Source organism: Microvirga sp. P4_A5, from assembly GCF_056402495.1.
Window position 1 is genome coordinate 1 of record NZ_JBFUHH010000016.1, and the last position, 55,971, is coordinate 55,971.

At 64.8% G+C, this 55,971-nt stretch carries 54 protein-coding genes (1 of these 54 only partly in view); 24 read left to right on the forward strand and 30 right to left on the reverse strand.

Annotated features, from left to right (window positions below):
* Positions 1-5 precede the first annotated feature (5 nt).
* From AC1DVM_RS07140 to AC1DVM_RS07160, 5 genes are all read left to right on the forward strand, one after another.
* The gene (locus AC1DVM_RS07140; protein ID WP_477253311.1) at positions 6-152 is read left to right on the forward strand and encodes a polyhydroxyalkanoic acid system family protein; all 147 of its coding nucleotides are present in this window, start codon (positions 6-8) and stop codon (positions 150-152) included.
* Positions 153-345: 193 nt separating this feature from the next.
* On the forward strand, positions 346-1,563 hold the full coding sequence (locus AC1DVM_RS07145; protein WP_477253216.1) for a glycosyltransferase: 1,218 nt from the start codon (positions 346-348) through the stop codon (positions 1,561-1,563).
* Between the two features lie 5 nt (positions 1,564-1,568).
* Positions 1,569-2,717, forward strand: coding sequence for a UDP-galactopyranose mutase (gene glf, locus AC1DVM_RS07150; RefSeq protein ID WP_477253218.1), 1,149 nt, complete (start codon positions 1,569-1,571; stop codon positions 2,715-2,717).
* Between the two features lie 4 nt (positions 2,718-2,721).
* The gene (locus AC1DVM_RS07155; RefSeq protein WP_477253220.1) at positions 2,722-4,005 is read left to right on the forward strand and encodes a family 1 glycosylhydrolase; all 1,284 of its coding nucleotides are present in this window, start codon (positions 2,722-2,724) and stop codon (positions 4,003-4,005) included.
* A gap of 21 nt (positions 4,006-4,026) precedes the next feature.
* Positions 4,027-5,253: a glycoside hydrolase family 1 protein gene (locus AC1DVM_RS07160; RefSeq protein WP_477253222.1), complete on the forward strand. Its 1,227-nt coding sequence runs from the start codon at positions 4,027-4,029 to the stop codon at positions 5,251-5,253.
* 13 nt (positions 5,254-5,266) lie between these two features.
* Here AC1DVM_RS07160 and AC1DVM_RS07165 read toward each other — a convergent pair whose 3' ends face one another.
* Positions 5,267-8,017, reverse strand: a complete 2,751-nt coding sequence (locus AC1DVM_RS07165; protein ID WP_477253224.1) for a glycoside hydrolase family 2 protein — start codon at positions 8,015-8,017, stop codon at positions 5,267-5,269.
* 184 nt (positions 8,018-8,201) lie between these two features.
* Between AC1DVM_RS07165 and AC1DVM_RS07170 the strand changes: the two genes are divergently transcribed.
* The 4 genes from AC1DVM_RS07170 to AC1DVM_RS07185 all read left to right on the forward strand — a co-directional run bounded on the left by AC1DVM_RS07170 (position 8,202) and on the right by AC1DVM_RS07185 (position 13,587).
* Positions 8,202-8,486, forward strand: coding sequence for a hypothetical protein (locus AC1DVM_RS07170; protein ID WP_477253226.1), 285 nt, complete (start codon positions 8,202-8,204; stop codon positions 8,484-8,486).
* Between the two features lie 253 nt (positions 8,487-8,739).
* Complete coding sequence (locus AC1DVM_RS07175; RefSeq protein WP_477253228.1) at positions 8,740-11,175, forward strand: DUF3772 domain-containing protein; 2,436 nt, start codon at positions 8,740-8,742, stop codon at positions 11,173-11,175.
* Positions 11,172-11,669: a CAP domain-containing protein gene (locus AC1DVM_RS07180; RefSeq protein WP_477253230.1), complete on the forward strand. Its 498-nt coding sequence runs from the start codon at positions 11,172-11,174 to the stop codon at positions 11,667-11,669. Before AC1DVM_RS07175 ends, AC1DVM_RS07180 begins: the two co-directional genes overlap by 4 nt.
* Before the next feature lie 109 nt (positions 11,670-11,778).
* Positions 11,779-13,587: a glucan ABC transporter ATP-binding protein/ permease gene (locus AC1DVM_RS07185; RefSeq protein ID WP_477253231.1), complete on the forward strand. Its 1,809-nt coding sequence runs from the start codon at positions 11,779-11,781 to the stop codon at positions 13,585-13,587.
* Between the two features lie 12 nt (positions 13,588-13,599).
* Here AC1DVM_RS07185 and AC1DVM_RS07190 read toward each other — a convergent pair whose 3' ends face one another.
* Genes AC1DVM_RS07190 through AC1DVM_RS07200 form a run of 3 tightly spaced genes read right to left on the reverse strand, consistent with a single transcriptional unit; the run spans position 13,600 to position 16,678 of the window.
* Positions 13,600-14,910 carry an HlyC/CorC family transporter gene (locus tag AC1DVM_RS07190; RefSeq protein WP_477253233.1) on the reverse strand — a complete coding sequence of 437 codons (1,311 nt, stop codon included), beginning with the start codon at positions 14,908-14,910 and terminating at the stop codon, positions 13,600-13,602.
* Entirely contained in the window at positions 14,907-16,034 is a 1,128-nt protein-coding gene (aroB, locus tag AC1DVM_RS07195; protein WP_477253312.1) for a 3-dehydroquinate synthase, read from the reverse strand. Before aroB ends, AC1DVM_RS07190 begins: the two co-directional genes overlap by 4 nt.
* A gap of 17 nt (positions 16,035-16,051) precedes the next feature.
* The gene (locus tag AC1DVM_RS07200; RefSeq protein WP_477253234.1) at positions 16,052-16,678 is read right to left on the reverse strand and encodes a shikimate kinase; all 627 of its coding nucleotides are present in this window, start codon (positions 16,676-16,678) and stop codon (positions 16,052-16,054) included.
* Positions 16,679-16,983: 305 nt separating this feature from the next.
* Here AC1DVM_RS07200 and AC1DVM_RS07205 point away from each other — a divergent pair, with 305 nt between their 5' ends.
* The gene (locus AC1DVM_RS07205) at positions 16,984-17,916 is read left to right on the forward strand and encodes a site-specific tyrosine recombinase XerD (protein ID WP_477253236.1); all 933 of its coding nucleotides are present in this window, start codon (positions 16,984-16,986) and stop codon (positions 17,914-17,916) included.
* A gap of 6 nt (positions 17,917-17,922) precedes the next feature.
* Here AC1DVM_RS07205 and metW read toward each other — a convergent pair whose 3' ends face one another.
* Both metW and metX read right to left on the reverse strand, forming a co-directional pair.
* Entirely contained in the window at positions 17,923-18,540 is a 618-nt protein-coding gene (gene metW, locus AC1DVM_RS07210) for a methionine biosynthesis protein MetW (RefSeq protein ID WP_477253238.1), read from the reverse strand.
* Positions 18,537-19,706, reverse strand: coding sequence for a homoserine O-acetyltransferase MetX (metX, locus tag AC1DVM_RS07215; protein WP_477253240.1), 1,170 nt, complete (start codon positions 19,704-19,706; stop codon positions 18,537-18,539). Before metX ends, metW begins: the two co-directional genes overlap by 4 nt.
* A 163-nt stretch (positions 19,707-19,869) precedes the next feature.
* Here metX and AC1DVM_RS07220 point away from each other — a divergent pair, with 163 nt between their 5' ends.
* Genes AC1DVM_RS07220 through AC1DVM_RS07230 form a run of 3 tightly spaced genes read left to right on the forward strand, consistent with a single transcriptional unit; the run spans position 19,870 to position 22,827 of the window.
* On the forward strand, positions 19,870-20,715 hold the full coding sequence (locus AC1DVM_RS07220; protein ID WP_477253242.1) for a chorismate mutase: 846 nt from the start codon (positions 19,870-19,872) through the stop codon (positions 20,713-20,715).
* Between the two features lie 55 nt (positions 20,716-20,770).
* The gene (locus tag AC1DVM_RS07225; protein WP_477253244.1) at positions 20,771-21,865 is read left to right on the forward strand and encodes a pyridoxal phosphate-dependent aminotransferase; all 1,095 of its coding nucleotides are present in this window, start codon (positions 20,771-20,773) and stop codon (positions 21,863-21,865) included.
* Positions 21,865-22,827 (forward strand): prephenate/arogenate dehydrogenase family protein, encoded by a 963-nt coding sequence (locus AC1DVM_RS07230; protein WP_477253246.1) that lies wholly within the window; start codon positions 21,865-21,867, stop codon positions 22,825-22,827. The genes AC1DVM_RS07225 and AC1DVM_RS07230 overlap by 1 nt, the downstream gene beginning before the upstream one ends.
* Here AC1DVM_RS07230 and AC1DVM_RS07235 read toward each other — a convergent pair.
* Entirely contained in the window at positions 22,821-23,864 is a 1,044-nt protein-coding gene (locus AC1DVM_RS07235; protein ID WP_477253248.1) for a DUF2125 domain-containing protein, read from the reverse strand. The two genes, AC1DVM_RS07230 and AC1DVM_RS07235, sit on opposite strands and share 7 nt — an antisense overlap.
* A 77-nt stretch (positions 23,865-23,941) precedes the next feature.
* Between AC1DVM_RS07235 and AC1DVM_RS07240 the strand changes: the two genes are divergently transcribed.
* Positions 23,942-24,487 (forward strand): gamma-glutamylcyclotransferase, encoded by a 546-nt coding sequence (locus AC1DVM_RS07240; protein WP_477253249.1) that lies wholly within the window; start codon positions 23,942-23,944, stop codon positions 24,485-24,487.
* On the opposite strand, the gene AC1DVM_RS07245 is transcribed toward AC1DVM_RS07240, so the two are convergent.
* From AC1DVM_RS07245 to AC1DVM_RS07265, 5 genes are all read right to left on the reverse strand, one after another.
* On the reverse strand, positions 24,484-24,846 hold the full coding sequence (locus tag AC1DVM_RS07245; RefSeq protein WP_477253251.1) for a hypothetical protein: 363 nt from the start codon (positions 24,844-24,846) through the stop codon (positions 24,484-24,486). The two genes, AC1DVM_RS07240 and AC1DVM_RS07245, sit on opposite strands and share 4 nt — an antisense overlap.
* A 130-nt stretch (positions 24,847-24,976) precedes the next feature.
* Entirely contained in the window at positions 24,977-25,735 is a 759-nt protein-coding gene (locus AC1DVM_RS07250) for a lysophospholipid acyltransferase family protein (protein ID WP_477253253.1), read from the reverse strand.
* A gap of 99 nt (positions 25,736-25,834) precedes the next feature.
* Positions 25,835-26,530, reverse strand: a complete 696-nt coding sequence (locus tag AC1DVM_RS07255; RefSeq protein WP_477253255.1) for a YdcF family protein — start codon at positions 26,528-26,530, stop codon at positions 25,835-25,837.
* Between the two features lie 135 nt (positions 26,531-26,665).
* Entirely contained in the window at positions 26,666-27,655 is a 990-nt protein-coding gene (locus tag AC1DVM_RS07260) for a cell division protein FtsX (protein WP_477253257.1), read from the reverse strand.
* Positions 27,652-28,275 (reverse strand): cell division ATP-binding protein FtsE, encoded by a 624-nt coding sequence (locus AC1DVM_RS07265; protein WP_477253314.1) that lies wholly within the window; start codon positions 28,273-28,275, stop codon positions 27,652-27,654. The genes AC1DVM_RS07260 and AC1DVM_RS07265 overlap by 4 nt, the downstream gene beginning before the upstream one ends.
* A gap of 370 nt (positions 28,276-28,645) precedes the next feature.
* On the opposite strand from AC1DVM_RS07265, the gene hpt reads away from it, so the two are divergent.
* On the forward strand, positions 28,646-29,215 hold the full coding sequence (gene hpt / locus AC1DVM_RS07270; RefSeq protein ID WP_477253259.1) for a hypoxanthine phosphoribosyltransferase: 570 nt from the start codon (positions 28,646-28,648) through the stop codon (positions 29,213-29,215).
* A gap of 3 nt (positions 29,216-29,218) precedes the next feature.
* Here hpt and AC1DVM_RS07275 read toward each other — a convergent pair whose 3' ends face one another.
* Positions 29,219-29,704: a TspO/MBR family protein gene (locus tag AC1DVM_RS07275; RefSeq protein WP_477253261.1), complete on the reverse strand. Its 486-nt coding sequence runs from the start codon at positions 29,702-29,704 to the stop codon at positions 29,219-29,221.
* A gap of 91 nt (positions 29,705-29,795) precedes the next feature.
* On the opposite strand from AC1DVM_RS07275, the gene AC1DVM_RS07280 reads away from it, so the two are divergent.
* Together AC1DVM_RS07280 and AC1DVM_RS07285 are read left to right on the forward strand one after the other, a co-directional pair.
* Positions 29,796-30,950 carry a trans-sulfuration enzyme family protein gene (locus AC1DVM_RS07280; protein WP_477253262.1) on the forward strand — a complete coding sequence of 385 codons (1,155 nt, stop codon included), beginning with the start codon at positions 29,796-29,798 and terminating at the stop codon, positions 30,948-30,950.
* A gap of 81 nt (positions 30,951-31,031) precedes the next feature.
* The gene (locus AC1DVM_RS07285; RefSeq protein WP_477253264.1) at positions 31,032-32,978 is read left to right on the forward strand and encodes a bifunctional 2',3'-cyclic-nucleotide 2'-phosphodiesterase/3'-nucleotidase; all 1,947 of its coding nucleotides are present in this window, start codon (positions 31,032-31,034) and stop codon (positions 32,976-32,978) included.
* A gap of 50 nt (positions 32,979-33,028) precedes the next feature.
* Here the strand turns inward: AC1DVM_RS07285 and AC1DVM_RS07290 are convergent, their stop codons facing one another.
* Positions 33,029-33,925: a YihY/virulence factor BrkB family protein gene (locus AC1DVM_RS07290; RefSeq protein ID WP_477253266.1), complete on the reverse strand. Its 897-nt coding sequence runs from the start codon at positions 33,923-33,925 to the stop codon at positions 33,029-33,031.
* 183 nt (positions 33,926-34,108) lie between these two features.
* On the opposite strand from AC1DVM_RS07290, the gene AC1DVM_RS07295 reads away from it, so the two are divergent.
* Complete coding sequence (locus tag AC1DVM_RS07295; RefSeq protein ID WP_477253268.1) at positions 34,109-34,972, forward strand: DMT family transporter; 864 nt, start codon at positions 34,109-34,111, stop codon at positions 34,970-34,972.
* Between the two features lie 43 nt (positions 34,973-35,015).
* On the opposite strand, the gene AC1DVM_RS07300 is transcribed toward AC1DVM_RS07295, so the two are convergent.
* The 4 genes from AC1DVM_RS07300 to clpB all read right to left on the reverse strand — a co-directional run bounded on the left by AC1DVM_RS07300 (position 35,016) and on the right by clpB (position 39,806).
* The gene (locus AC1DVM_RS07300) at positions 35,016-35,180 is read right to left on the reverse strand and encodes a hypothetical protein (RefSeq protein ID WP_477253270.1); all 165 of its coding nucleotides are present in this window, start codon (positions 35,178-35,180) and stop codon (positions 35,016-35,018) included.
* A gap of 117 nt (positions 35,181-35,297) precedes the next feature.
* Complete coding sequence (locus tag AC1DVM_RS07305) at positions 35,298-36,386, reverse strand: TRAP transporter substrate-binding protein (protein ID WP_477253272.1); 1,089 nt, start codon at positions 36,384-36,386, stop codon at positions 35,298-35,300.
* Between the two features lie 169 nt (positions 36,387-36,555).
* Positions 36,556-37,044 (reverse strand): hypothetical protein, encoded by a 489-nt coding sequence (locus AC1DVM_RS07310; RefSeq protein WP_477253274.1) that lies wholly within the window; start codon positions 37,042-37,044, stop codon positions 36,556-36,558.
* 137 nt (positions 37,045-37,181) lie between these two features.
* Positions 37,182-39,806, reverse strand: a complete 2,625-nt coding sequence (gene clpB, locus AC1DVM_RS07315) for an ATP-dependent chaperone ClpB (protein WP_477253276.1) — start codon at positions 39,804-39,806, stop codon at positions 37,182-37,184.
* 201 nt (positions 39,807-40,007) lie between these two features.
* Between clpB and AC1DVM_RS07320 the strand changes: the two genes are divergently transcribed.
* Complete coding sequence (locus tag AC1DVM_RS07320; protein ID WP_477253278.1) at positions 40,008-40,325, forward strand: hypothetical protein; 318 nt, start codon at positions 40,008-40,010, stop codon at positions 40,323-40,325.
* A 53-nt stretch (positions 40,326-40,378) separates the two neighbouring features.
* Entirely contained in the window at positions 40,379-41,164 is a 786-nt protein-coding gene (locus tag AC1DVM_RS07325) for an MOSC domain-containing protein (protein WP_477253280.1), read from the forward strand.
* Positions 41,165-41,223: 59 nt separating this feature from the next.
* Here the strand turns inward: AC1DVM_RS07325 and AC1DVM_RS07330 are convergent, their stop codons facing one another.
* The 5 genes from AC1DVM_RS07330 to AC1DVM_RS07350 form a co-directional block, all read right to left on the reverse strand.
* A complete protein-coding gene (locus AC1DVM_RS07330) occupies positions 41,224-42,234 on the reverse strand; it encodes a DUF4167 domain-containing protein (protein WP_477253282.1) in 1,011 nt (336 codons plus the stop codon).
* A gap of 370 nt (positions 42,235-42,604) precedes the next feature.
* Positions 42,605-43,465, reverse strand: coding sequence for a peptide chain release factor N(5)-glutamine methyltransferase (gene prmC, locus AC1DVM_RS07335; protein WP_477253284.1), 861 nt, complete (start codon positions 43,463-43,465; stop codon positions 42,605-42,607).
* Positions 43,462-44,550 (reverse strand): peptide chain release factor 1, encoded by a 1,089-nt coding sequence (prfA, locus tag AC1DVM_RS07340; RefSeq protein ID WP_477253285.1) that lies wholly within the window; start codon positions 44,548-44,550, stop codon positions 43,462-43,464. Before prfA ends, prmC begins: the two co-directional genes overlap by 4 nt.
* Complete coding sequence (gene ptsP, locus AC1DVM_RS07345; protein WP_477253286.1) at positions 44,550-46,817, reverse strand: phosphoenolpyruvate--protein phosphotransferase; 2,268 nt, start codon at positions 46,815-46,817, stop codon at positions 44,550-44,552. Before ptsP ends, prfA begins: the two co-directional genes overlap by 1 nt.
* A gap of 100 nt (positions 46,818-46,917) precedes the next feature.
* Positions 46,918-48,156 carry an aspartate kinase gene (locus AC1DVM_RS07350; RefSeq protein WP_477253288.1) on the reverse strand — a complete coding sequence of 413 codons (1,239 nt, stop codon included), beginning with the start codon at positions 48,154-48,156 and terminating at the stop codon, positions 46,918-46,920.
* A 173-nt stretch (positions 48,157-48,329) separates the two neighbouring features.
* Here AC1DVM_RS07350 and ubiG point away from each other — a divergent pair, with 173 nt between their 5' ends.
* The gene (gene ubiG, locus AC1DVM_RS07355) at positions 48,330-49,073 is read left to right on the forward strand and encodes a bifunctional 2-polyprenyl-6-hydroxyphenol methylase/3-demethylubiquinol 3-O-methyltransferase UbiG (protein ID WP_477253289.1); all 744 of its coding nucleotides are present in this window, start codon (positions 48,330-48,332) and stop codon (positions 49,071-49,073) included.
* Positions 49,074-49,078: 5 nt separating this feature from the next.
* Here ubiG and AC1DVM_RS07360 read toward each other — a convergent pair whose 3' ends face one another.
* The 4 genes from AC1DVM_RS07360 to AC1DVM_RS07375 all read right to left on the reverse strand — a co-directional run bounded on the left by AC1DVM_RS07360 (position 49,079) and on the right by AC1DVM_RS07375 (position 51,553).
* Positions 49,079-49,531 (reverse strand): DUF1178 family protein, encoded by a 453-nt coding sequence (locus tag AC1DVM_RS07360; RefSeq protein ID WP_477253291.1) that lies wholly within the window; start codon positions 49,529-49,531, stop codon positions 49,079-49,081.
* A 63-nt stretch (positions 49,532-49,594) separates the two neighbouring features.
* The gene (locus AC1DVM_RS07365) at positions 49,595-50,458 is read right to left on the reverse strand and encodes a carbon-nitrogen hydrolase family protein (RefSeq protein WP_477253293.1); all 864 of its coding nucleotides are present in this window, start codon (positions 50,456-50,458) and stop codon (positions 49,595-49,597) included.
* 17 nt (positions 50,459-50,475) lie between these two features.
* A complete protein-coding gene (gene grxC, locus AC1DVM_RS07370) occupies positions 50,476-50,733 on the reverse strand; it encodes a glutaredoxin 3 (protein WP_477253295.1) in 258 nt (85 codons plus the stop codon).
* A gap of 43 nt (positions 50,734-50,776) precedes the next feature.
* The gene (locus AC1DVM_RS07375) at positions 50,777-51,553 is read right to left on the reverse strand and encodes a ComF family protein (RefSeq protein WP_477253297.1); all 777 of its coding nucleotides are present in this window, start codon (positions 51,551-51,553) and stop codon (positions 50,777-50,779) included.
* Positions 51,554-51,649: 96 nt separating this feature from the next.
* Here AC1DVM_RS07375 and AC1DVM_RS07380 point away from each other — a divergent pair, with 96 nt between their 5' ends.
* Together AC1DVM_RS07380 and AC1DVM_RS07385 are read left to right on the forward strand one after the other, a co-directional pair.
* Positions 51,650-52,540 carry a methyltransferase domain-containing protein gene (locus tag AC1DVM_RS07380; RefSeq protein WP_477253299.1) on the forward strand — a complete coding sequence of 297 codons (891 nt, stop codon included), beginning with the start codon at positions 51,650-51,652 and terminating at the stop codon, positions 52,538-52,540.
* A 72-nt stretch (positions 52,541-52,612) separates the two neighbouring features.
* Positions 52,613-52,978 carry a DUF427 domain-containing protein gene (locus AC1DVM_RS07385; RefSeq protein ID WP_477253301.1) on the forward strand — a complete coding sequence of 122 codons (366 nt, stop codon included), beginning with the start codon at positions 52,613-52,615 and terminating at the stop codon, positions 52,976-52,978.
* A 15-nt stretch (positions 52,979-52,993) separates the two neighbouring features.
* On the opposite strand, the gene AC1DVM_RS07390 is transcribed toward AC1DVM_RS07385, so the two are convergent.
* Positions 52,994-53,911, reverse strand: a complete 918-nt coding sequence (locus tag AC1DVM_RS07390; protein ID WP_477253303.1) for a DMT family transporter — start codon at positions 53,909-53,911, stop codon at positions 52,994-52,996.
* An 11-nt stretch (positions 53,912-53,922) separates the two neighbouring features.
* The gene (locus AC1DVM_RS07395) at positions 53,923-54,336 is read right to left on the reverse strand and encodes a (deoxy)nucleoside triphosphate pyrophosphohydrolase (RefSeq protein ID WP_477253305.1); all 414 of its coding nucleotides are present in this window, start codon (positions 54,334-54,336) and stop codon (positions 53,923-53,925) included.
* A 116-nt stretch (positions 54,337-54,452) separates the two neighbouring features.
* On the opposite strand from AC1DVM_RS07395, the gene AC1DVM_RS07400 reads away from it, so the two are divergent.
* Positions 54,453-54,818, forward strand: coding sequence for a hypothetical protein (locus AC1DVM_RS07400; RefSeq protein ID WP_477253306.1), 366 nt, complete (start codon positions 54,453-54,455; stop codon positions 54,816-54,818).
* On the opposite strand, the gene argJ is transcribed toward AC1DVM_RS07400, so the two are convergent.
* A protein-coding gene (gene argJ, locus AC1DVM_RS07405; protein ID WP_477253308.1) for a bifunctional glutamate N-acetyltransferase/amino-acid acetyltransferase ArgJ crosses the window boundary here: on the reverse strand, positions 54,819-55,971 show its 3' portion. Its footprint extends 89 nt past the window's final position; 1,153 of the gene's 1,242 nt are visible here — the last part of the coding sequence; its start codon lies off the right edge, out of view — the gene reads right to left on this strand; its stop codon occupies positions 54,819-54,821. It abuts the gene before it with no gap.

A 55,971-nucleotide genomic window follows, 5' to 3' on the forward strand; every position in this document is an offset into this window, starting at 1 on the left:
GCACCATGGGGCAGTCGATCGACGGTCACCTTGACGTGATGGAAGATCAGGTGCTTGTGGAGGTGAAGCTGCCATGGCTTCTCGCGATGATTGCCGACAAGGCCAAGAATTTCATCCGGAAACAGGGCACGCTGCTTCTCGAGAAAAAATAAAAACCTACGCGATGGCCTGCGGCTGAATGCCCGTTCATCCACATGAATGGAATGGGAACCGCCGAGACGCTGTGGCGTTCGTAGTCTGTGGCCCGATATTTCGTCAGGCTTCCCATTTCGCACATGCTGATTGTTCGCCGGACTATTTTCCTTGGTCCGGGATAGCCGCACGTTGCCTTGAAGGAATGCGCCTATGCCCGAGCGTTTGAATACTTCTCTGCGTGCCCTTCGTCCGAGCCTGTTGCCGATCGCGCAGAAAACACGCCTCGTTTGTTTCTCGCACCTGCGGTGGGATTTCGTTTGGCAACGTCCCCAACATCTGCTCACACGGGCAGCGCAGCATTATGACGTGCTGGTTATCGAAGAACCGATCTTTCGGCCGGGCGCAACGCCTCATATGGAGCTCAGCGCGCGGCCCCACGGCATCACCATCGCCGTGCCGATCGTGCCGGAAGGCCTTTCGCCGGAAGATGTCGTGGCCGAGCAGCACGATCTCATCGAAAATCTGATCGGCCGCGAGTCTCAGGCGCCGAGGGTCTTCTGGTACTACACGCCGATGGCGCTCGCCTTCACGAGCGACCTCGATTGCGATCTCTGCATCTATGACAACATGGACGAGCTCTCGCTCTTCCGCGGAGCATCGCAGGCCTTGCTTACGCTCGAGAACGATCTGTTTGCCCGGGCCGACCTCGTCTTTACCGGCGGCATGAGCCTCTATGAAGCCAAGCGCAGCCGCCATCGCAGCGTTCACGCTTTTCCGTCGTCCATCGAGTTCAAGCATTTTTCCAAAGCGCGGCAAGGTCTTGCCGACCCGGTCGACCAAGCGTCCATTTCGTCGCCACGCGTCGGGTTCTTCGGTGTCATCGACGAGCGCATGGATATCGAGCTGGTGGCGGAAGTCGCGGATCGGCGGCCGGATCTCTCGATCGTGATGATCGGACCCGTCGTCAAGATCGACCCCGCGTCCCTGCCGCAACGGCCGAATATTCACTGGCTCGGCGGCAAGAGCTACGATGAGCTTCCGGCCTATCTTTCCGGTTGGCAAATTGGTTTCATGCCGTTCGCGCTGAACGAGGCCACACGGTTCATCAGCCCGACGAAGACACCCGAATTCCTCGCGGCTGGGGTTCCGGTGGTTTCGACGGCGATCAAGGACGTGATCAATCCCTATGGCGACAAGGGCCTGGTGGAGATCGCACGGAACGCCGCGGAGGTCGTGGCAAAAATCGACCTCATCACGTCCCGCCCGAGAGCGCCTTGGCTTGCCCGCGTCGATCGCCATCTGGCGGCAGGCTCATGGGACCAGACATGGGCTGCGATGGATAGGCTGATGTCGGAAGCGAGCGGCCGTTCCTTGCGTCAGCGTCGCAACGACATCCATCCCGCCTATGCGACCACGGCGGCGGAGTAGGCCTCATGTACGATTGGCTGATCGTTGGAGCAGGCTTCGCCGGCAGCGTGCTGGCGGAGAGGCTTGCGACCGAGCGTAATGAGCGCGTGCTTCTCATCGACAGGCGGCCTCACGTCGGCGGAAACGCGTATGATCGCTATGACGAAAGCGGCCTGCTCATTCATCAATACGGCCCRCACATCTTCCACACCAATTCCAAAGTCATTCTCGATCACCTCTCGAAATTCACCGAATGGCGTCCCTATGAGCACCGGGTTCTGGCATCTGTCGACGGCATGCTGGTGCCGATCCCGATCAATCTCGATACCGTCAACACGCTCTACGATCTGAACCTGACGTCCGAAGAACTTCAGGAATGGTTTGCGAAGCGCGCGGAACCAGTCGATGAAATCAAGACATCCGAAGACGTGGTCGTGTCGGCTGTCGGCCGTGAGCTCTACGAAAAATTCTTCCGCGGCTACACTCGAAAGCAATGGGGACTGGACCCTTCGGAACTCGACAAGTCGGTGACGGCCCGCGTTCCGACCCGCACGAACCGCGACGACCGCTACTTCGGCGACGAGTTCCAGGTCATGCCGAAGCACGGCTACACGCGCATGTTCGAGACCATGCTCGACCATCCGAACATCGACGTGATGACGCAGACCGAGTACGACGACATCCGGGACATCATCCCCCATCGTCGCCTGATCTTCACGGGTCCCATCGATGAGTATTTCGGCTTCCGGTTCGGAAAACTGCCGTATCGCTCGCTGCGCTTCAAACACGTCACGCTCGACCAGCCCAGATTCCAATCGGTCGCCGTGGTCAATTATCCTCAGACCGAGGATTACACGCGCATCACGGAGTACAAATATCTGACGGGCCAGGAACACGCCAAGACGGCGCTGACCTACGAATATCCATCCGCCGATGGGGATCCCTACTACCCCATTCCGAAACCGGAAAATCAGGAGTTGTTCAAGAAATACGAACAGCTCGCGCTCGCGACGCCCGATGTGTGGTTCGTTGGCCGCCTCGCGACCTACCGCTACTACAACATGGACCAGATCGTCGGACAGGCCCTCGCCACTTTCCGGCGTATCAACGAATCCATTCCGATTTCAGGAGAGGGGCCGCCCACAACCGCATCACGGGCGGCGCTCGCATCCTGACACGATGGCAACACCCCGCTCACGTCCGCATCTGCAGCGCCTCGTTGCCCAAGATGCCTTCTGGTGGGCGACCGGAATCGAGGACACGTTCATCACGGCGCCGTGGCCCGCGACGGGCCGCATTCTGGACGAATATGCGCTGACGGGGCACTACGACCGTTGGGCCGAAGACATCGGGCTCATGGCGAGCCTCGGCGTCCAGGCCGCCCGCTACGGCATTCCGTGGCACCACGTGCAGCCGGAGCGCGACACCTGGGACTGGAGCTTCGCCGACAACGCATTGTCGGCCCTGCTGGACCGCGGCATCGAGCCGATCGTCGACCTCGTGCATTATGGCCTGCCGCCCTGGATCGACGGTGCTTATYTCAACCCCGATTATCCCGATCTCGTCGCGGAGTATGCCGGACGTCTTGCGGAGCGTTTCCATGGACGCATCCGCTACTACACCCCGCTCAACGAGCCCCGCGTCACCGCGTGGTATTGCGGCCGGCTGGGCTGGTGGCCGCCCTATCGTCGCGGATGGCGCGGCTTTGTCGCCGTTATGCTGGCCATTGCGCGCGGGATCGTCACGACGCTTTGGCGCCTCGATGCCGTCGATCCGGATATCGTCCCCGTTCATGTGGACGCGACCGATCTCTATGAAACTCGCGATCCGGGCTTGAGGGAAGAAACCGAACGCCGTCAGGAGATCGTCTTTCTGGCGCTCGATCTTGTCAGCGGGCGTGTGGACCGGAACCACAGCCTGTGGTCGTGGCTGCTGCAATACGGGGCGACCGAGAGCGATCTTGCGTGGTTTCAGGATAATGCCGTGGATCTCCCACTCATCGGCCTGAATCTCTATCCGATGTTCACTCAGAAGCGCCTGCAGCGGGAGTTGAACGGCCGATTCCGGATCAGGCAGCCTTACGCCTCGGGCGACCTTCTGGCCCGGCTCGGGCGGCTTTATCACGAGCGCTACCATGTACCGCTTTTCGTCAGCGAGACGGCCTCGATCGGCTCCGTCGACAAGCGCCAGCGCTGGCTGGACGATTCGCTCGGTGCGGTGCGCACTTTGAGGCAAGAGGGCGTCCCGATGATCGGCTACACGTGGTGGCCGATGTTCGACATGGTGGCGTGGGCCTATCGCCAGGGTCTGCGGGAGCCGGCCCAGTATTTTGCCCGAATGGGGCTGTGGGATCTCGATCCCGCAACTTTGAATCGAACTCCGACGGCTCTCGTTGGTTCTTACCAGACATATGTTGCGGGCGGATCGTCCGCCGTCGGGCCCCTGCGGCCCGACAGAATTTGAGTTTTCGGGGAATTCTGCCTCATGTTTCGAAGCTTTTTTCTGGCCGGCTTCGAGGGATCGACCGGCTACAATCGCCATGGTCAGTGGTTCGATCAGGTCGTCGCCACCGGGCATGATCGGACGGTCGACGAGGATTACCGCAAGCTCGCAGCCTTGGGCATTCGCGGGGTCAGGGAGGTCATGCGCTGGCCGTTGATCGACCTCGGCCGTGGCCAATACGACTTCTCGTCCGTCGAGCCTTTCATGTGCGCAGCCGAAAAGCACGGCATCGAGGTGATCTGGGATCTGTTTCACTACGGCTACCCGCCGCACGTGGATCTCTGGAGCGACGATTTTCCCGCACGTTTTGCGGATTATTGCTACGCCGCGACGCGCTTCGCATCTGCCCGCACCGACCGGGTGCTCTATTTCACGCCGGTCAATGAGCCGTCGTTCATGGCGTTCGCCGCGGGAGAACGGGGGCTGTTCGCGCCCCATTGCACTGGCCGCGGGTGGGATCTGAAGGTCGCGCTCATTCGGGCCGCGATCCACGGTATCGACGCCATCCGCTATGTCCGGCCCGACGCCCGCATCGTGAACGCCGACCCGCTTTGCCGGGTCGCCTTGCCGACGTCGCCGCACTGGCATGACGAGGCGCGCGACTTCAACGACAGGCTCGTCTTCCAGGGATGGGACATGCTGTGCGGGCGGCTCCTGCCGGAGCTTGGCGGCACGCGGGCGCATCTCGATATCGTGGGGATCAATTATTATTGGACGAACCAATGGGAGTGGCGCGTCGAGCCAATGGCCAACGGCGAAGTTCCGCCGCTCGAGGATGACGATCCCCGCCGCGTGAAGTTGGGGGACCTCGTGCGGGACGTGGCGGATCGATATGGCGGCGACCTGATGATCACCGAAACGACCCATGTGGGCGACATGCGTGGACCGTGGCTGCGGGAAGTCGCCGAGGAGGCGGAGGCGCTGCTGCGCGAAGGCGTTCGTCTCCACGGGGTTTGCCTCTATCCGATTCTCGGCATGCCTGAATGGCACTCTCCGACGGATTGGACGCCGATGGGTCTATGGGACCCCGTCTCACATGCCGAACCGCATGGAAAACGGGAGCCGCACCAGCCGATGCTGGACGCGTTTCGCGACGCGCAGCGCCTCGATATCCTGCACGCCCGCAGGCTCAAGCACCGCGAGCGGACCCTGGCGCCGCTTCCGGCTCCAAGGCGGCCGCCACATGTGGCGCCCGCCTCCTGGCGCTAGGGAAAAGCTCGCGTCAGGCGGCGAACTCCGCCGCGCGCACCGCCTCCTCGAGCCGCCGGCCGCGGTTCTCGATGGAAAGCGCCACGAGGTTGTCGAGGAGCACGGTCGCGGTTGGGTCTGCGAGGGGCGCATCCTGAAACAGGCGGAACGTCGAGGCGACGATACGTCCGCGCCCGTAGGTCCGCTCGACGCCGAGCGCGACCGGCTTGTGGATCCACCCCACGACCAGTCCGGCAAACACCCGCGCCTGGAAATCGAGAAGATTGCATCCAGCGATCACCAGATCCGGGAGCACCCGGTCCATCGTCTCGTCGAGAAGCGGACCCGAGGGGATGCCCGCGAATTGGTCGGTTCTGCGCAACCACGCGAAGGAGGATGCCCAATCCCCCCGCCACAAGGTGCCGTCGCGGGATTTGACGCGGACATTCTGCCAATGAGGAAAGAAGGGATACAGGGTGATCTCGCTTTCTGGCAGCAGCAGCAGGCTTGCGCCCTGCCGCACATGGTCGGCAATCGCAGCATCATGGTTATGCGCCACGACGACGTTCGACTCCGACAAGGCGCGAGCCATCCTGTAGCCCATGGCTTCAAGGTGCTCGCGAATGTCGTCATCCTCCGACCACATCAGGGGAAAGTCGGCGGCGGGTGCAGCACGCCGCGGATGGATGGCGAGGTCGAGGTGGTTTTGCGCCAGAAGGCGCCCGTCGGAATCGTGCAATTCGAACGAGATTCGCCGAAGATCCGCCTCGGAAAGCTCCGGCACGGGGATGTCGATGCTGCCGAGATCGAGCACAGCGGGAGCCTCAATCTGCGGGATGTCGATGCGCAAAGTTTCGCTGCCGAGTGAGATCGAAAGCCGGCAATGCGAGAGCGCGGGGCCGGCTCCGTGCGCGACGGCTACTTCCAGGTTTACGCTCTCGCCGACCCAATAGCTCACCCGCTGCCATTTCGGCACGATGACGGTGTCGCTGTTGATGATGTGGAAGAGCTCGTGGAACACCCGTGGATTGCGCCTCATGTCGAGGAGGCCGTTGGATTCCCAATGGCAATCGTGCAATTCGGTGATGACGTAGCCTGCGAGGCTAGGTTTTCGGCGCATCGCCTCGATCTGGTATTTGAGCGCACGGAATTGCTGCCATTGCGCCGCCATCACGAAACGCCGCAGGTCTCCGAAGACCCGGTCGAGGCTCCAGTCGGAAAAGCGGTTCTCGACTCCGTGGGCGTACATCACGCCCTCGCCCCAATCGTGACCCGTCTCGAACCACCACGGCTCTTCGCCGCTCTTGTTGCGGAGGTCCTTCGGATAGGGGAGGCCCCAATTGCCGAATTCCGAGCACATGAGAGGTTCGTGGCCGGTGATGACGGCGTCGCCGAAGGGCGAGTAGAGCCATGAGGCGCGGGACGAGAGCTCGTCGACGAACTTGTCCCATTCGTCGCGATGGTCGGGAATCGCGGCGTAGAAATGATAATCCGCGATATCCGACTCGACGTGAAAGCTCGGCGCGAGCGGGGAATTGTCGACCACGAGACGCGTCGGGTCATAGGCTTTCAGCCACGCGAAGCTCCGTTTCAGCCATTCGCGATGGTCGAGGTCGTGTACGAGGTCGACGCCCCAATTCTCGTTGATGATCGTCCAGATGACGATCGACGGATGGTTGAAGTCCCGGTCGACGATGCCCTTGAGGAGCCTTTCCTTGCGGCTGCGCGAGCGTTCGGTCGCCGTGCCGCCGTTGGGAAGCTCGGTCCAGATCAGCATGCCGAGCCGGTCGGCGACTTCGTAATAGCGCGGGTCCGCCGCCTTGATGTGGCACCGCAGGCAATTGAGTCCGAGCTCCTTGGCCTTGCGAAACTGATCTTCCAGAAACGCCACCGACGGGACCGTGCAGATCGTGTCCGGGTAGTAATCCTGGTCCAGGGCGCCGCGGAGATAGAACGGCTCGCCATTGAGGTAGAAATGGCCGTTGCGGGTCTCGATCGTGCGAAAGCCGAAATGGTCTACGATTTCGTCCTTTGCCTCGCCATCGCGGATCAGCGCGATCCGAATGTGATAGCGGTTGGGTTCATCAGGCGACCAGGACAGGATGTTCTCGACGAGAAATGCGAACGGCATGGCGGTGATGCCCGGTTGCGCCTCCTGCGATTGATCGAGAACGATTTTCCCGGAGGGATCGCGGATTTCGACCCGGATCTCGGCGTCGGACGCGATGGGAGCCGCGAAGGACAGCGATGCCGTCACCTGTCCCGTATCTCGATTGGGCACGAGCCTGATGCGCGTCATATGATCGGCGATGCGGCGTTCCAGGTAGACGGATTGCCAGATTCCCGAAAGTGGGCCGTACCAGCTCTGCTTGCCGAAGGGGATCTCGGCGAACGGGGAATCGGGGAACTCGGCAGGGTTGTCGGTCGGGGAATCGACCCTGACCTTGAGCTCGTTCCTGCCGGGCAGAAGATGTTCGGTGACGTCGAACGAGAACGGCAGAAATCCGCCCTCGTTGGAGCCCACCAGCTGATCGTTGATGAACACCCGGGAATTGTGGAAAACCGCACCGAAACGGATCCAGATCGTGTCACGCAGCCATTCCGCCGGGATGTCGACCGAGCGGCGGTAGATGCCGATGCCGGCGCGCATGCGCAGATCGTGGAACTGGGCCTGCCAGGGGCTCGGCACCTCGATCTGCCTTACCTCCGCCGGCCCGGTCAGCCGATCGTCGGCGACGTGTAGAAACTCCCAGACGCCGTCCAGGGCGATGCTGTCGTGGTGCATGACATTTCCTCGAATCGGCTTCACCCAAGGCTACCGAAGGGGCAAAAACATGGCTTTTGCGCCTGCCGACGCCCACCTCCCGGGATGACCCCATCAAATGCGGAACCCCCCGAAGCGTCCGACGTTCCCTTGTGACACTGGGCAATGCTTACGAGCCCTTGTCTTTCCAGTCGATGAGGATCCGATGGTCAAGATTGTTTCCGACGACCGCGCGCGGCAGGGCCCCTCCGGACGCCCGGTCCTGGTGGTCTTGATCGCCGCGCTTTTCTTTTGCGGCATAGCGATCGCGGGCTATCTGACCTGGGTGACGATGACGTCTCCGACCTCCCCGTCACAGGACGCATCGCGGGCGAGCGTGACCGGATCGCCCACCGGCTCTACCACTCCTGGTGCCGCGACGCCCCCGCCCAACAGCGGCAGCACGAGCCCGGCCACGCCGGCGACCCCCCGACCTGCAACGCCCCAATAACAGCCTTTCTGCCTTGCAAAGCCGGTGATGACGCAGGGTCACCACCGGCTTTGCCTTGCGCTCTGCGCCGCCAGCGGCGACTTTTCGCCTCAATGATTCGCATAACCGGCCAACGACACCGGACCCGCGACAGGCGGAAAACGACAGGGCGGCACAGATGATTCCACTCGGATGCAAACGGCTCGTGGCGGCCGCGTTGATGGCATTTTGCGCAGGATCAGGCGCATTCGCCCAAGCGACACCGCCTTCTGCGATGCCGGTTCCGCCCCGCACCATGCCGGCCCCTGCGCCAGCCGCGACCTCCGAGGGTGAGCCCCAGCGAGCGGTTTCGCCGGAAACCAAAGCCGCCCGTGCGAAGCTCGATGGCTACAAGGCCCATCTCTCCCAGATCGAGCTTGGCCTCGAATCCCGCCGCCATTCCGACGCCGATTTGCAGAACCTTCGGGGTCAGATCGACCCGATGGTCGAGCCGATCCGGGCGCTTATCGACGAGCAGACGCCGCGCCTCGAGGCGAGCAAGGCGCGATTGGGGCAGTTCGGGCCGAAGCCCAAGGACGGGGAGCCGGAGGAGAGCGCGGACGCTGCCAAGGATCGCGCCGAGCGCGAAGCTGCCGTAGCAGAACTCGACGAGACGCAGCGCCTCGCCCGCGCCGTCCTCCTGCAGGCCGAGCAATTGGGGCGGCAGATCGGTGACCTCCGGCGATCGGGCTTCGCACGGGCCCTCTTCGAGCAGAGCGACAGCGTCCTGAGCGTGGCTCTCTGGAAGAATGTCATCCACGCGATTCCGCTCGAATTGCGGGCGCAGGGCACGACGCTGTCCGATACTCTCGATCAGATCGGCCGCAATGCCACCTTCGGCATGCTGCTGTTGCTGGGCCTCGCGCTCGGCTGCGCGGTCGCGCTTTACGAAGGGCGCCGGGTTCTGGCGCGGCGGTTTGTTCGCCGGGATCTCGACGCGACCGATCCATCCCGCCGCTCCCGCCTGTTGGCCGCGCTCACGGCATTGTTCCTTGGAGCCGCCCCGGCGGCGCTCGGGTCGTGGGTCGTGTGGATCGCGTTCGATGCCGCCGACATCTTTCCGCCCCGGCTCGAAGAGGTCATGGCGGCCCTGCTGCGCGGCATCGCGTTCATTGCCTTCGTGCGCGCTCTCATCGACGCGATTCTGGCGCCTGACCACACGAACTGGCGCCTGATTTCCGTCACCGATCTTTCCGCGACCCGCATCATGAGCTTCGGCATCACCCTCGCGACGATCGCGGTGGTCGGGAAAGTCCTCGAATCGTTCAACCGCGCCATCGGCGCCTCGCTTCCGATCACGGTTCTGAGCCGGGCGGTCTTCGCCCTGGCAATGGCGCTCGTCTTTGCCGAGCTGCTGCGGCGCTTCGCCAATAAGGCGACCGAGGACGAGGCCTGCCTTGGACCATACGTCTCATCAGAATTCAGCATCGGCGGTCCCGTGCGCTCGCTCGGTTGGGTGGTGGTCGCCGTCATCGTTGCCAGCGTTCTCGGGGGCTACGTCGCGCTGGCATCCTTCGTGGTCGAGCAGGCGATCTCGATTTCGATCATTCTTGCTTTGCTGATCCTGGCGATCAACGGGGCCGACGAATTCATCGGCAACACATTCCGCACACAGAGCCGGATCGTCACCACGCTGCAGGCCAATACGGGCCTGCGCCGGCGCTCACTGGAGCAGATCGGCGTTCTGGCCAACGGGGCGGCGCGGCTCTCGCTCATCATCATCGCGCTCCTTCTGGTGCTGGCCCCGTGGGGGGTCGAATCCACCGACCTGATGGGTTCCGTTCGCGCGGTCTTCTTCGGGTTCAACGTCGGCGACGTAACGATCTCGATCTCGTCCATCCTCATCGCGGCCCTTCTTTTCGCGGGCGTATTCACCGTCACGCGCGTCATCCAGCGCTGGCTCGACCACACATTCCTGCCGGCGACCGATCTCGACGCGGGCCTGCGGAACTCGATCCGCACCGCGGCCGGCTACGTGGGCATCATCACCGCGGGCGTGATCGCGTTCAGCTATCTCGGCCTCAGCCTCGAACGGCTGACGATCGTCGCCGGTGCGCTGTCGGTCGGTATCGGCTTCGGCCTCCAATCCATCGTCAACAATTTCATCTCCGGGCTGATACTCTTGTGGGAGCGCCCGATCCGCGTCGGCGATCTCGTGGTGGTGGGCGACGGCGAGGGATATGTGAGGCGCATCAACGTCCGTTCCACCGAAATTCAGACGGCGGATCGCTCGACCCTCATCGTGCCCAATTCCAATCTCATCTCCGGTATCGTGCGCAACCGCGTGCGCAACGACCGGATCGGCCGCGTCCTCGTATCGGTCCCCGTGCCGCGGGCCTCCGATCCCGACAAGGTTGCGGAAATCCTGCGGCGCAGCGCCCTCGCGCACCGCGAGATCATGAGCGAACCGGCGCCCCGCGTGATATTCAAGAAAGTCACCGAAAACACCATCGATTTCGATCTCGTGTGCTTCGTCGACGATATCGACTCGGCGGGACGCGTGGCGAGCGATCTCTATTTCGACATCTTCAGGAAGCTCCGGCTGGAAGGCATGGGCCTGCCCGACGCGTCGCCGAAACCGCCCGAGCCGGAGGTGTCCGCCGAAGAGCCGCCAAAACAGCAGGACGGGGATGAAGGCTTAACCCTTCTCAAGGATAAATCCTCCGCATGACACGCATTCTCCTCCTCGGACTTGTCGCTCTCTCGCTCGCAGCCTGTTCGACACCCCCGCCGCGCAATGCCCAGACGCCCAGCTTCTACCTGCCGATGGCGCGGGCGGATGCGACCGTCGATGCCGCGATGGCCCGGGACATGATCAGCGCCTATAGGCACAACAAGGGCCTGGGGCCTTTTATCGTTGACCCGGATCTGCAGGCCGCCGCACAGGCGGAGGCGCGGGCAATGGCATCCGTCGACAAGCCGAGCTCCGCCGATGCCGTGAAAGCGCGTCTGGCAGCGGCCGGGTTCAGAGCTCCGGCTGCCAACCTGTCGGCAGGCTATTACACGCTCGCCGAGGCGTTCTCCGGCTGGCGCGAGAGCCCGCAGCATGACCGGGTCCTGCTCGATCCCAACGCCACCAGGATCGGCATCGCCACCGCGTATACGCCGAATTCCAAGTACAAGGTCTATTGGGCCATGGTGGTGGCGGCCGAGCGGAAGCCCTGATACGGGGCGCGCTTCATATCCGAGGGCATGGACGCCCACCGTTCGGCCTCTATGTTAGACGCCAAGGCGCGGACCTTTGGTCCCGCCCCACAAACCGGGGCTCTCTTCCATGTGGCTGATCCGCCTTTATGTCCGCGTTCTCGGCCAGCTCGGCTCCGATCTCAGAATCGGCGCGCTGCTTGCGCTCGCCAATGTGGCGCTGGCGATCTCCGCCTTCGCGGAACCGATCCTGTTCGGGCGAATCATCGATGTGCTGACGAGGGCGCAGGTTCCCGGGACGCCTCCGGTCACGTTCACGGTCCTGATGCCGCTCATCATCGCGTGGGTGGCCTTCGCGTTCTTCTCCATCGGCGCCGGCGTGCTGGTGGCGCTCTATGCGGACAGGCTCTCGCACCGCCGGCGACTGGCCGTCGTGGCGAATTATTTCGAGCACGTCCTCGAATTGCCGCTGGCATTCCACACCTCGACCCATTCCGGCCGCGTGCTGAAGGTCATGCTCGAAGGCTCCAACGGCATGGCCTGGCTCTGGCTCGGCTTTTTCCGCGAGCATTTCGCCGCCCTCGTGGCGCTGTTCATCCTGCTGCCGATGACGGTGTTCCTGAACTGGCGCCTCGGCCTTCTTCTCCTAGGCCTGGTCGTCGTCTTCGCCATCCTGACCACCATCGTGGTGCGCAAGACCGAGAGCCTTCAGGGCTCCGTCGAGCGATATCATTCGAGCCTTGCGGAACATGCATCCGACGCGCTCGGCAATGTGCCGGTCATCCAGTCCTTCACCCGGGTCGAAGCCGAGGCCGGCTCCCTGCGCGCCATCATCCAGCAATTGCTGCAGGCCCAGAACCCTGTCCTGTCATGGTGGGCAGTCGCCTCCGTGGCGTCGCGGGCCGCGGCCACCATCACGGTCACGGCGGTGTTTCTGGTTGGAACCGGCCTTCACCTCAATGGTCTCGCGACCATCGGCGAGATCGTCATGTTCATGAGCATCGCCACGATGCTGATTTCGCGACTCGAACAGGCGGTGAGCTTCGTCAATCAGATGTTCATGCAGGCGCCGAAGATGCGAGAATTCTTCGAAATTCTCGACACCGCGCCGGCCGTTCACGACCGACCGCATGCGAAGGACGTGGAGCGCTTTGCCGGCAAGGTGGCGTTCGAGAATGTCAGTTTCTCCTATGACGGGAAGCGCCCGGCCATCCAGGACGTGTCGTTCACGGTGCTGCCGGGTGAGAACGTGGCGCTCGTGGGCGCGACGGGTTCGGGAAAATCCACCACGCTGGGTCTTCTTCACCGCGCGTTCGATCCGCAATCCGGCGCGATCCGCATCGACGACGACGACATTCGCGATCTGACCCTGTCCTCCCTGCGGCGCAATATCGGCGTCGTGTTCCAGGAGCCGATGCTGTTCGCGCGCTCGATCCGCGAGAACCTTCAGGTCGGGCGGCCGGAAGCGACCGATGCCGAGATGATCGAAGCGCTGGAGCGCGCGCAGGCGATCGAATTCATTTCCCGTCAGACCGACGGCCTCTCCTCGATTGTCGGCGAACGCGGGCGTTCCCTGTCGGGCGGCGAACGGCAGCGGCTTTCCATCGCGCGGGCGCTGCTGAAAAACCCGCCGATTCTCATTCTCGACGAGGCCACGAGCGCCCTCGACGCGGCGACCGAAAAGAAGCTGCAGCTCGCCCTCGACGAGGTGATGAAGGGTCGCACGACCTTCGTGATCGCCCACCGGCTCGCGACGATCCGCAACGCGGACCGCATCCTCGTGTTCGATCAGGGCCGCGTGATCGAAACCGGCAGTTTCGAAACTCTCGTGGAGCAGGGTGGCCGGTTCGCGGAACTCGCCAAGGCGCAGTTCATGGCCGGGGCCGACAAGCCCGCCAAACCGGCCCTGAAGGCAGAGGCGCCGCTCGCAGGCGCCTAGACCAAGATGAGTTCAGGCGGCATTCGCCTGATTTTTCACGGTCACCGAGGTCAGCGGCACGATCCGCAGGACGGTGATGCGATTGCGCGATTTGCGCAGCACGTGAAAACGGTAGCCGTGGAAGGTGAAGATCTGTCCGGTTTCGGGGATCGTGCGCGCTTCATGGATCACGAGGCCCGCAACGGTCGTCGCCTCGTCGTCCGGGAGATTCCAGTCCATCACCCGGTTGAGATCGCGGATCGTCACCGACCCGTCCACATTCACGGCGCCGTTGGGCTGCGGGCGCACGCCCTGCACCGAGAGATCGTGCTCGTCCTTGATGTCGCCGACGATCTCCTCGAGGATGTCTTCCAGCGTCACGAGGCCCATCACCTCGCCGTATTCGTCCACCACGAGCGCGAAGTGAGTCTTCTTCGCCAGAAAGGCCTTGAGCTGGTCCCGCAGCGAGGTCGTGTCGGGCACGAACCAGCTCTCCAGCGCAATGGCCTCGATCGCCAGCTTGTCGGCATCGCCGCCCGCATTGTCGAGGGCGCGCAGCAGATCCTTGGCGTGCAGCACGCCGATGATGTTCTCCTGGCTGCCGCGCCAGAGCGGCATCCGCGTATAGGGCGACGACAAAACCTCGCGGACGATTTCCTGCGCGGTCAGGTCCGCGTTGATAATGCGCATCTTGGTGCGGTGGATCATGACCTCGGACACCGTGAGGTCTTCGAGGTCGAGAAGCCCGCCAAGCATATCGCGCTGGATCTTCGCGACGCCGCCTTCCTCGTGCAGGAGGTCGAGCTGGTCGCGCAGTTCCTGGTTGGCGGAGAGGATCGGCGCGTTCTCGCCGAGATCGAGCCCGAACGGCAGCAGCATCAGTCGCACCATGCGCTCGATAGCGATGGTGACGGGGCCCAGAACGGCCACGACCCACGACATCGGGCGCGCGAGATAGAGCGCCACGCTCTCCGGCGATGCCGTGGCGATGGCTTTCGGCAGCATCTCGGCGAAGACGATCGCCAGGATGCTGACGCCGATCATCGCATAGAGGGCGCCGATGGTGCCGGTGATCTCCATCAGCACCCACGTGGCGAACGCCGCGACCCCGATTCTCACGATGTTGTTGGTAATCAGCACCGTGCCGACGAAGCGCTCGCGCATCTGCAGCAGGCCCGTGACGACTTTCGCCCGAGGATCGCCGGCGTTTTCGAGAGTGCGCATCCGGGATCGCGACGCGAGGGTAAAGGCGGTCTCGGCGGCGGCGCAGATGGCAGACACGAGCAAGGACAGGACGACGATCAGTCCCGCGGCCCAGATTTCACCGAGTGGCAATTCCATCATTTGCGTGCCGAGGCGATTTCGCTCTCGAGAAAAGCCCTGACACTATCAACCGCAATGCCGGGCGCCACGAAGCTCTGCCCGACTCTCCGGGCGAGGATGAACGTCAGCGCGCCGGCCTGCACCTTCTTGTCCTGCGCCATGGCGTCGAGCAACGAATCCACATCGCCGTATCCGCCGGGTACGTCCTGGAGGTGCGTCGGGAGACCGACCGAGGCCAGGTGCCGTTCGACCCGCGTGGCATCCTGACCCGAACAGAGCCCGAGGAAGGTGGAGAACCGGAACGCCAGGTTGAGGCCGATGGCGACGCCTTCGCCATGCACGAGCCGAGCGGAATCGTAAGCCGTGATGCGCTCCAGCGCGTGACCGAAGGTGTGGCCGAGATTGAGAAGCGCGCGATCGCCCTCTTCGCGTTCGTCGCGCACCACCACGGCGGCCTTGGCGCGGCAGCTCGCGGCCACCGCCTCGTCGCGCTGCGATTTGCCTTCGAACACGCCCTGCCAATTGGCTTCGCACCAGTCGAAGAACGCGGCATCGCCGATGAGGCCGTATTTCACCACTTCGGCATAGCCCGCGCGCATCTCGCGAAGCGGCAGGGTGTCGAGCAAAGCCGTATCCGCAAGCACGAGGCTTGGCTGATGGAACGCGCCGACGAGATTCTTGCCGTGTGGGGAGTTGATCCCGGTCTTGCCGCCGACGGACGAATCGACCTGGGAGAGCAGGCTTGTCGGAACCTGTACGAAGCGCACGCCGCGCCGTGTCACCGCGGCGGCGAAGCCCGCCAGATCGCCCACGACACCGCCGCCGAGCGCAATCACCAGATCTCCCCGCTCGATTCGCGCTTCCAGCACGGCATCGCAAACCAATGCGAGCGACGCATAGGATTTCGTCGCCYCCCCAGGCGCAACCGTGATGACGGACGTGCGCAAGCCCTGTTGTTGCAGGGACTTGGCGAAGGGTTCGGCATAGAGCGCGCCGACATGCGCGTCGGTGACGATCGCAACGGCTCGGGCGCCCAGCGCGGCGATGCGCGGGCCGGCATCGTCCAGCACACCCCGTCCCACGACAATGTCGTAGGCGCGATCGCCAAGGGGGACGTGAACGATCAGGGGGGATGCGTCCTGCATCCGGGCGGCAGCGAGGGTCACGCTGGGGGACTCCGTTCTTCATCAAGCCAGCGGTCGAGGGTTTCGATGATGTCGACCACCACTCGATCGTGCGGGGTCTCGTGGGAATCGACCGTCAGGTCCGCCGTGGCATAGATCGGGTGGCGCGCCGCGATCAGCTCCCGCATGGTGCTCTCGGGATCCGCCGTCTTGAGAAGCGGGCGGGTGGCCCGCTTGCGGACCCGGCGCATCAGCACCTCGAGATCGGCTCGCAGCCAGACCGAAATGCCGTGCTGGGCAATCCGCGCGCGGGTTTCGTCGTTCATGAAGGCGCCTCCGCCGGTGGCCAGGACCATCGGGCCCTCCTGCAGCAGCCGGGCGATGACCCGGCGCTCGCCGTCCCGGAAATGCGCCTCGCCGTGGATGGAGAAAATATCCGCGATCGTCATGCCGGCCGCGGCTTCGATCTCGTGATCGGCATCGCGGAACGGCAGGCCGAGTTTCTGGGCGAGCCTGCGGCCCACCGTACTTTTTCCCGCGCCCATAAGGCCGACGAGCACGAGGGATCGTGTGCCCAGGCGCTCCCGGATGGGGCTGCCGCCGCGGCTGTCGGTGTCCTGCTCGCCAGCTTCATCGAGCGGATTGAAGCGGCTGAAATCGTTCATGCGGGATTCCTAACATGGGGGGGCGCTTCTGTCACAGACAGGATGCGGCAGTGTCCGCACTTGTGGTGAATCCGGCAGGGGGCTTGCGCCGACAGCACATGCGTGGTTGTAGCGAGCAAAGCTTCGCGAGGCGCCTGTGCCGACTTTATTCCGGTTCCTGTTGGTTGTTGTGGTATTGGCCGGTCTCGGCTTCGCGGCGGTTTTCTCGCTGGCGACGCTGGTCGACCCGCAGCCCCGCGAGATTTCGACGCCTATCCCCAGCCACCGGCTGCCATCTCCCTCCAGCCGATGAGGCGGGCCGCGCCATGACGGGGGCTCTCCACGCCGGATTGTTCATGGACATGCTGGCCTCCGAGCGGGGCGCGTCACGCAATACCCTCGATGCCTATCGGCGGGACCTGGCCGATTACCTGGCGTATCTGACGGAGATCGGGGCCGCCCCCGACAAGGCCGACGCCGCCGCCTTGCGGGGTTTCATGGCGAGCCTCGAAGAGCGGGGCCTGAAGGCGTCGTCCGCTGCCCGGCGGCTCTCGGCGGTTCGCCAGTTTCACAAGTTTCTCTACGTGGAGGGATACGCGCCGGTCGATCCGACAGCCGCCATATCGGCCCCCAAGCGCGGCCGGGTGCTGCCGAAGGTTCTCTCGGTCGACCAGGTCGATCGTCTCCTGCGGGTTGCGCATGAGACCACGTTGATACCGGACGCGAAACCGGCCGAGCGTCTCCGCGCGGTCCGGATGGTCTGCCTGCTCGAACTGCTCTACGCCACCGGCCTGCGCGTCTCCGAGCTGATCGCGCTGCCCCGCAGTGCCGCCAGAACCCGCGAGCGGTTTCTCGTGGTTCGCGGCAAAGGGGGCAAGGAGCGCCTGGTGCCCCTGACGGAGGCCTCACGGGAGCGGGCGCGGGATTATCTCGCCCTTCTGGAGGAACAGGGGAAATCCGCGGGGACTTGGCTGTTCCCGGCCGACAGCGAGAGCGGACACCTGACGCGGCAGTCCTTCGCGCGCGATCTCAAGGCGGTGGCGTCGGCGGCGGGGCTGCGCGGCGATACGGTGAGCCCGCACGTGCTGCGGCATGCCTTTGCCAGCCACCTGCTTCAGAACGGCGCGGATTTGCGAGTCGTGCAGGAATTGCTGGGCCATTCGGACATCTCGACCACGCAGATCTACACCCACGTGCTCGACGAACGGCTGAAGAGCATGGTGCGCGACCTGCATCCGATGGCCGACGTCAAGAAATAGCCGGACTTACCGCCGCTTCAGAAGAAACATGCCTTGCTCGCCGAGCATGTTCCACGCCCACCAGGGCAGGGCCATCCTGACCGGCTTGCCGCCGGAATCGAGGGCGGCTGCCCGTTCCATCTGCGCGCCGACCTCCTCGCAGAGATCGAGGAAGTCGCGGATGGTGCAGAAATGGATGTTGGGCGTGTCATGCCAGGAATACGGCATGTTCTCGGTCACCGGCATTCGGCCCTTCACCAGAAGATCCAGCCGCACGCGCCAATGGCCGAAATTCGGAAACGACACGATGGCGCGCCGGCCGATGCGCAACAGGTGTTCCAGCACGACCTTCGGCTGGCGGGTCGCCTGGATCGTCTGGGACAGGATGACGTAATCGAACGCGTCGGCGGGATAATCCGCCAGATCGGTATCGGCGTCACCCTGGATGACCGGCAACCCCTTGGCGAGGCACGCGTTCACGCCTTCGCGCGAAATCTCGATGCCGCGCCCGTCGACGCCCTTGCGATCGCGCAAAAGCGCCAGCAGATCGCCGTCGCCGCAGCCGATGTCGAGCACCCGTGAGCCGGGCTGCACCATATCGGCGAGCAGCAGGAAATCGAGACGGGGCGCCGCGTCATCCGTCATGGGATTCCCCGGGCGCGGGCGGCCGCATCGATGAAGCCCCGCGCGGCGGCGAACATGGCGGGCTCATCGAGCAGAAACGCATCGTGGCCCTTGTCGCTTTCCACCTCGACGAAACCGACCGAGGCCGCGGCGGCGTTGAGGGCGTGGACGATGGCGCGGGAATCGGAGGTCGGAAACAGCCAATCCGACGTGAAGGAGATCACGCAGAAGCGCGTCGCCGAATTCCTGAAAGCCTGGGCCAGATTGCCGCCGTGCTCCGCCGCCAGATCGAAATAATCCATCGCCCGCGTCACATAGAGATACGAATTGGCGTCGAAGCGCTCGACGAATTGCAGGCCCTGATAGCGCAGGTAGCTTTCGATCTGGAAATCGGCATCGAACGAAAATGTCGGCGCATTGCGGTCCTGATAGTTGCGGCCGAATTTCCGGTGCAGGGCGAGCTCCGACAGGTAGGTGATGTGGGCACCCATCCGCGCGACGCCGAGCCCCTTGTCCGGGCGCGTGCCCTCGTTCAGGTAATTGCCGCCGCGCCAGTCCGGGTCGGCCATGATCGCCTGACGACCGACCTCGTGGAACGCGATGTTCTGCGCCGAATGCCGCGCCGCGGCCGCGATGGGCAGGGCCGAGAAGACCCGGTCGGGATAGCTCGCGGCCCATTGCAGCACCTGCATGCCGCCCATGGAGCCGCCGAGGACGCAGAACAGGCTCCCAATTCCAAGCCGGTCGATGAGCGCCGCCTGTGACCGAACCATGTCGCGAATGGTCAGGACCGGAAAGTCGAGGTTGTGAGGACGGCCGGTGGCCGGATTGATCGTAGCCGGTCCGGTGCTGCCGGAGCAACCCCCGATCACATTGGCGCAGATGACGAAGAACCGGTCGGTATCCACCGGCTTGCCGGGACCCACCATGGTGGTCCACCAGCCTGGCTTGCCCGTCACCGGGCTGACATTCGCCACATGCTGGTCGCCCGTGAGCGCATGACAGATCAGGACCGCGTTGGATTTCGCCGCATTCAGCGTGCCGTAGGTCTGGTAGGCGATCTGCCACGGGGCAAGCGCCACGCCCGCATCCATCATCAGCGGCTCATCCGCGCCGAAACGGGCCACGGGGCTCGACGGATCGTCGATCTGGCTGCGCGGTTCGAGGGGCGACGACGAATGGGACATCTGATCCGACGGACGAGTTCGGTCTTTCGAACAGCGGTAGTGCGGACGGGGCGGCAGGTCAACGAAGATGAGGTCTCGCGGCTGGGAGGGTGAGGCCGCGCAATCAGGGCTTGGCAGGCATCGCGGACGCTGCGAAAAGAGCGCCGCATTGAGGAATACGCGTATGTCCGACAAGACACCCGCCACCATCCCCGCGCCGGCCCTGGCCGAGCTGCGACAGGAGATCGATCGCCTCGACGAGGAGATGCATCGTCTTCTGATGGAGCGCGGCCGGATCATCGACCGCCTCATCTCCGTCAAGAAAACGGGCGATTCCGGTTCGGCCTTTCGCCCGGGCCGCGAGGCCTCGATGATGCGGGCGCTGGCCGAACGTCATGAGGGCCTGCTGCCGCTCGACACGGTGGAGGGAATCTGGCGGGTCATCATCGCGACTTTTACGTATGTGCAGGCGCCCTATGCGGTTCACGCCGACATTTCGGGCGGCGATGCGCCCATGCGGGATTCGTCCCGGTTCCATTTCGGTTTCACGGTGCCGTTCCTCAGCCACCCGAGCGCCACCGCGGTGATCGAAGCCGTGGCTCGATCGCGGGGCGATCTCGGCATGTTCCGGCTCGATCAGGGCGCGTCGAGCGGCGCCTGGTGGCGGATTCTGACCGAGCCGGACAGCCCGAAGATCATCGCTCGGCTGCCCTTCATCGAACGCCCCGGCCACCCCGCCGGCACGCCGGTCTTCGTCATTTCCAAGCCCTTGGCCGATGCGGCGGTCCGCGACGTGGTGCTTTACGCAGCGCAATTCGAGCGCTGGCACCGGGGCGCGGGGGAGATTCTCGAACGCATGGGCGGCGAATTGGTGGCAAGCGCCGCCGATGCGAGCGGCCTTTCCGAGCTCATCGCCATTCCCGGCTCGGTGGATGCGAAGGCCCTGCGGAAAGCCCTCATGGAGGCGGGAGCCAGCCTCGACGAACTCGTCGAGGTCGGCGGCCATGCCGAACGTTTCCGCGTGAAATAAGCGCGAAGCTGCGCTAAAGCCTCTCAGCAATTATAGAACCTTGCAGGAACCAACGATGGCCGCCCGTCCCGAACCCCGTCCCGGCATCATGCAGATCGACGCCTATGTGCCAGGCAAGAGCGCCGCGTCGGGAGTGGCCAAGATCCACAAGCTCTCGTCGAACGAGACTCCCCTCGGTCCCTCGCCGAAGGCTGTCGAGGCGATCCGCACCTTCGACCACCTGGAACTCTATCCCGACGGTTCGGCGACCCGGCTGCGCGAGGCGATCGCCTCCAAATACGGCCTCGATCCCGCCCGCATCCTGTGCGGTTCGGGCTCGGACGAATTGTTGTCCCTGATCACCAGCACCTATGTGGGGCCGGGCGACGAGGGAATCTTCTCTGAGCACGGTTTCCTCGTCTACCGCATCGCGATCCTCGCCAATGGCGGCGTGCCGGTCGTGGCGCCCGAGCGCGATTACACCACCGACGTGGACGCGATGCTCGCGAAGGTGACGCCGAAGACCAGGATCGTCTTCTTGGCCAATCCCAACAACCCGACCGGAACCTATCTGCCGTTCGACGAGGTCAAGCGCCTTCATGCGGGCCTGCCTTCGCATGTTGTTCTGGTCCTCGACGCGGCCTATGCGGAATATGTCCGGCGCAACGATTACGAGGCTGGTCTCGAACTCGTCGCCACCAGCGAAAACGTCGTGATGACGCGGACGTTCTCGAAGATCTACGGCCTTGCCAATGTGCGGCTCGGCTGGATGGTGGGACCGTCGCACATCATCGACGCGGTCAACCGCATCCGCGGTCCGTTCAACGTCAACGGCCCCGCGATGGCGGCCGGAATCGCGGCGATCCAGGACGACGCGCACGTCACGAACGCGGTCCTCCATAACGAGAAGTGGCTCGCCTGGCTGACGCCGGAGATCGAGGCTCTGGGCGTGAAAGTCACCCCGAGTGTCGGCAACTTCCTGCTGATCCATTTCCCGAAGGAAGCTGGCAAGACCGCCAAGGACGCCGATACCTACCTGAGCGGGCGCGGGCTGATCCTGCGCCGGGTCGATGCCTACGGACTCTCCGACGCGCTGCGCCTCACCATCGGCAGCGAAGAGGCGAACCGCCTTGTAGTCTCGGCCCTTCGCGACTTTTTGAAGGTCACCTGATGTCGGAGCGTCTCGGAAAGCCGCTGGATGCGCCGCTCTTCGATCGCGTCGCGCTGATCGGCCTCGGGCTGATCGGCTCGTCCGTCGCGCGGGCGGTCCGGCATCGAAACGTCGCGCGCACGATCGTTGCCATCGACCGCGACGAGGCGACGATCGCGCGGGTTCGCGAACTGGGAATCGCCGACGAGGTGACGACCGACGCTGCGGAAGGTGTGCGCAATGCCGATCTGGTGATCCTGTGCGTGCCGGTCGGCGCCTGCGAGGCGGTGGCGAAGGCGATACACCGCAACCTGAAGGCCGGAGCCATCGTGTCCGATGTCGGGTCGGTCAAGGCGTCGGTGATCGCGCAGATCCAGCCGCATCTCCCGGCCGGTGTGTCCTTCGTGCCGGCGCATCCGGTCGCCGGAACCGAATATTCCGGGCCGGATGCGGGCTTCGCGACGCTGTTTCTCAATCGCTGGTGCATTCTCACGCCCCCCGACGGGACCGACGAGGCGGCGATCGACCGCATGTCGGCGTTCTGGTCGGCGCTGGGCTCTGATGTGGAGGTGATGACCGCGCAGCATCACGATCTGGTGCTTGCCATCACCAGCCATGTGCCGCACCTGATCGCCTACAACATCGTCGGCACCGCCGCCGATCTCGAAACGGTGACGCAATCCGAGGTCATCAAGTTCTCGGCCGGCGGCTTTCGCGATTTCACCCGGATCGCGGCTTCCGATCCGACCATGTGGCGCGACGTTTTCCTGCACAACAAGGAAGCGGTGCTGGAAATGCTCGGCCGCCTTAACGAGGATATCGCGCTCCTGGCGCGTGCGATCCGCTGGGGCGAGGGCGACAAGCTGCACGATCTCTTCACCCGCACCCGCGCCATCCGGCGCGGAATCATCTCGCAAGGTCAAGAGACGCCCGAGCCCGATTTCGGCCGCCGGCGCGACGAGCCGGAGAGCGGCGCTCAGTAGAGTGGCATCAGCCGAAAGCCGGGGACGACGAACGGCCCCATCGCCAGCTTGCCGTTGTCGAGCCGGAGAGGCGGCAGCGGCACCAGGGTCGGCTGCGCGGCCGGCGTTCCCGCCTGCGCCTGTCCGAACAAAGCCCCCAGCAGCGCCCCGCCGAGACGACCGCCCACCACGTTGCCCAGAAGCCCGTCGAGGCCCGCCGCCGAGGCGGTGAGCTGGCCGGTCGGGCGATGCCAGTCGTCGAGCGAAATCTCGCCCTTGGCTTCGGCGCGTCGCGTTCCCTTGGTGACGGACAGCATCAGAATTTCCAGGGCGCCGCCGGCCTTGCGCCAGCGTTCGAGCTCGTTGCCCACTTGGCGGGCCCGGAAGCCCTCCGCCTGGGTGACGGTGGCGTCGAGGGTGAAATCGGCCGGCTCCGCACCGCCGACGAGACGGTCCAGCGACGGAATCTGCGCCTCGCGAACCGACAAAGCCGCATCGAACGCCTTGTCGGAGGCGCGGGTGGGATTGGGGCGGACATGGAGCTCGAGATGGCGGCTGTTGGTCACCAAATCGTCCGGCCCAAGCCCCGTCACGGTGATGCGCGGAGCTTCGGCCACGAGGGAAAATCGCTGCAATCCGCGCGAGGACGCATGAAGGCTGCTTTGCAATAGATCCCACGTGCCTTCGAGGGTCGCGCGCCCATCCGACACCCGCAGCGGCCCCTCGATTTCGGTGATGACGAACGCGGGCTGGTAGACCTGCGACATGGAGGTCACGCGGCCGAGCGAGGCGGTCACGGGGCCTTGCTTGAGGGTGAGGCTGTTGCACGCAACCTGAACGCGGAACGGATAGCCGCCCACCTGCCGGTCCGCGCAGGTCCATTGCCGCCCCGCCCGGGCCTCGGTGGCGAGCCAGGCATCGAGGGAATCGGTCGCCCGGTCGCGGATGACCCACCAGGCGACGCTCCAGGCGATTGCGACGAGCAACAGCAGGACGAAGGGGGTGTAGAGCCAGAAGCGATTGTGGCGACGGGCGGGGGTCGAGGCGACCTCATCCATTCAGAGACTCTCCGGTTGTGTCCTGTGTTGGTAACTGCTAGCGCCCGATCCAGGCAAGGACAGGGCGGACGAAGGGCATGGCTCGCGGACATGACGATCTGTGGGTGTTCGGTTACGGCTCGCTCATGTGGCGGCCGGGATTCCCGTTTGTCGAAAGCTGTCACGCGCAGCTCTACGGCTACCATCGCGCGCTGTGCATCCTCTCGCACGTCCATCGCGGAACGCCGGAAAGGCCGGGACTTGTCCTGGGCCTCGACCGCGGAGGTCGCTGCCACGGCGTGGCATTCCGCGTCCCCGCCGCAGAGGCCGAGCCGACCCTCCACTACCTGCGGGAGCGCGAGCAGGCGACCTCCGTCTATCTCGAACGGCACCTTCCGGTGCGATTCCCGGATGGCCGCACCGTCACGGCCCTGTCCTACGTCGCCGACCGACGCCATCCGCAATATGCCGGACGGCTCGATTTCGAACGGGTGTTAGGGATCGTGCGGGCAGGGGTGGGGATTTCCGGGCGAAATCCGGATTATGTCCGCTCCACCTATGAGCATCTCGCCGGCATGGGCGTCATCGATCCGCTGCTGCGCCAGATCACCGAGGCCATGGCCGAGCCGGAGCCGGAGACCTAGCAGGCCGCCTGCGCGTCGCCCTGATCGAGATCGGCGATGACGGCCCGGCGTTCACGATCATCGTCGGCCAGCCGGTGGACGTGCATCTCGGTGGCGCCGAGCGTCTCGGCACGCGCCAGCCAGCGAATCCGAATGTCATCCGGGGATTGCGGCCCCACGATCGTCATGTCGACGACGCTCGACAGGCCGTTGGGTCCGCGCTTCACCGCCAGGATGACGGCGTCCGTCACGTCCATGACCTCGGAGGCCACCAGGGGATGAACACCCACGATATAGCGCCGCCCGGATCGGCCGCGCCACGAACTCAGCGCCGGCGATGAACGAAGGCCCGCCGTGGCCCGCAACCGTTCCTCACGCACGCCAGCCCTCCGCGTTCGTTCGTTGCGGAGATCCCGCATCGCCATGGACCAAGACACGATTCGTTTGTTCGTCATTTGTTCCAAGGTAGGAATCGGCGCGCGGAACGTCAAGGCCCTTGCGTGAGGCCGGTCAGATGCCGGGCGAATCCGACGCCACGCCCAGGCGCGCGAGCTCCTGCCGCCCTTCGGCGACCAGCCGGTCGGAGGCGGTCTCGATCCGATCCTGCATCTCCTTGAAGAAGGCGTTGCGGGGCAGGCCGGGCGGGATGATGTCGAGGATTTCCACCACGATGGTGCCCGGTCGCCGCAGGAATTTCCGGCGCGACCAGAAAAGCCCCGAATTCAGCGCAACCGGCAGGCAGGGCGCGCCGAGATGCTGGTAGAGATGGCCGATGCCGAACTTGTAGGCCGGGGCAGCGCCGGCCGGCCGGCGGGTGCCCTCGGGGAAGATGAGGATCTGGCGCCCCTTCTGGATCTCGCCCTTGGCGCGCGTCATCATCCGCAGCAGCGCCTGCGCGCCGCCCTTGCGATTGACCGGGACGGAGCCGCCCTTCCAGGTGTACCAGCCGAAGAACGGGATCCACATCAGTTCGCGCTTCAGGATGAAGGCCGGGTCCGCGAACAGGGTGAGGAGCGCGAAGGTCTCCCACACGGATTGGTGCTTCGCCGCGACCAGAAGCCCACCGGGCGGGATGCGGTCGAGCCCGCGCAATTCGACCCGCGTGCCGACGATCACCCGCATCAGCCACATCGACGTCCACGCCCAGTACTTGGCTCCCCGAATGAACACCCGCCGCGGCAAAGCAAGCGCGGGCAGCAGTACGATCATCCAGAAGACGAGATTGGCGTAGAACGCCACGTTGAACAGGAAGGAGCGAAGGATCAGCATGATTCTCGACGAAAAAAGCGGGACCTCATGCCCCGCGCCGCGCCCATCCTTAAACAGTCGAAGGCCGTCTGGACACCGATTTTCGGGGCGGACCGCGTCCTAGCGCCAGGTCGTATCCACCGCCGCATGCTGGATGGGGCTGCCCAGGATGCCGGCCACCGGCGAATCCTCGGGATCGTCCTCGAGCTGGGTCCGCAGCCACACGGCGATGAATTTCACGTATTCGGAAAACAGGACCTTGGCGGTCGAGGGATTGTGCCACCATTCATGCGGATCGATCGTCGCCGCGACCGGATAGGGAATCTTCTGCATGTTCGGAAGCGCGTGGTTCAGCTCCACCAGGGTGCGCGGCATGTGATAGTTGGATGTCACCACGATGAGCGCCGCGAAATGATTGCGCTCGGCCCAGCGGCGGGTCTCGATGGCGTTGCCGATGGTGTTGCGAGCCCGGTAATCGAGGTCCACGCAGCAATCGAACAGCCGGCGCTGGCCGGGATTGAGCCGGGAAATCTCCTCCAGGCTGGTCTTTTCGTTGACGCCGGAAATCAGCAGGCGCTTGGCGTAGCCCTGCGCCAGCAGGTCGATCGCGTCGCCGATCCGCTGCGCGCCGCCGGTCATGGCCACGATGCCGTCGGCCCGGGTTTCGGGCTTCTGTTCGAAACGGTCGAGAGAATAGACGAACGCCAGAAAGCCCAGGAACCCGATGAACAGCGACGTCATGAAGCCATAGAATCCGCAGGCGAACATGTGTCGGATCATCGATCGCCTCGTCGGAAGTGCAGGCGATCCGGGCATCGTCCAGCCCCAACCCACGGCCTCTCTGCTATCTGTGGCGCCAAAAATCGCCATATTCTGCGTTTGCGAGGTCATCACTGCGGACAATACTGCAAAATGAGGCACCGGAGAGGCAACCCCTATCTGAAATGATTCTCACCCATTCCCCTTAAGAAATCGTCTCACTGTCAGGCGAGACACGATTCCCGTGACCAAAGCCACCACCAGCGCGATGAGAATGACGACTCCATAGCCTCGCCAGGAGATGCTGAATGCCCCGAACAGGGCCTCGAGCTGGTCTCCCGTCGGGCTCGCCCGCCAGGACTTCGCCACCAGACCCAGGACGGTGGTCAGCAGGAGCGCCGCCCCGGCGCCCGCGAGGCTGCCGCGCAGGCCGAGATTGAAGAACCGGCGCTGGAATTCCTTGGCGATGAAATCGTCGTTGGCGCCGACGAAATGCAGCACGTCCACCACCTCGCGGTTCCCCGCCATGGCGCCCCGCGTGGCAAACGTCACCGCGAGCCCGGCTGCGAGCACAACCAGTCCCACCAGAAGCACGCCGACGCCGATGATCGTGTTGGCCATGGTCGAGAGCCTGGAGACCCAGAGCGCATGGTCGTCGAGGCTGGCCCCCGGGACCTGGTCCTTGAGGGATTTCCGCAAGGGACCGAAATCCGGGCGGGTTTCCTCGTTCAGCTTGATGACGATGAGGCGCGGGACCGGCAAATCGTTGAAATCGAGGCCCGTGCCGAGCCAGGGTTCGAGCAGGCGCTCGGATTCCTGCCGGGTGAAGGCCTGGGCGCTCTCTACCCCCTTGGTCTGCCGGGCCAGCGCCGCCGCGCGCTCCACATCGGCCTCGATGGATCGCTGGGGGTTGGGCCGGACCTGGATGGTCACCTCCCGGGCGATGTCCGATCGCCACTGGGCCGAACTCGTGGCGACGAGCTCCGCGCCGCCGGCGCAGAGCGCGGCGAGGAAGGTCAGAATGGCGATGACGGCCGCGAGCGCCTGGCCGCCGGCGGAATCGACGGGCACCAGCGGGGCATTGCGCCGGAGCGAGGTCGGCAGCGGACGTTTGGCGGCGGCTGCGGGCGCAGGCGCGGGTTTCCGGCGCGTCCCGACGCGTTTTTTGAGCGGGCGGTTCATTCGTCGATATGCAGCCGTCCGTCCCCCAGCACGAGGCGGCGGACGTCGAGCTGGTCCATGAGGCTGAAATCGTGGGTGGCGATCACCACCGAGGTTCCGAGCCGGTTGAGTTCGATGAAGAGCCGCAGCAGCCGCTTGGCGAGCGACGGGTCGACGTTGCCGGTCGGCTCGTCGGCAAGAAGCAGGTCCGGCCGCACGATGAGGGCCCGCGCGATGGCGGCGCGCTGCTTTTCGCCCCCGGAGAGAACCGGCGGCAGGACGTGCATGCGGTCGCCGAGACCCACCCATCGCAACAGTTCCACCACCTCGGCCCGATAGGTAGCCTCGTCCTTGCCCTGCACGCGCAGGGGCAGGGCCACGTTCTCGTAGGTGGTGAGATGGTCGAGGAGGCGGAAATCCTGGAACACCACGCCCATCCGGCGGCGCAGGCCGGTCAGGTTGTCCTTGGAAATATCCGACACGTCCTCGCCGAAGATGGAAATGAGCCCCCGGGTCGGGCGCACCGACATCAGGATCAGGCGCAGGAGCGTGGTCTTGCCGGCGCCCGACGGCCCGGTGAGAAACTGGAACGAATTGGCCTCGATCGAGAAGGTGAGGTCGCGCAAGACCTCCGGGCCCATGCCGTAGCGCACGCCCACATTCTCCAACTGCACCACGGGTGCGCCGTCGTTGTCCTCGATGTCGTAATACGCTCTCACGCGGCGCGCGCATCCTCTGTGGTTCGTCTGAAGCGCCGCCGGATGCGTCGCCTGTCTTCGCGATTCGCCCCTCTATGGCAGATCGGCCTTAACAATCCGGTCAACGGGGCGCCCGGCGGCAGCGGATGCTAGCGGAACTTTCCCGCGGAATGAACCGGTGTCGGACATTCCGGCCCGGCTTTAAGGCCGCAGGTACCGATGCGCGTTTGACTTCGGGAACGCCCCATGGTCGTGAATGAGACGATTGTTGCGGGCAACGGCTCATGGCCGGCCCTTATGTGGATTGATGACGATGACGGCCTCTCCCCGGATCCGGGTTCTCTTCGACGAAAAGACCATTGCCAGCCGCATCGAGGAACTGGCCCAGGATATCGCGCGGGCAAAGCCCGAGAACCTGCTGGTCGTCGCCATCCTCAAGGGGAGCTTCATGTTCGCCGCGGACCTGATCCGCGCGCTCCACCGGGTGGGTCTTGAGCCCCAGGTGGAGTTTGTCCATTTGTCGAGCTATCTCGACGGAACGGTGTCATCCGGGCAGGTGGCGATCCTGCGGGACGTGGAAAGCGACGTTCGCGACCGGGACGTCCTGCTGGTCGACGACATCCTCGAATCGGGCCGCACCGTGACGTTTGCCAAGGACCTGCTGATGGCCCGGGGCGCAAGACGCGTCCTGACCACGGTGCTGCTGGAGAAACCCGGCAAGCGCGCGGTTTCCATCGATGCCGAATTCGTCGGTTTCAACTGCCCGGACGTCTTCGTGGTCGGCTACGGCATGGACGTGTCGCATTCCTATCGCCAGCTGCCCTTCGTGGGCGTGGTCGATCATCTCGACAGCGATCCCGACCTTTTCGACGAAAAGAGCTGAGGCTCAGTTCAGACGCCATACCGCGGCGTTGAGCGCCGTCGCGTAAGCCACCCACGCGAGATACGGCATGAGCAGGTAGGCCGCCACCCTGTCGAGGGGCCAGAACGCCCGGATCGTCGCGATGATGGCGACGATCAGTGCCAGTATGACCACCAATCCGGCGGCCGGGCTATGCGCGCCGAAGAAGGCCCAGGACCACAGGGCATTGAGGCCAAGCTGCACGAAGAACGTCGCGATGGCCGTGCTTCGCCCCGGCAGGGAGGCAGGCAGCGAGAGAATGCGCCACATCGCGTAGGCCATCATCGCATAGAGCAGGGTCCAGACCGGGCCGAAGAGCCAGTTCGGCGGCGTGAAGCCGGGTTTTGCCAGCCCCGGATACCAGGTCGGAATGTTGGGCATCGTCGCCAGGCTTCCCAGCACGCTTGCCGCCGCGACCGGCAGCACCGCCAGCAGAAAGCGCCGAAGCGGCGGTGTCGGCATGCCCGACATTGCACTCTCGCGTGGATGCATGATGGTGCGTTTCCCTGTAATGGATGAGCTTCGTCACCACACGCAACCCATCCCCTTCCCGGAGGTTCCCATGCCGTCATCGCGTCCGCAATGGTCGAAGCGCTCTCTCACGGCGCAGGCCATGGGTCATGTGGATCCGGTGACGAAAGCCGTGGTGATGCCGATCCACGTCGCCACCACCTATATTCGCGACGAGGACAACGCCTATTCGTCCGGCTTCGTCTATGGCCGTCCCGACAACGCCACGATCCGCGAGGCGGAGGGCGTGCTGGCGATGCTTGAGGAAGCTGAAGCCGGCGCGCTGCTGTTTTCCTCGGGCATGGCTGCCGCGACGGCGGTGTTCCAGGCGCTCAATCCCGGCGACCATGTGGTGGCCTCCAAGGTCATGTACTGGGCTTTGCGCCACTGGCTCATGACGGAGGCCACGCGCTGGGGGCTCAACGTCGAATTCGTCGAGACCGACAATCTCGATGCCTTGCGCAAGGCGGTCGTTCCAGGCCGCACCAAACTGGTCTGGGCCGAGACACCGTCGAACCCGTTATGGACGATTACCGACATCGCTGGCGCGGCGGAAATCGCCCATGCGGCGGGCGCGCGCCTCGCGGTCGATTCGACCACCGCTTCGCCCTATCATACGCGCCCCCTGGCGCTTGGCGCCGACATCGTCATGCATGCCGCCACCAAGGTCCTGAACGGCCATTCGGACGTGGTGGCGGGCGTACTCGCGGGTGCGAAATCGGATGCGTTCTGGGCCCAGATCGTCACCATCCGCAAGGGGCAGGGCGCGATCCTCGGGCCGTTCGAGGCCTACCTGCTCATGCGCGGCCTGCGGACGCTGCATCTGCGCGCGGCCGCGCAGACGAAAAGCGCCCAGGAGCTCGCGGAACGTCTGTCGGCCCATCCGAAGATCGCGCGCGTGCTCTATCCCGGCCTGCCTCAGCATCCCGGTCATGACGTTGCGGCACGGCAGATGGAGAACGGGTTCGGCTACATGCTGTCCGTGCAGGTATCGGACGGAGAGGCGGCGGCCATCCGCACGGCGGCGCGGGTGARATTGTGGAAACGCGCCACGTCGCTTGGCGGCGTCGAGAGCCTCATCGAGCACCGCGCCTCGATCGAGGGGCCGGGCACGCCATGTCCCCCGGATCTGCTGCGCCTGTCCACAGGCATCGAGGATTCGGAGGATCTTTTCGCGGATCTTGACGAGGCTCTGCGCTCCCGCTGACGGGCGACGATTGGCCCTTGTCATAAAACCCGTGATGTTCTCTGTTATGCGAACGCTGTTTCATGAACGGGGACGACCAGCATGACGTCAATGATCACTCGCCGCCGGGTCCTTCAAACCGGCGTGGYGGCCGCCGCCCTCACGGCCATGCCGCGCATCGGCTGGGCCGCCGACCCGGTTGTCAAGCTGCGCATCCTGGAGACGACCGATCTCCATGTGAACATCCTGCCTTACGACTACTACCGCGACGCGGCCGACGACACGGTCGGCCTTGCGCGCACGGCCGCACTCGTCAAGGCCGCCCGCGCCGAGGCGAAGAACAGCCTGCTGTTCGACAACGGCGATCTGATTCAAGGCTCGCCCCTGGGCGATTTCGTCGCCTACCGTCGGGGTATGAAGAAAGGCGACGTCCATCCGATGGTCGCCGCCATGAACACCCTCAATTACGATTGCGGAACGCTCGGCAACCACGAATTCAACTACGGTCTCGACTTTCTGCAGAACTCGCTCGGGGCGGCGAAATTCCCGCTCGTCTGCGCCAATGTCATCAAGTCCGATGGCGAGACCCTGCGGAAGCCGTGGCTCGTTCTCGATCGGGACGTGGTCGACGAGGCAGGCGTGACGCATAAACTGAAAGTCGGCGTGATCGGCTTCGTGCCGCCGCAGATCGTGCAATGGGACAAAGCCCATCTCGACGGCAAGGCGACCACGACGGACATCGTCGATGCGGCGCAGAAGCATGTGCCGGATATCAAGAAAGCCGGCGCCGACATCGTCGTGGCGTTGTGCCATTCGGGCATCGCGGGCGGCGAACGAAATGGCGGCGAGGAGAACGCGGCCCTGCACCTGGCGAAGGTCGACGGGATCGACGTGATCCTCACCGGGCACCAGCATTTCACCTTCCCGGGTGGCAAGGAATTCAGCAACATTCCGGGCGTCGATGCGAAGGCCGGCACGCTCCACGGAAAGCCCGCGGTCATGGCGGGATTCTGGGGCAGCCATCTGGGCCTCATCGATCTCGAACTCACCAAGGATGCGACGGGCTGGAAGGTGGCGAAATTCGCCACAGAGGCACGTCCCATCTACGATCGCGTCGACCGCAAGGTGGTGCCGAAGGTCGATTCCGAGGCCCTCGTCATCGCGGCGGTGCAGGCGGATCACGATGCGACGCTGAAATATGTGCGCGAGCCGGTCGGCACCACGGCGGTGCCGATCCATTCCTATTACTCGCTGGTGGCCGACGACGCGTCCGTGAAGCTCGTGGCCGAGGCGCAGGCCTGGTACGTGGCGGATCTCCTGAAGACCACGCCGCACAAGGACCTGCCGCTGCTATCCGCGGCGGCGCCCTTCAAGGCCGGCGGACGCGGCGGTCCGAACTATTTCACCGAGATCAAGCCGGGACCGCTCGCCATCAAGGACATGGCGGACATCTACATCTATCCCAACACCATCCGGGCCGTGAAGGTGACGGGAGCGCAGGTGCGCGAATGGCTCGAACGGTCGGCGGGGATCTACAACCAGATCGACGTGGCGAAGGGCGGCGAACAGGACATCATCAATTCCAAGTTCCCGGCCTACAATTTCGACGTCATCGCGGGCGTGCAGTACAAAATCGATCCGACGCAACCCTCGCGCTACGACAATGACGGCAAGCTCGTCGCAGCCGACGCGCACCGCATCAAGGATCTGTCGTATAACGGCAAGCCGGTGACCGACGATCAGGTGTTCGTGGTGGCGACCAACAATTACCGCGCGGGCGGCGGCGGCAACTTCCCCGGCGCGGACGGCAAGACCATCATTCTCGACGCCCCCGATCTCACGCGCGACGCGATCATGCGGTTCATCATCGAGCGCAAGGAAGTGTCGCCGAAGGCGGATGGCTCGTGGGCGCTGGTGACGCCGCCAGCGAATGTGACCGCGACCTTCCTCACCGGACCGAACGCCGCCTCCTATCAGCCCTCCGGCATCAAGATCGAACGCATGGGCGATGCGCCCGAAGGCTTCGTCAAATACCGCATCGTCGGTTGATTCGGATTGCGCGAGAAATGAACGGCCGGATGTGATCCGGCCGTTGTCGCTTACAGCCGCGGCAACTCGACCGGCGGTTCGATCTGGTCCGGGGCCGGCTCCACCAGCCGGCGGCGGCGCTTGGCCAGCATGATGGTGCCGTTCAGTTCCCCGCCGAACAGGAAGATGGCGCCGAGCGTGTAGAGAAACACCAGCGCCACCATGGCGGTGGCCAGACCCCCATAGGTCGACGCATAGGCGCCCGGATAGAATTCGAGATACCAGCCGAATCCCAGGCCACCGAGCAGCCACAAAAACAGCGTCACCAATACGCCGGGCAGGATAGACCACCAGTTCCGGCGGCCCGATGGCACGAATTTGTAGGCGATCAGCAGGCCCGCCACGATGACGACCGTCGCGATGGCGATGCGCAGGAAGTCGATCAGCCCGTCGAGGAACTGCAGCGCCGGCACCCAATAGAGGACCGCGCGCCACACGAAGGGTCCGAGCACCACCAGAACCGCCAGAACCAGCATCACGAACGCACCACCGATGACGAAAGCGATGGATTCGAGCCGCGTCACCCACCACACGCGGGTTTCCCGCACGCCATAGGCGCGATTCAGGCCCAACCGCAAAGCTTCCACGGCGCTCGATGAGAAATACAGCGCCAGCACGAGGCCGAGCGTCAGCACATCGCTGCGCCGCCCGGTGAGGATCGTGTGGATTTCACCCGCGATGGGTTCCGCCACCTCGCGCGGCCAGGCCTCGAGGATCAGGCCCGTCGCCTCATCGGCAAGCGATCCCGCTCCGAACAAGCTCGCCAGCGCCGTCATGAGAATGAGGAACGGGAACAAGGATGTCAGGACCGACAGCGCGATATGACTGGCGATCGCCCAGGCGTCATGCACCAGAAAGCGGGTAATGGCGATGGAGAAGATTTCCACCGTGAGGCGCAGGCGTTTCAACAAACAACTCTCCCGGTGGGTGGCGACGGCGGGGGCAGGGCAAAAGGACAAGTGAGCCTGAGGACGATGGTGTCAACCATGCAGGGCCTTCGACGACAGGCCGTTGAGGCCGCGCCATGGGTGTTCGACGGCCGAAACCCTGTTAGGGATGTGTCCTCCTCGTCCGCTTTCCATCGGCCCCTCATGTCGCCCACCTTGCTCGCCCGTGTGGCCCCGCCGCTCTTCGTGCTCATCTGGGCAACCGGCTTTATCGTCGCCCGCACGGTGGCGCCCCACACGGAGCCGCTGACGTTCCTGCTGGTGCGCTACGCGCTGGCGATCCTCGTTCTGGCCGTGATCGTCTCGATCGCCCGGGTGCCCTGGCCACGGGACGGGCGAACCTGGCTCAATTCGCTCATCGCCGGCGTCTTGCTGCACGGGTTCTATCTCGGCGGCGTCTTCTGGGCGGTGAAGAACGGTCTGCCGGCGGGGATAACCGCTTTGGTGGCGGGTCTCCAACCCCTGGTCACGGGGCTGCTGGCGATGCCGCTCCTGGGCGAACGGGTTTCGCCGCGCCGTTGGCTCGGGATCGGCCTCGGATTTCTCGGGGCCATCCTGGTGATCCTGCCCAAACTCGGCGCCGGCGCGCCGCCTCTGGCCCTTTGCGCCGCCATCCTGGCGATGCTGTCGATCACGCTTGGCACCATCTGGCAGAAACGCACCGCCGGCACTCTCGACATGCGTGTCAACGCGGTCATTCAGTATATCGGGGCGGCGCTCGTGACGGCGCCGGTGGTCCTGCTCACCGAGAATGGCCGCATGGACATGTCATGGCCGCTTCTCTTCGGCCTTGCCTGGGCGGTGCTCGGATTGTCCATCGGCGCCATCGGATTGCTGCTCTATCTGATCCGCCACGGGGCCGTGACCGGCGTCGCCACGCTGCTCTATCTGGTCCCTCCCGTCGCCGCCGTCATGGCGTATCTGTTGTTCGGCGAAACGCTGAGCCTGATCCAGATCGTCGGGATGGGATGCGCCGCGCTCGGCGTGGCCGTGGCGAGCCGTAACTGAGGACAGCAAAAACCCCGGACCGGCCGGGGTTCTTGAAAGTGATCTATTTGGTGATCTTCACCGAGACCGGGTCGCTCGCCGGAAAGCTTTCCTCGTTGCCTTCGTCGAGCTTGCGATCGAGGTTTTCCTTCGAATTTTCGGTCAGCTTCTCGTCCTTTTTGCCCTGCTTGATCGTCTGTTCGTCCACGCGTTTCTTGATCTCTTCCATCAGGCATCTCCATGGCGGAGCTCACGGCCCGCATTCACCACGTCAACGCCGAAGAGACGATCCCGATCCCTCATGCAGAAACGGCGCACCGTGAGGCGCGCCGTTGCGATGGAAAGCTCAGCGAGGCTGGCCTTGCTGCGTATAGTTGTAATAATCGAACGGCAATTCGGCGATGCGGAACCAAGTGTATTCCTTCTCGCGGAAGGCGTTCCAGGAATCGTAGATCGTCTTGAACTTCTGGTTCGAGGACGCGATCTCGTTGTAGAGCTTGAACGCCTCCTTGTGGCTCGCATCGAGCACATCCTTCGGGAAGGCTCGCAATTGCGCGCCCTGGCTCACGAGGCGACGCACCGCCTCGGCGTTCTCGGCGTCGTATTTCATCACGCACATGGCGTTCGCCTCGGCGCATGCCGCTTCGAGAATCGCCTTGTAATTGGCCGGCAACGCGTTCCACTTCTCGAGGTTCACATACAAGGATGGCTGCGCCGATCCCTCCCAGAAGCCCGGATAATAATAGTATTTGGCGACCTTCACGAAGCCGAGCTTCTCGTCGTCGTAGGGACCTGAGAACTCCACCGCGTCGAGGGTTCCGCGTTCGAGCGCCGGATAGATGTCGCCTCCGGCGAGGACCTGCGGCACCACGCCGAGCCGCTGCATGATCTGCCCGCCCATGCCGGCAATGCGGAATTTCAGACCCTTCAGGTCCTCGACAGTATTGATCTCCTTGCGGAACCAGCCGCCCATCTGCGCGCCGGTCTGACCGGCCGGGAAGGTCATGACGTTGTAATCCTTCAGGAACTCCCGAACGGATTGGAGTCCGCCGCCAAAATGCATCCAGGCATTGTGCTGCCGGACGTTGAGGCCCCACGGAACGGAGGTCTCGAACATGAATGTCGGATCCTTGCCGATATAATAGCTCGACAGGGTGTAGCCGCATTCCACGGTGCCGCTTTGCACCGCGTCGAGAACCTGAAGGCCCTGGACGATTTCGCCGGCGGCGAAGACCTGGATCTGGAACTTGTTGTCGGTGGCCTCGGCGACGCGCTTGGCGATCTGCACGCCCGCGCCGAACAGGGTGTCGAGGCTTTTCGGATAGCTCGACGGCATGCGCCAGCGAATTTCGGGGGATGCCTGGGCAAGCGCCGGCGATGCGACTCCTGCCGCTGCGGCAAGTCCTGCTCCCTTGAGTACGGTTCGTCTATCCATGGCTGTTTCCTCACACGAACGCCGTTACGGCTTGGGCCCGAATAGACCCGAACTCACGCGCCGTGTCATCTTTCGTTCCGGTACGACAGGTATGCGTCGCGGGCGTATACGGAGAATGGCCGGGGCGATGCCCGGCCATTCTTCAACCTTCCAGAATACGAGCCGATCGTCAGGCCTTGCGGACAAGCTTCCCCTTCGGGACATCGACCATCGTACCGGGCGCAGGAACGCGTCGCCGGCTTTCGGCGCCGCCTTCCATCGCCACGGGCGCCGGGTCGCCTTCGCGCAGTTCCGGGCGCTTGGCCGGGCTCTTGAGAACGGTCGTCGGCATGATTCCGGCGACTTCCGCGTTGCTGAGCGTCAGGCTTACATCGCCGTCGCTTTCTCCCGACGCGACCTCGGCGAAACTGTGGATTCCCGCGGACGATCCGCTCTTCACGCGTCCGTCGTCGACGTGGCGGATATCGAGTTCGGGATCGAGCTTGCGCGATGCGCCCATGAGGCCCGTGGCCTTCGCGGCCGCGCGTTTGACGTCTCCGACGCTGTTGCGCGTGGTCGGGCCCGCGACGAAGTCTTCGCCGGCATCCGCGTTGACCAACTCATCGAGGCCGTCCTCGATCTGGGGTTCGGGGATCAGACCTCGTTTGTCTTCGGCCATGCTTGATTCCTTTCCTTGAGTGACAAGGGGGCAACGTGCGGCCGCGAAGGGGAGTTCCTGATTCGCGGAATCGGTCAGGATATCGCGGCCCCGTTAGAAAAAATGGCCGGGCTTTGACCCGGCCATTTATCGCTCGCTCAGTTCAGACGCACGCCCTCCGGCGGAAACTCCGATTCCTCCGCGACCGGGATGTCGCCGATGATCAGCCCCGAGGGACCGAGGTGCACTGACACCGTCTCGCCATCCTTGATCACCCCCGAGAGGATGCCTTCCGCCATCGGATCCTGCAGGTATTTCTGGATGACCCGCTTCAAGGGCCGCGCGCCGTAGGCGGCGTCGTAGCCCTTTTCAGCGAGCCAATCGCGCGCTTCCGGCTCGAGATCCAGGACCAGCTTGCGCTCGTCGAGAAGCATCTGCAGCCGCCCGATCTGGATATCCACGATGGCTCCCATCTCCGACCGCTTCAGCCTGTGGAACAGGATGATCTCATCGACGCGGTTGAGGAATTCCGGTCGGAAATGCGCGCGGACCACGCTCATCACCTCGCCGCGAACCATATCGGTATCCTCGTTCTCCTTTTGGGCAACGAGATATTCCGAACCGAGGTTCGACGTCATGATGATGATCGTGTTGCGGAAATCCACCGTCCGCCCTTGACCGTCCGTAAGCCGTCCGTCGTCGAGGACCTGCAGCAGGACGTTGAACACGTCCGGATGCGCCTTTTCGATCTCGTCGAACAGCACCACCTGATAGGGCCTGCGCCGCACCGCCTCGGTGAGGGCGCCGCCTTCCTCGTAGCCGACATAGCCCGGAGGCGCACCGATGAGCCGGGCGACCGAATGCTTCTCCATGTATTCCGACATGTCGAGGCGAACCATCGCGCTTTCGTCGTCGAACAGGAAGCCTGCCAGCGCCTTGGTCAATTCGGTCTTGCCGACGCCTGTGGGGCCGAGAAACATGAACGAACCCATCGGGCGGTGCGGGTCCTGCAAACCGGCCCGGGAACGCCGCACGGCGGTCGCCACCGCATGAACGGCCTCGCGCTGTCCGACCACGCGTTTCGCCAGTTCCTTCTCCATGTGGAGCAGCTTCTCGCGCTCGCCCTCCAGCATCCGGTCGACGGGCACGCCTGTCCAGCGCGACACCACCTGTGCCACGTGGTTGGCGGTCACCGCCTCTTCCATGATGCCGCCGGAACCTTCCGCGGCCTCGGTGTCGGCGAGCTCCTTCTCGAATTGCGGAATCACCCCGTAGGCGAGTTCGCCTGCGCGCTGGTAGAGCCCCTGCCGCTGCGCGGATGCGAGCTCGGTCCGGGCTTCGTCGAGCTTCTTTTTGAGATCGGCGGCGCGGCCGAGTTTCTCCTTCTCGGATTTCCATCGCAGCGTGATCGCGGCGGATTGCTCTTCGAGGTTGCTCAATTCCTTCTCGAGACGCTGGAGGCGCTCGCGCGAGGCGGGATCGCTTTCCTTCTTGAGCGCTTCCGCCTCGATCTTGAGCCGCACGATTTCGCGGTCGATGGTATCGAGCTCTTCGGGCTTGGAATCCACCTGCATGCGCAGCCGCGCAGCCGCCTCGTCCACGAGGTCGATCGCCTTGTCGGGCAGGAAACGGTCCGTGATGTAGCGGTTCGACAGGGTCGCGGCCGCGACGATCGCGCTGTCGGTAATGCGAACGCCGTGGTGCTGTTCGTATTTTTCCTTCAAGCCGCGCAGAATCGACACGGTGTCTTCCACCGTGGGCTCAGCCACGAAGACCGGCTGGAATCGGCGTGCGAGGGCCGCGTCCTTCTCCACATGCTTGCGGTATTCATCGAGCGTCGTCGCGCCGACGCAATGCAACTCGCCGCGCGCCAGAGCGGGCTTCAGCAGGTTCGACGCATCCATGGCGCCCTCGGACTTGCCGGCGCCCACGAGCGTGTGCATCTCGTCGATGAACAGGATGATGCCGCCTGCCGCCGCGGTGACCTCCTCCAGCACGCTCTTGAGCCGCTCCTCGAATTCGCCGCGATATTTCGCGCCGGCAATCAGCGAGCCCATATCGAGGGCGAGCAACTGCTTGTCCTTCAGGCTCTCCGGCACGTCCTCGTTGACGATGCGCAGCGCAAGCCCCTCGATGATGGCGGTCTTGCCGACGCCGGGCTCGCCGATCAGCACCGGGTTGTTTTTCGTGCGGCGCGACAGGACCTGAATGGTCCGGCGGATTTCCTCGTCGCGTCCGATCACCGGGTCGAGCTTGCCCTCGCGCGCCGCCTCGGTGAGGTCGCGCGCGTATTTCTTCAGAGCGTCATAGGCGTTCTCGGAGGTTGCCGTATCGGCGGTCCGTCCTTTGCGAATCTCGTTGATGGCGGCGTTGAGAAGCTGCGGCGTGACACCCGCATCGGCGAGAATCTTGCCTGCCTCCGTGTCCTTCTCGGTCGCCAGGGCCAGCAGCATGCGCTCGACGGTGACGTAGGAATCGCCCGTCTTCTCGGCCATCTTTTCGACCGTATCGAAAAAGCGCATCAATTCCCGTGTCGCCTGCGGCTGGGACGCCGCCCCCGACACCTTGGGTTGCTTGGAAAGCCACTGCTCGATCGCCGCGCGGGCACTCGCGGCGCGTCCGCCCGCCCGCTCGATGAGCCCGGCGCAGAGGCCCTCGGGATCGTCGAGAAGCACCTTGAGGAGGTGCCCCGGCGCCAGTTGCGGGTGACCCTCCCGCATGGCCAGATTCTGCGCCGCCTGCACGAATCCGCGGGCACGCTCGGTATATTTCTCAAAGTTCATCATCTACCCCCTGTTCGACGCCGTCGCCCTCTTTGAGGCACAACGGGTCACGCAAAGTCGCCGGACCTTCCGAGGAAGCGTCCGTTGATGGAGAGGTGGTGTAGCAGATCGGTCACAACAAGGGGTGGAACGCGCCGTTTGGCCCGGCATTGTTATGATGTGCCGGATGCTTCCYGGCGCGAGCGACTGAGGAGTTCGAGCATGGCCCGCGACCCCCGTTCCGAAGCCGAAAAGGCCCGTGCCGATCTGGCTCGCAATGCCGAGCTCGGGATGGCGGTTCCCGAAAGCCCCCTTGAACAGCGCCCGTCCGTGACGCCGCGGACGTTCGGCGACACGAGCGAAGCTGCCCGGGTGAGATCAGCCGACCAAGGCGTGGAAGCCGGTGGCGTGCGACCAGGGAGCAACGATCCGACGGAGACGTCCCCCGCGGCGAGCGAGCAGGTCGCAGCCGGTCGCGACCGAACAAAGCCCGACCGTCCCAGCGACGATTCCGACGCCATGTCGCGCGCCAAGGAATAACAATCGGCCCGCAAGGCTTGTCTCCCCCAAGCCGGGGTTTTAAACGATGGCGAATGAGCATTCGCATCGTCGACCTTCACCGTTATCCCGTCAAAGGCCTGTCGCCCGAAAAACTGGACCGCGCGATCCTATCCAAGGGCGATTATTTCCCGGGAGATCGCCTGTTCGCCGTCGAAAACGGTCCCGCCGGCTTTGATCCTGACAAGCCCGAGCACCAGCCCAAGATCAAGTTCCTGATGCTGATGCGAAACGAGAGTCTCGCGCGCCTCACCAGCCGCTATCTGGACGAGACGTCCACGCTGGTCATCAACGAGGGTGACCGGGAGCTTGTCCGGGGCGATATCGCGACGGGCGAAGGCCGGCTTGCGATCGAGGCGTTTTTTCGCCGCTTCATGCCGGCCGAATTGCGCGGCCCGCCCAAGGTGTTGACGGCGCCAGAAGGTTTTCGGTTCACCGACTCCCGCAGCGGCTTCGTCTCGCTGATCAACCTGGCGAGTGTGGAGGCCCTCGGCGGGGTGATGGGCGCATCGATCGATCCCCTGCGGTTTCGCGGCAACCTCCACATCGACGGATTGGCCCCTTGGGCGGAGCTCGATCTCGTCGGTCAGGTGCTGACGACAAGCGAGGGCGTTCGGCTGAAAGTCATCAAGCGGATCCCGCGTTGCGCCGCGACGGAGGTCAACCTCGAAACGGCGACGCGCGATCTGGCGATCCCCAAGGCGCTCATGCAGACTTACGGCCATGTGGATTGCGGCATCTATGCCGAGGTCCTGACCGGCGGGGCGATCGTCCCGGGTGACGAACTGGCGCCCGAGCAGCCCGCATTGGCGCTCTCCTGACCGACACAAAAAAAGGGAGAGCCACGCTCTCCCTTTCATTTCTATTCAGGCCTTGACGATTATTCGGCGGGCGTTTCAGCCTTGTTGCCGATCGCGTCGCTGGCGTCTCCGCCATTCTCGGTCTCATCCGGTCGCGGACGGCGAACCGCGCGGCGACGGGGACGAACCTCGGAATCCACCGCTTCGGCCGCCGTCGGAACAGGCGCTGGCGCCTCGTCCATGGCGACCGGAACAGTCCGCACCGGGTTGGTCAGGAAAGCCGGGAGGCCCGCGGGTTCTACCGCGTCGGATTCGTTCGGAGCCTCGCGCCGCGGCGGCCGTCCGCGCGGCGCGCGGTCCTGACGCTCGGGACGATCCTGGCGTTCCGGTCGGTCCTGGCGTTCGGGACGATCCTGGCGTTCGGGACGGTCTGCCCGTACGGGAGACTCCGTCCGTTCGCTGCGCTCGGGGCGGTCGAAATCCATTCGGGGCTGCTCATCGCGCTGGAGCTCCGGACGAGGTCCGCGATCGCGCGGGAAGCGATCCCGGCGGTCGTTGCGATCCGGGCGATCCTGCCGCTCGCCCCGGTCGGGACGATCCTGCCGGTCACCTGCTGCCTGACGGTCCCCGCGATCCCGGTCGCCGCGATCCCGATCGCCACGATCCTGTCGATCGCCACGATCCTGCCGGTCGAAGCGCGGCCGGCGGTCGCCTTCGGTGCGCGCCTCGAAAGGCTGTGGCTGGGACGAAAGATCCCCGTCCTCGCCGCCGTTCTGACGCTGCTCGAAAGCCTCTTCGTCGCCCTCGTCCTCGAAGGCACGGGGCTGGTAGCCGTATTGCTCGCGCAGGGCTTCCTGAGCGGCCGCGATGATGCGGATGTAATGCTCGGCGTGCTGATAGTAATTCTCGGCCGCTACCGGATCGCCGCTCGAATGCGCATCGCGCGCCAGCTGGCTGTATTTCTCGGCAATATGCTGCGCCGTGCCGCGGATCTTTACGTCCGGGCCGTTCGATTCATAGCTGCGCGTCAGGGGATTAGGACCCTTGTTGCCGCCGCCGCCATTGTTGTTGTTTCGGCTCCGGCCGCGCATGCGCCTGTTCTGTCCTGGTCTCATTATGGTCTACGACCCTCGCTGGTTCTGCAATCCACGCGATGCAAGCGAATGTTCATCGAGCGGGCCCGTCGCCCGCCGTTCGCGTGGCAGCCGTCTGTCGTTCGGCCATGACTCAAAAGAAGCCTGGCCATCCTTCAGTGTCGGGTTCAGGTGATCGCGCCTGACTGTTCAGTGCCCCTGTCAGCGCGATTGATAACGTTTGATCTTCCGGAGCTTCCGTAAACGGGTGCCACCGACTTGTTGAGACCGATCACGTCATCTGCGCTGAATCTAGCGGGTTCCGAGCGGTCCAACAAGCGATATTTCACTTTATCCTCGTTGGGGCGGGGAGCGTTCTCCCATTCGATCATGTCCGTTTGAGGGCGATGCACCGGGGATTTCCCGCCAGATCCCGGTCGAAGCGCACGACCGAAAATCCGTTCTGCACCGCCAGGCTTCGCAAGGCTCCTTCCTGGTCATAGCCGATTTCGACCACCAGATGGCCGCTCGGAGACAGCAGGCGTCGGGCCTGTGCGAGGATAATCCGGTAGGCGTCGAGACCGTCCGCCCCCCCGTCGAGGGCCAGACGCGGGTCGTGGTCGCGTACTTCAGGCTCCAGCCCATCCACCACATCGCTTGCGATATAGGGCGGGTTGGAGACGATGAGGTCCCATCCGGGACTGAGCGACGAGCCCCAGTCGCCGACCACGAACAATCCACGGGCCGAAACACCGTTGCGGCGAGCATTGAGCCGGGCCGTCCGGGCGGCTCCCTCGGCCCTGTCGATCCCGACGCCGATTGCCTGCGGCAATTCATGCAGCAGGGAGACGAGAAGGCAGCCCGAGCCCGTGCCGAGATCGACGATTCGCAAGGCTGCCTTCTTGTCGGGCACGAGGTCGAGGGCCGTCGTGACGATCGTCTCGGTGTCGGGTCTGGGCACCAGCGTTTCGGCCGACAGCACGAACGGCAAGCCCCAGAATTCGCGCTCTCCGAGGATGCGGGCCAAAGGCTCGTGGGCGAGCCGGCGACCTGTCCATGATTCGAGCCTTGCCGCTTCCTCGCCGGTGAGAGATTGAGACGGCCGCATCGCGAGTTCCGTCCCGTCGATGTCCAGAGCCGCGAGGAGAAGCACCCGCGCCTCGAGAGCGGCATCGTCGATGAGGGCCGACTGGAAGGCTTTTCTGATCTCAAGGAGCGCTGTCTGTCGGGTGGCGCCGCCGCCGATCACGCGGCCTGGTCCTGGTCCGCCAGCTGGGCCGCCTGATAATCGGTCACCAGCGCATCGATCAGTTCGTCGAGGGCGTTGCCGGCGAGAACCTCCTCGAGCTTGTAGAGCGTGAGGTTGATCCGGTGGTCGGTGACGCGGCCCTGCGGGAAATTGTAGGTCCGGATGCGCTCCGAGCGGTCGCCCGAGCCCACCTGCGATTTGCGGTCTGCGGCGCGCACGGCATCCTTGGCGCTGCGTTCGGCATCGTAGAGGCGGGCCCGCAGCAACGCCATGGCGCGGGCGCGGTTCTTGTGCTGGGACCGCTCGTCCTGCACGAAAACCACCATCCCGGTGGGCAGATGGGTGATGCGGATCGCCGATTCGGTCTTGTTGACGTGCTGGCCCCCGGCCCCTTGCGCCCGCATGGTGTCGATCTTCAGATCGGAATCACTGATCGCGATATCGACCTCCTCGGCCTCGGGCAGCACCGCCACCGTGGCGGCGGAGGTGTGGATGCGGCCGGATGTTTCGGTATCGGGAACGCGCTGGACGCGGTGGACGCCGCTCTCGAATTTCAGGCGGGCGAAGACGTTCCGGCCTTTGACCTCCGCGACGATTTCCTTGTAGCCGCCAGCCGTGCCCTCGCTCTCGGACACGATCTCGACCTTCCAGCCCTTCAGGTCGGCATAGCGCGCATACATGCGGAAGAGGTCGCCGGCGAAGAGCGCTGCTTCGTCGCCACCCGTGCCCGCGCGGATTTCGAGGATGGCGCTCTTTTCGTCCGCCTCATCCCGGGGCAGCAGCATGATCCGCAGATCCTGCGCCGCCTGGTCCACGGCGTCGCGCGCGTCCGGCAATTCATCCTCGATGAGAGAGCGCATCTCGGAATCGGTCCCGGGGTCGGCCAGCATGACCTGAAGACCCTTCAGGTTCTCCTCCATGCCCTGATAGGCCCGGATGGCGGTCACCACGCCGTCCAGTTCGGCCAATTCCCGCGAAAGCGCCACGAAGGTCTCGGGGTCCGGGCCGGCATTCAACGTCGCCATGACGATGTCGTGGCGGGCGAGGATGGCATGGAGACGTTCTTGCGGAGGCGCGATTGACATCAGACCGGAATACCATGCTGTTTGGCAAAGCGGACGAGGGCGGGGCGCAGCGAATCGCCGCCCCCGTCGCGGTCCAGTTCCTCGCGGATGAGCGTGCCTACCCGTCCCGCGTCGAGCGCCAGCAGCATCGCCTTGACGGGGCCGATGGAGGTCGGGGCCATGGACAGGGAGCGGAACCCAAGGCCGATCAGCGCCATGGCCTCGAGCGGACGCCCGCCGATCTCGCCGCAGACGGTCAGCTCGCAATCGCTTCCCGACGCTTTCTCGACGACGCGCTGGAGGGCGCGCAGCATCGGTCCGCTCATCGGGTCGAACCGGTCCGCCACGCGCCGATTCTCGCGGTCGATGGCAAAGAGAAACTGCATCAGATCGTTGGAGCCGATGGAGAGGAAGTCGGCGGTGGCGCACATCTCCTTGAGCTGGAACAGCAGCGACGGCACCTCCAGCATCGCGCCGAGCTTGAGATCCGCCGGCAGCGGATAGCCGTGGCGGGCAAGATGAGCCTTTTCCCGTTCGACCAGAACCTTTGCGCGGACGAACTCGTCGCAGGTCGCCACCATGGGGAACATGATCTTGAGCGCGCGACCGCGCGCCGCTTTCAGGAGCGCCCGGATCTGCATCCGCAGGAGGGCAGGGCGGTCGAGGCCGATGCGGATGGCGCGCCAGCCCAAAGCCGGGTTCTCCTCCTCGACGGATTGCATGTAGGGCAGGATCTTGTCGCCGCCGATGTCGAGCGTCCGGAACGTCACCGGTCGGTCGCCCGCCGCGTCCACCACGGCGGCATAGAGCGCCTGCTGTTCGGTGGTGGTGGGCATCCGCTCGGCGATCATGAATTGAAGCTCGGTGCGGAACAGGCCGATGCCGGTGGCGGCGGTATCTTCCAGATGCGGCAGGTCGACCAGCAATCCGGCATTGAGCTGCAGGTTGATGGCAACGCCGTCGCGGGTGACGGCCGGCACGTCCCGCAGCTTGAGGTATTGCTCCTGGCGCCGGGCGCGCAGGCGCGCCTTCTCCGCATAGGCCGCTTCCACCTCGGCGCTCGGGCGGATCTGCACGTCGCCGGTGGTACCGTCCACGATGATGGCGTCGCCCTGCTCCATGATCGAGGTGGCGTTCGCCACTTCGCTCACCGCCGGGATGCCGAGCGCCCGGGCGACGATGGCGATATGGCTGGTGGGACCGCCCTCTTCCAGAACGAGCCCGCGAAGGCGCGAACGGTCGTAATCGAGGAGCGCCGCCGGACCCATGGAGCGCGCTACCAGAATGGCGTTCTCCGGCAGCAAGGCCTTGGAGGCGACCATGTCGCGACCGACGAGTCGGTGCAGCAGGCGGTTCGCCAGATCGTCGAGGTCGTGCAGGCGATCCCGCAGATAGGGGTCGGTCTGGCGCAGCATCCGGGCGCGATTGTCGGACTGGACGCGTTCGACCGCGGCTTCCGCCGTGAGCCCCGAGCCGACCGCCTCGCGCATCCGGCGCAGCCAGCCCTGGTCGTGCGCGAACATGCGGAAGGTTTCCAGGACCTCCCGGTGCTCGCCATGATGGGCGACGTCCCCGCGCTCGATCAGTTCATCGATGGAGGCGCGGACCTCCCCGATGGCCTCTTCGAGGCGCTCGAGCTCGGTTTCCAGATTCTCCGCGATGAGGTTCTTGAGAACGACGCGCGGCTCGTGCAGGACCACGTAGCCAAGGCCCACACCCTCGGCCAGCACCGTCCCCCGGTGCTGCAGCGGGCGTCGAAAAGCGGTGCCGGTCTCGACCGGCGCCAGGGCTTGCAACTCGCCCGAGGCCAGCATCTCGGCCAGCACCATGGCGGTGGTCTGGAGTGCCTCGAGTTCCTCGTCCGCATAGACCCGGTAGGTGCGGTTCTGCACCACGAGGACGCCCAGCGTGTTGCCGGCGCGCAGGAGCGGCACGCCCAGGAAGGCGTGGTAAATCTCTTCGCCGGTTTCAGGCTTGTACGAGAAGGCCGGATGGCCTTGCGCATCCGAGAGGGCGAGAGGCTCGGCGGTGGCGGCGATGAGGCCGACCAGGCCCTCGCCGGCCCGCATGGTCGTCAGGTGGACTGCTTCGCGCTTGAGGCCCTCGGTGGCGAACAATTCCAGCACGCCGTCGCCGCGCATCACATAGAGGGAGCACACCTCCGCCACCATGTTGGCGGCGATCAGAACCACGATCTTGTCGAGACGATCCTGCGCTCCGACCGGCTCCGCCATGATCTCGCGGAGGCGGCGCAGCAGGAGGCGCGGACCGCCGGGAGCGCTTGGCATGAGCTGTCGAATCCCGTCCTTTTTTGAGCCGGGGTGAAAGCCCGCCGGCTCGGCGATGAGTGTCGCAGCCTTTGTGACGGACCGTCAATCAGGCGTGCGATCAGGCTTGATCAAGGCCGTATAGCGAGTGGAGCGTGCGGACGGCAAGCTCCGTATAGGCCGAGTCGATCAGAACCGAGAACTTGATCTCCGAGGTCGTGATGGCGCGGATGTTGATGCCCTTGTCGGCCAGGGCTTTGAAAGCCCGGGCGGCGACGCCCGCATGGCTGCGCATCCCGACGCCGATGGCCGAGACCTTCACCACGTCGGTGGCGCCCTGCAGGTCCCGGAATTCGATATCGTGACGATGGGCCTCCAGCACCGCGCAGGCGCGCTGGTAATCGGCCGCCGGGACCGTGAAGGTGATGTCGGTGGTGGTGGTATCGTCGGACACGACCTGGATGATCATGTCCACGTTGATGTTGGCGTCCGCCAGGGGCACGAAGATCGAGGCCGCGATGCCCGGCTTGTCCGCGACATTCCGTAAGGTGATCTGTGCCTCGTCGCGCGAATAGGCGATTCCGGTCACAACCTGCTGTTCCATGATGTCTTCCTCGTCGCAGATGAGGGTGCCGAGCTTCGGGTCGGTGGGATCGTCGAAGCTGGAGCGCACATAGGTCGGCACCCGGTGCATCATGGCAAGCTCGACGGAGCGGACTTGAAGAACCTTGGCGCCGAGCGATGCCATTTCGAGCATCTCCTCGTACGAAACCTTGTCGAGCCGCCGCGCCTTCGCGACGATGCGGGGATCGGTGGTGTAGACGCCGTCCACATCCGTATAGATGTCGCAGCGCTCGGCCTGGATGGCGGCGGCGAGCGCCACCGCGCTCGTGTCCGAGCCACCGCGGCCCAGGGTGGTGATTCGCTGGGTCGGCTGATGCATCCCCTGGAAGCCGGAGACGACCGCCACGGATTTGTTTTCGGCAAAGCCCCGCATGATGCTGGTGCCGTCGATGGCGGCGATCCGGGCCGAGCCATGGATCTCGGAGGTCAGGATCGGCACCTGCCAGCCCTGCCACGAACGGGCGTTGAAGCCCATTTCCTGCAGCACGAGGGCAAGAAGGCCGGAGGTGACCTGCTCGCCGGAGGCCACGACCGCGTCGTATTCGGTCGCGTCGTAGAGGGGCGAGGATTCCTTGACCCAGGATACGAGTTCGTTCGTCTTGCCGGACATGGCCGATACGACGACCGCCACATCATAGCCGGCCTCGACCTCCCGTTGCACATGCCGGGCGACATTGCGGATCCGCTCAACCGTGGCGACGGACGTGCCGCCGAACTTCATGACGAGACGAGGCATAAGCAAAGGGCCAGACAGCAGGAGCCAGACGGGAAAATCAACTTTGCCTCTTCGCCAGGGCGGAGGCGGCGTATACATGACGGCGGGGTGGCGCTCTGTCAACGCGCCAAATCCGTTATGACGAACGACCCGACCCAAATTGACCCGGCCCTGGACGACCGAAGGACGCCTTGATGACCGATAGCGCCACCAGCACCATCGACCCGGCCGAAGTCGCTCGTTTCGAGCGCATCGCCGAGACCTGGTGGGACCCCCGGGGACCGATGAAGGTCCTGCACCGCTTCAACCCGGTGAGGCTTGCCTATATCCGCGACGAGGCCTGCCGGCGCTTCGGCCGCGACCCGCGTTCCGCCCGCTCGCTCGAAGGTCTGACCGTGCTCGACGTGGGCTGCGGCGGCGGCGTTCTGTCCGAGCCCCTGGCAAGGCTCGGCGCGCGCGTCACCGGCCTCGACCCGGCGCCGACCAACATCTCGGTCGCCCGGCTCCATGCGGAGCGGGTGGGGCTTCCCATCGATTACCGCAACGAGACGGTGGAATCCGTCGTCGCCAAGGGCGAGACCTTCGACATGGTGCTGGCCATGGAGGTGGTCGAACACGTGGCCGACGTACCGGCCTTCGTCGATGCCTGCGCCAAGGCGGCCAGGCCGGAAGGCTGTCTGATCATGGCGACCCTCAACCGGACCGCCAAATCCTTCGCGTTCGCCATCGTGGGGGCCGAATACGTGCTCGGCTGGCTGCCCAAGGGCACCCACGAATGGGAGAAGTTCGTCACGCCGGAGGAACTCCGGGCGGCCCTTGGCGCTGCCGGAATGACAGCCGGCAACGAGACCGGCGTCAGCTACAATCCGCTCAGTGGCGCCTGGTCGCTCTCACGGGACATGGCCGTCAACTACATGCTGGCGGCTGGGCGTCGGTAACGCATCTAGTTCCGGTCGTCGGGAACGATCGGCAGCGGCATCACGTCGATTCCCTCGTCGAGAAGCGCCCGCGCCTCCTCGCCATTGGCCTCGCCGTAGATGGAGCGATGCTCGGTCTCGCCGTAATGCATCCGCCGCGCCTCGTCGGCAAATTCCTTGCCGACGTTTTCGGCATTCGCCATCACCTGTTCGCGCAGGGCCCGGACCATGGCGCGCAGCTCGCGGTCCTTCTCGGACAACGCCGCCACCGTCTGCGGCTCGGGCTTCGCCGCGCCCTGGTTCTTCTTCTTCTTCGTGCGAGCGACGGAGGGCGCCATAAGCTGTTTTTCGACCTTCGCCGAATCGCAATACGGGCAGGTCACGAGCCCGCGATCGCGCTGCGCCTCGAACGCCTCGCTCGTCGGGAACCAGCTTTCAAACTCGTGGGCCTGCTCGCAGGCGAGCGCATACTTGATCATGGCTCTGACATAAGGATGACTTGGCTCCGCGCCAAGCGCGCGCTGCGTCGTGCCGTTCGGGGATTACGCGGTGGCGGCGCGCTTGTCGGGCGTCGCCGACACCACGTCGACGCGGAACGGTCGCGCATTCTTGAGGGTCGGGATCCGCCCACGCGCATCCGCCACGAGGTTCGGGTCGATCCGCGCGAGGATCACACCGGGCTCCTCGCCGGCTTCGGCGAGGATGCGGCCCCAGGGATCGACGATCATCGAATGACCGAACGTCTCGCGCCCGTCCTCATGCGTGCCGCCTTGAGCGGCCGAGATCATGAACGAGCCGGTCTCGATGGCGCGCGCCCGCTGCAGCACATGCCAATGCGCTTCCCCGGTCTGTTTGGTGAAGCACGCCGGCGCCGACAGGAAAGCCGCGCCGTTTTCCGCCAATGCGCGATAGAGGGCTGCGAAGCGCACGTCGTAACAGATGGTCAGCCCGAGATGCCCCCACGGCGTTTCCGCCAGAACCGCCCGGTCGCCCCCGGTATAGGTGGCGGATTCGCGCCAGCTCTCCCCGTTGGGCAAATCCACATCGAAGAGATGAACCTTGTCGTACGAGGTGACGATCTCGCCGCGCTCGTCGATCAGGAACGCCCGGTTGGCAATCTTGTCGCCGACCTTCACCGCGATGGAGCCGATCTGGATCACGGTGCCCCGCTCGCGAGCGACGTCGCGCAGGGCCGCAAGCGTCGGATCGCGCTCCTCGGCTCCCACCTTGTCGAACAGGGCTTCCCGTTCGCGCTCCACCAGAGACGTCATCTCGGGGGTCTGCACGAAATCGGCCCCTTCCCGAGCGGCCTCCCGCACCATCGCCACCACCGCGTCCCGGTTCGTGAGCGGATCGCGCCCGGATCGCATCTGGACGCAGGCGGCGGTGAAGATCGGACAGGTCATCGTCTGGGTGTCTCCGGTCAGGTGGCCAATAAAGCCTCAAGTTCATCCCGCGCGTCCAGCGCATAGATGTCGTCGCAGCCGCCCACATGGCGCTCGCCGATGAAAATCTGCGGCACGGAGGTCCGTCCGCCGGCCTTCTGGATCATCTCGGCCCGCAAGTCGGGCTTCGCCCCGATGTCGATTTCGGTGAAGGGCGCGCCCTTGTCGGTGAGAAGCTTCTTGGCGGCGGTGCAATAGGGGCACCAGTCCTTCGTGTAGATCGTGATAGGGGCCATCGTCGCGTAAATCTCCTTTGGGTCCGGGTCATATAGGGTCGACTCACCGTTCCGTCACGACCCGGGCGAAGGCCAGTATGTCGACGGAGGCGGCGCCACCCCGCAGGAGGGCCCGGGAGGCCGCATTGGCGGTGGCGCCGGTGGTGAGGACGTCGTCGACGAGAAGAACGCGCTTCCCGGCAAGCCTTGGCCTGGCGTCGTCGGAGACACGAAAGGCGCCTTGCAGGTTCTGCTGCCGCTGCGCTTTCGTCAGCCCGACCTGCTGGCGGGTGTGCTTGACGCGCGACAGGAGAAACGGATCGCACGGCAGGCCGCTCTCCCGCGCGACGACGGACGAGAGCGCCATCGCCTGGTTGAACCGCCGTCGCCAGAGTCGATAGCGATGGAGCGGCACCGGCACGATCACATCCGCGTCGACCAGAAGCTCAGCGCCGGCCCGGACCATCATGCCGCCCAGTGCGCGGGCCAGCTCGAGCCGGTCGCCGTATTTCAGCCGATGGACGAGGGCGCTCGCCGTGCCGTCATACTCGGCCACTGCGCGGGCGCGCTCGAAGACCGGGGGATCGGCGAGCGCCGCCGGAGAATGAAGCATCATGCCGAGATCGACCGGGAAGGGCGTGCCGAGCCGCTCGCAATAGGGCCGCTCGATGAATCGAATGCCGGACCAGCAGGCCGCGCACAAGGCGTGGGGCGCGCCCGTCGCGCCCTGGCAGGCGATACAGGTCGGCGGATAGATCAGGCCGAGGAGAAAGCCGGTCGCGCTGCGCGCGGCTTCCTTCAGCCGCGGAAAGCGGCTGGATGCGGTCCCTGGATCGTTCATTGTTATTGTGTAACGCGATCCCACGGCGCATGCGAGGGAGATTGCGGCTCGGCATCGGCACTTGGAGTCCCGGCCGTTTCGCGCCATACCGCTCAAATGAGCAGCCCCGTCGTCTTCGATCGCGCCCTCGTGCGTCGCCGTTTGCAGCGCGCCATGCGGGACGGCTATGCGGATTTCCTGCTGGTGCGCGTCGTGGACGATCTGGAAGAGCGCCTCTCGACGGTCGCGCGGCCCTTCCCGTTGATCCTCGATGTCGGCACGCCGACCCGCGCGGCGGCCGAGCGCCTTGCCCGGATCGGGCAGGTGGTGAGGGTGTCGCCGCTGGCGGAGCCCGGAGGCGTGATGGGCGACGAGGAACGCCTGCCCGTCAGTGGCGGGCATTTCGATCTGGCGGTTTCGCTGCTGTCGCTTCAAAGCACCAACGATCTGCCCGGAAGCCTCATCCAGATCCGCCGCGCCCTCAAGCCGGATGGCCTGTTCATGGGGGCGTTGCTCGGCGGCGCGACCCTGACCGAGCTGCGGCAGGCCTTCACCCAGGCAGAGGCCGAACTGGAAGGCGGCGTCAGCCCGCGCGTGGCCCCGTTCGCGGATGTGCGCGATCTCGGCGGCCTGCTGCAGCGAGCAGGCTTCGCCCTGCCAGTCGCCGATTCCGAGGTCATCCGCGTGCGCTACGGCGATCCCTTCGCGCTCATGCGCGACCTGCGCGGGATGGGCCTGACCAATGCGCTGGTGGACCGCAAGAAGGCTCCGTTGCGCCGCGCGACCCTTCTGCGGGCAGTCGAGATCTACGCCGAGCGTTTCGCCGATCCCGACGGGCGCCTTCCGGCCACCTTCGAAATCATCTGGCTTTCGGGCTGGACGCCGCATGAGAGCCAGCAGAAGCCCCTGCGTCCCGGTTCCGCCAGGATGCGCCTCGCGGAGGCTCTCGGAGTGCCCGAGAAACCGGCGGGCGAAACGGCAGGCCTTACGCCTCCCCGCGACGGCTAACAGCACGCTGTTGGGATGACGGGCGTCGTGCTATTTTATTCCTCAAGCCGCGCCCGCCTCGAGGGATGGTCCATGAAGACGCCGAATGCCGGTCACCCGATCTCCATCGAGGACAATCCGCACCGCATCCGCGTGGTACTGGGCGGTTTCATCATCGCCGAGACCACCGAAGCATTGACGCTGCGTGAGGCGGCTTTGCCGGCGGTCCAATACATTCCCCGGAAAGATGTGCGGATGGACCAGCTCGATCGCACGAACCATCGTTCCCGTTGCCCCTACAAGGGCGACGCATCCTATTTCACCGCTTCGGCGGGTGGAATGGTGGTCGAGAACGCGGCCTGGACCTACGAGACGCCGTTCGACAGCGTCGGGCGGATCGCCGGTTACTTGGCGTTCTATCCGCAGAAGGTCGATGCGATCGAGGAATTCACCCATTAGGCGCGCGCGGCGGCCCTACGCGCGCCTGCCGCTGAACGACACCAGCGCCACGCCTGACAACACGACCAGCCCGCCGACCATTTCGCGCACACCCACCTGCTCGTTGAGAAACAGGACGGCAAGAATCGCAGTCCAGAGCGGCATCAGGTAGCCCACCATCGAGGCCCGGGTCGGTCCGGCCCGCCTGATCAGCCGCATGAAGAACAGGATCGGCAGCGCGGTCGACACCACTCCGAGCGCGATGAGCGGTGGCAGATGGTCTTTGACCGTCGAAAAGGCCGCGGGGCCGGAGAGCGCCAGTGCCAGAAGCGTCGCCGGCACGGCGGAGCAGAATTGCTGGCCGAGCGCAAGGCGCGCCGGGTCCGCATGCCTGACCGTCCGCACGAACACGTTGGCGATCGCATAGCTGACGGCGGTTGCCACCATCGCCAGCGCGCCGGCGCCGCCGACGCCGCTATCGGGCAACGCCGCGGGCCCGATGAGGATGCCCATTCCGATGAAGCCGACCAGCACGCCTCCGAGGCGACGCGGCGTCAGCTTTTCCTCGGCAAAGCAGAGATGCGCCAGCAGCGCGACGATCAGCGGCGAGGAGGCCTGGATCATCGCCGCCGAGGCGGTCGTGATCTGCGTCAGGGCGAAGGCCAGGAGGACGTTGGGGAGCCATCCGTTGAACGTGCCCAGAAAGAGCCATGTGGGCAGTTCCTTCCGGGTCGGCAGAATGGCCTGTCGCGACAGCGTGAACCAGGCGACCAGCGACGTGGCGCCGATGAGCCCGCGCATGGCCGCGAGCACGAACGGGTTGATGTCGCCGCTGAACTTTATGAACAGCATGCTGGTGGCCCACAGCATCGAGCAGACAACCAGGTTTGAAATCAGGAAGAGCTGCGTCGGCTCCGGGATGTCGGCGACGGCGACGCGATCGGCTGCGGACATAAAAGCAGGCCTCAGAAACTCAGGAGATCGACGAGGTAGGGAATGAGCGGCTCGTCGGCCGCCGGCATCGGGTAGTTCCGCAGATCCTGCGGCTTCACCCAGGCCAGAGCCTGCCCCTCCAGCGGCTGAACGAACCCTTCCCAACGCCGGCAGACATAGAGCGGCATGAGCAGATGGAAGCTGTCATAGGCGTGGCTGGCAAAGGTGAGGGGGGCGAGGCACGCCTCCTTCACGATGATGCCGAGTTCCTCGCGCAATTCCCGGATCAGCGCGTCCTCCGGCCGCTCGCCGGGGTCGAGCTTGCCGCCCGGAAACTCCCATAACCCCGCGAGCTGTTTGCCCTCCGGCCGCTGGGCCAGAAGGATCCGGTTATCGGCGTCGATCAGCGCGACGGCGACGACGAGGGTGAGTTTGAGAGGGGGCACGAACGTCGACTCCGGGAGCGGCACCCTCATTCATCACAAGGCGCAACCGAACTCAACCTACGTGGACTTCGGAAGATAATGATGTATCGTTATAGAGTAGCAATTAGGGATCTTTCATGCGTTTCCTGCGATTTGTCCTGCCGACTCTGGCTCTTTTCGGTGCTTTCGAATCGGCGCAGGCCTGTACGGCATCCAACGTTTATCTCTATTCGGCCCGCTTCGAGGCGGAAGGGCCGATGACTGTCTCGAGCGGCAAGGGCTGCACCTTCAACATCAACAACATTCCCGGCGCGTTGGAGGACGTCCAGATCGTGCAGAAGCCGAAGGTCGGCCAGGCTGGCGTTCGCAACATGAAGCCCTTTTACGTCGCCAAGCCGGGCTATACCGGACCTGACGAATTCGCCTACGCGTTTATCGGCAAGGACCAGTATGGCGGGCCGATGCGCATCGTGATCAAACGCACGGTGACCGTGGTTCCCTGATCAGCTCCGATAATCCCCGTTGATCTCCACGTATTCCTTGGTGAGATCGCAGGTCCAGACCGTCGCCTCGCCGCGGCCGAGGCCGAGATCGACGCGGATGGTGATGTCGCTGCCGCGCATATAGGCGGTGGTTTTCGCCTCGTCATAGGCGGGGTCCCGCGCGCCCTTGGCCGCGACCCGGATATCGCCGAACCAGATCGCCAGCTTGTCGCGCTCGGCAGGCTCGCCCGCTTTTCCGACAGCCATGACCACGCGGCCCCAATTGGCGTCCTCGCCCGCGACCGCCGTCTTCACCAGCGGCGAATTGGCGACCGACATGGCGATGCGCTTGGCGGAGATCGCGCCCTTGGCGCCCGTCACCTTGACGGTGACGAACTTGCGCGCGCCCTCGCCGTCGCGGGCAACCTGCTGCGCGAGATCGCCGAGCAGGCCTTCGAGCTCCTGGCGGAATTCCTTGAGGCGGCGATCGCTCGGCAGGGTGATGGCGGGCGCACCCCGCTTGGCGGCCGCTCCCGTGGCAAAGAACAACAGGGTGTCGGAGGTCGAGGTGTCGCTGTCGATCGTCACGCAGTTGAAGCTCTTGTCGGCGCCCTTCTTCAGAAGCGCCTGCAGCACCGGCGCGGCGATGGGCGCATCGGTGAAGATGAAGGACAGCATGGTGGCCATGTCGGGCGCGATCATGCCGGCGCCCTTGGCAATGCCGTTGATGGTGACGGGGATGCCGCCGATATTTGCCGTGCGGGTGGCAACCTTGGGGAAGGTGTCGGTGGTCATGATCGCCTTGGCGGCATCGACCCAGGCAAGCGGCTTGGCCTTCTTCTCGCAGCTGTCGAGCACGCCCTTGAACCGGGTGGCGTCGAGGGGCTCGCCGATCACGCCCGTGGAGGCGATGAAGACCTGCGAGGCGCGGCAGCCGGCGGCTTTGGCGGCGAAATCCGCCGTCATCTTCACGGCCTCGGCACCCTTCCGGCCCGTAAACGCGTTGGCGTTGCCGGAATTGACCACGAGGGCGCGCGCACCATTCTTGCCGAGGTTCTTGCGGCACCAATCCACCGGGGCGGAGGGGCATTTCGACCGGGTGAACACGCCCGCTACCGCCGTCTCGCGGGCGAGGGAGACGTAGAGCACATCGGTGCGGTTCTTGTAGCGGATG

Bases quoted from the DNA above. Each gene is read 5' to 3' on its own strand.
- AC1DVM_RS07140 (WP_477253311.1), top strand. From the start codon at position 6: ATGGGGCAGTCGATCGACGGTCACCTTGACGTGATGGAAGATCAGGTG.
- AC1DVM_RS07145 (WP_477253216.1), top strand. From the start codon at position 346: ATGCCCGAGCGTTTGAATACTTCTCTGCGTGCCCTTCGTCCGAGCCTG.
- AC1DVM_RS07160 (WP_477253222.1), top strand. From the start codon at position 4,027: ATGTTTCGAAGCTTTTTTCTGGCCGGCTTCGAGGGATCGACCGGCTAC.
- AC1DVM_RS07165 (WP_477253224.1), bottom strand. From the start codon at position 8,017: ATGCACCACGACAGCATCGCCCTGGACGGCGTCTGGGAGTTTCTACAC.
- AC1DVM_RS07170 (WP_477253226.1), top strand. From the start codon at position 8,202: ATGGTCAAGATTGTTTCCGACGACCGCGCGCGGCAGGGCCCCTCCGGA.
- AC1DVM_RS07175 (WP_477253228.1), top strand. From the start codon at position 8,740: ATGCCGGTTCCGCCCCGCACCATGCCGGCCCCTGCGCCAGCCGCGACC.
- AC1DVM_RS07180 (WP_477253230.1), top strand. From the start codon at position 11,172: ATGACACGCATTCTCCTCCTCGGACTTGTCGCTCTCTCGCTCGCAGCC.
- AC1DVM_RS07185 (WP_477253231.1), top strand. From the start codon at position 11,779: ATGTGGCTGATCCGCCTTTATGTCCGCGTTCTCGGCCAGCTCGGCTCC.
- AC1DVM_RS07190 (WP_477253233.1), bottom strand. From the start codon at position 14,910: ATGATGGAATTGCCACTCGGTGAAATCTGGGCCGCGGGACTGATCGTC.
- AC1DVM_RS07200 (WP_477253234.1), bottom strand. From the start codon at position 16,678: ATGAACGATTTCAGCCGCTTCAATCCGCTCGATGAAGCTGGCGAGCAG.
- AC1DVM_RS07205 (WP_477253236.1), top strand. From the start codon at position 16,984: ATGACGGGGGCTCTCCACGCCGGATTGTTCATGGACATGCTGGCCTCC.
- metW (WP_477253238.1), bottom strand. From the start codon at position 18,540: ATGACGGATGACGCGGCGCCCCGTCTCGATTTCCTGCTGCTCGCCGAT.
- metX (WP_477253240.1), bottom strand. From the start codon at position 19,706: ATGTCCCATTCGTCGTCGCCCCTCGAACCGCGCAGCCAGATCGACGAT.
- AC1DVM_RS07220 (WP_477253242.1), top strand. From the start codon at position 19,870: ATGTCCGACAAGACACCCGCCACCATCCCCGCGCCGGCCCTGGCCGAG.
- AC1DVM_RS07225 (WP_477253244.1), top strand. From the start codon at position 20,771: ATGGCCGCCCGTCCCGAACCCCGTCCCGGCATCATGCAGATCGACGCC.
- AC1DVM_RS07230 (WP_477253246.1), top strand. From the start codon at position 21,865: ATGTCGGAGCGTCTCGGAAAGCCGCTGGATGCGCCGCTCTTCGATCGC.
- AC1DVM_RS07235 (WP_477253248.1), bottom strand. From the start codon at position 23,864: ATGGATGAGGTCGCCTCGACCCCCGCCCGTCGCCACAATCGCTTCTGG.
- AC1DVM_RS07240 (WP_477253249.1), top strand. From the start codon at position 23,942: ATGGCTCGCGGACATGACGATCTGTGGGTGTTCGGTTACGGCTCGCTC.
- AC1DVM_RS07250 (WP_477253253.1), bottom strand. From the start codon at position 25,735: ATGCTGATCCTTCGCTCCTTCCTGTTCAACGTGGCGTTCTACGCCAAT.
- AC1DVM_RS07255 (WP_477253255.1), bottom strand. From the start codon at position 26,530: ATGCCCGGATCGCCTGCACTTCCGACGAGGCGATCGATGATCCGACAC.
- AC1DVM_RS07260 (WP_477253257.1), bottom strand. From the start codon at position 27,655: ATGAACCGCCCGCTCAAAAAACGCGTCGGGACGCGCCGGAAACCCGCG.
- AC1DVM_RS07265 (WP_477253314.1), bottom strand. From the start codon at position 28,275: ATGGGCCCGGAGGTCTTGCGCGACCTCACCTTCTCGATCGAGGCCAAT.
- hpt (WP_477253259.1), top strand. From the start codon at position 28,646: ATGACGGCCTCTCCCCGGATCCGGGTTCTCTTCGACGAAAAGACCATT.
- AC1DVM_RS07275 (WP_477253261.1), bottom strand. From the start codon at position 29,704: ATGTCGGGCATGCCGACACCGCCGCTTCGGCGCTTTCTGCTGGCGGTG.
- AC1DVM_RS07295 (WP_477253268.1), top strand. From the start codon at position 34,109: ATGTCGCCCACCTTGCTCGCCCGTGTGGCCCCGCCGCTCTTCGTGCTC.
- AC1DVM_RS07300 (WP_477253270.1), bottom strand. From the start codon at position 35,180: ATGGAAGAGATCAAGAAACGCGTGGACGAACAGACGATCAAGCAGGGC.
- AC1DVM_RS07305 (WP_477253272.1), bottom strand. From the start codon at position 36,386: ATGGATAGACGAACCGTACTCAAGGGAGCAGGACTTGCCGCAGCGGCA.
- AC1DVM_RS07310 (WP_477253274.1), bottom strand. From the start codon at position 37,044: ATGGCCGAAGACAAACGAGGTCTGATCCCCGAACCCCAGATCGAGGAC.
- clpB (WP_477253276.1), bottom strand. From the start codon at position 39,806: ATGAACTTTGAGAAATATACCGAGCGTGCCCGCGGATTCGTGCAGGCG.
- AC1DVM_RS07320 (WP_477253278.1), top strand. From the start codon at position 40,008: ATGGCCCGCGACCCCCGTTCCGAAGCCGAAAAGGCCCGTGCCGATCTG.
- AC1DVM_RS07325 (WP_477253280.1), top strand. From the start codon at position 40,379: ATGAGCATTCGCATCGTCGACCTTCACCGTTATCCCGTCAAAGGCCTG.
- AC1DVM_RS07330 (WP_477253282.1), bottom strand. From the start codon at position 42,234: ATGCGCGGCCGGAGCCGAAACAACAACAATGGCGGCGGCGGCAACAAG.
- prfA (WP_477253285.1), bottom strand. From the start codon at position 44,550: ATGTCAATCGCGCCTCCGCAAGAACGTCTCCATGCCATCCTCGCCCGC.
- ptsP (WP_477253286.1), bottom strand. From the start codon at position 46,817: ATGCCAAGCGCTCCCGGCGGTCCGCGCCTCCTGCTGCGCCGCCTCCGC.
- AC1DVM_RS07350 (WP_477253288.1), bottom strand. From the start codon at position 48,156: ATGCCTCGTCTCGTCATGAAGTTCGGCGGCACGTCCGTCGCCACGGTT.
- ubiG (WP_477253289.1), top strand. From the start codon at position 48,330: ATGACCGATAGCGCCACCAGCACCATCGACCCGGCCGAAGTCGCTCGT.
- AC1DVM_RS07360 (WP_477253291.1), bottom strand. From the start codon at position 49,531: ATGATCAAGTATGCGCTCGCCTGCGAGCAGGCCCACGAGTTTGAAAGC.
- AC1DVM_RS07365 (WP_477253293.1), bottom strand. From the start codon at position 50,458: ATGACCTGTCCGATCTTCACCGCCGCCTGCGTCCAGATGCGATCCGGG.
- grxC (WP_477253295.1), bottom strand. From the start codon at position 50,733: ATGGCCCCTATCACGATCTACACGAAGGACTGGTGCCCCTATTGCACC.
- AC1DVM_RS07375 (WP_477253297.1), bottom strand. From the start codon at position 51,553: ATGAACGATCCAGGGACCGCATCCAGCCGCTTTCCGCGGCTGAAGGAA.
- AC1DVM_RS07380 (WP_477253299.1), top strand. From the start codon at position 51,650: ATGAGCAGCCCCGTCGTCTTCGATCGCGCCCTCGTGCGTCGCCGTTTG.
- AC1DVM_RS07385 (WP_477253301.1), top strand. From the start codon at position 52,613: ATGAAGACGCCGAATGCCGGTCACCCGATCTCCATCGAGGACAATCCG.
- AC1DVM_RS07390 (WP_477253303.1), bottom strand. From the start codon at position 53,911: ATGTCCGCAGCCGATCGCGTCGCCGTCGCCGACATCCCGGAGCCGACG.
- AC1DVM_RS07400 (WP_477253306.1), top strand. From the start codon at position 54,453: ATGCGTTTCCTGCGATTTGTCCTGCCGACTCTGGCTCTTTTCGGTGCT.